Below are 41,062 nucleotides of genomic sequence, written 5' to 3' on the forward strand. Positions count from 1 at the left end.
GGCGGCTTGTTTGTGACCACTGGGGATAGCTTCGCCAAGGTGGCGTGCGCGGCGCCGTTCAGCGGGGTAGGGTCAGGGTGAAAACCACTCCGCTGTTATCGTCGCGATTGGCCGCCTGCAGCTCCCCGTGATGGAAGTCGGCAATCAATCGTGCGATATGCAGCCCCAGCCCCAGATGGCCGGCTTTGCCGCCGTCATCCCTCACCGATACCAGCGAGTCAAATAGCTTCTGTTCAAAGCCTTCCGGCAAGAGTGACCCCGTATTGCCGACGCTCACTCGGTAGGCTTCATCATCGGCCTCCAGTTTAAGCTGAATTGTGGTGCCCTCCGGGGCAAAGCTGGCGGCGTTATCCACAAGCTTGTCCAGTAGCTGGGCGAGTAACTCCGGCGCTCCGTAGTAATCCAGAGGCCCATCGGGGCTGGCCAAAGCAAGCTGGTGCTTGGGGTGGGCGTCGGCATAGCTTTGGGTGAGTAGCTGCAGCAGGTCGCACAGGTCGAATTCCTCGCGCTCCGCCTGACTGATACTGGCTTCCAGTTGGTTGGCGGCGGAAAGCGCGTTGAGAATGGACGACAGGCGCGCACCACCCTCGGCGGCGCGCTCAGCATAGCGTCGACTGTCCGTATCCAGCTCCCCCGCCGCCAGGTTGTCCAGCGATGAGCGAACCACAGCAAGGGGGGTACGCAGCTCGTGGGACAGTTTACTGGCGAGGCTGCGCAAATATTGGTGGTAGTGGTCCAGTTCCGCGAGCAGGCTGGCAAAGGCGCGGTTTAGTGCCCCCAGCTCATCGTTCAGATAAGCCTTGGGGAATTCGCCGCGCAGGCGGCCGCTGCTATCCACCGCGGTTTGCGCGGCCCGATGCAGCTTGCGAATGCGCCAGGACAGCCAGCTGGCGTAACCCAGCAGCAGTAGCAGCACCAGTCCCGCCGCGGCGGCGGAGGTCAGCCAGAGTCGTCGCGCGGCAGACTCGGTAAGCGACTGCAGCGCGTTAGAGGACTGGGTGGTAATGACCCGGCCGAGTAGCGGTCGCTCGACGATATTGTCGGCACGGGTTACCACTGGCACGCTCACCGCTGCGATCCGCTCTTCGGAAGCGCCGTTTGCGCGCGCCGCCGGTAAATTGAACCACTGGCTGGCGGTTTCACGGTTTAGTGTGAGGGTTTCAGGCAGTGCATCTTCCGGCAGTGGTGGTAGCTTGTCGGTGGCGAGAACCTGGCGGTTGATCCAGTCCTGTAGCCAGTTGTGTCTGGTAGCGTTGGTGTATTGCTTGCTTTCCTGATGCCAGTCGCGTCCGGTACGGGCCAGGACAAAGCCTTCCTGATCGACAACCGTGAGCTGCAGCTCTGGGCGGGCAAAGTGCTCCAGCTCTCTTTGCAGCGCGGGCAGCGGTTCTACCAGTATGCCGGGCCGGCCATCGGCGGGCAGGGTGCTGGCCTGGCGCGCGGGTGTGCCGCCGTCGCTGCGCTGGCGGTCGAGCACGCGCAGTGCAAGCTCGCCGCCGGTGAGCGCAAACGGCAGCGCCAGTTCAAGTTGGTAGCCTTGCGGAGAGGAGGTCCAGCGTCCGCGGATGCGTAGCTCACGCTCGTATTCGCCCCGCCGTGGGTTGTACCACATGGCTTGCACTGGCCCCTGGCTCGCCACGGGCAAGGTGTAGAGCTTGCGGGCGGTGTGAATTTCCACGGTGTCGCCGTTGGATATACCGGGAACGCGCGGATCCTTGTAGCTGGGGCTGGTGTCCCGGGCGGTCAGCATCAGGTAAACCTGACTGCCGCGTTTACCCAGTATGACTTGGGCGACGGGGTCGCCCTGGGAGTCGGTCAGTACTCTCGGTTGCAGGTCGCGCCCACGCCATTCCGCTCCGTAGCCATCCAGTTGTGGCGTCGTCTCCAGAGGGTGCAGGTATAGCTGGGCTCCCGGTGGGCGGCCGCTGCGTCTGGGATCTGGTGCCACCAGTTCCGGTGCGCTGGCAAGGCGCGCGGCGATGGCGTTACCTGTCGCCTCCAGCGTTTGCATTTGCCCCTGGCTCAGCGCCTGGTCGACCTGGCGTAAATACTGGCAGCCCGCCCAGGGAAGGGTGAGTGTGCAAAGGCTTAGCAGGACCAGTTGGCGGCGTAAATTCATTAAGGTGCTTTATCAGAAGTGTTTTTTTTAGATCTGCCAGCGATAGCCCATGCCGTAGGCGGTGCCTATGGCGTCGAACTGGGCGTCAATCGCCTGGAATTTACGCCGGATGCGCTTTACGTGGGAGGTGATGGTGTTGTCGTCGAGCACCACGCGCGCGGCCTCCATTAACTGGCTGCGGGATTTGACGTGGCCCGGGCGCTTGGCCAGCGCGTGCACAATCCAGAACTCGGTCACTGTAAGATCCACCGGTTCGCCTTGCCAGTGGCAGTGCAGGCGGGATACGTCCAGCTTCAGGTCGCCCTGGGTGATGGTATCGTCATCGCCGGCGTTCGATTGCATGACGCTGACCCGCCGCAGCAGGGCGCTGATCCGGGCCTGCATGTGAGGCAGTGAGATATCTTTGGTCAGGTAGTCGTCCGCGCCCAGCCGCAGGCCCGAGATGATATCCAGCTCGGAATCCCGCGCGGTGAGGAACAGGATGGGCAGTGTTGGCGCCATGGCGCGCAGCTCGCGACACAGTTCGAAGCCCCCCTCGATTTCAGCTCCCAGCCCCACATCGATCACCGCCAAATCAGGCAGTCTCTGCTGAAAAGCCGCCAGTGCGTCCGGTCGGGTGTGATAGAGGTTCACCTGGTAGCCGCTGCGGCGCAGGGCGTCGCGGTAGTTTTCGGCGATGGCGATTTCATCTTCGACGATGGCGATGGTGGGACTGGTCATAGGTTTCCGACGCTGTGACGAATTATTAGATTTGGTTCAGCGGAAAATCATGCCCGATTAGCGGTGCTCGAGGCAAAGGTATCTGGAGGATGAACCTGCTTGGGCGGCAATTTAGGCGGCAACTCAGGCGGCAACTCAGGCGGCAACTCAGGCGGCAAAAAGGCGCGCGGCTACAGGCGCGCCGCGCGCAAAATACCACTTACAGGGTTGAGCTTTGAGAGGCGTTGAGCGGCGGCCGTGGAGCAGGGCTCGAGGAGCCCGACCGCCGCTTTTGTGGGGCGGAGGCCGGTCTAGTTACAGTGTTGTGGCGTGCTGGCTCAGAAGGAGCCTGCGACCGCTTCCGGCATGCCGAAGTGAATATCGACGCGGCGCTCGAGTGCGTAGGCGTCGTGGTCGCCTTTACTGGCTTTGGATTGGCTGGCGCCGAGGGCGCGACGTTCAATGCGCTCCGGGGCAACGCCATAGGCTTCCAGGGCGCGCTGTACGCTCAGGGCGCGTTGGTCGGACAGCACGTTGTTGTAACCGTCGCTGCCGCGTGGGTCAGAGTGTCCTTCGAGGTATACCTGCAGTTGCGGGTGGCGGTTGAGGAAGTCGGCCATGGCGGCCGCCTGGCGCTCCTGGGCTTCCTGCAGTTCATCGTCACCGGTGGTGAACAGCATCTGGAATTCGAGGCTGTCCAGTGCCAGCTCGCGGGCGTCGTTGGCGGACAGTCGCGCCGCATCCAGTTGTTGTGCGAGGTTGCCCAGTTCGGTGCGGCTTTCGGTGAGTTGCGTTGCGAGCATGTCTGCCTCTTCTGCTTGCTTGATCTGTTCGCCCAGCCAGGCTCCGCCCAGTGCCCCAGCGATAAAGCCGATGGGGCCTCCTACGGCGGCTCCCGCAACTGCGGCGCCGGTGAATACGCTGGCCTGTGCGGCCGGGGTCAGGACAGAGCCCTGTGAATCAATTTCGGTGTCAGTAGCGGCCTCAGCGGAAGCAATGGTGTTCAGAGTCAGGGTGCTCAGGGTTACTGCCATCAACAACTTTTTCATGATCGTGTTCCTTGCGATTGGATTGAAATAACTGCTCTTGGTTCCGATCGGGTGTTTCCCGCTTCGGTTGAGAGTTATTTAAATCCCGCAAGGAGGCACTGGCGTGGCGCCCATCGGGCGAATTCCGCAACAATTATGGCGAAATATGGCGGCGGCCCTTGTGACTGAGTTCAGCCTCTTGGTATGAGGGGGGTCTCAGTCTTGAGGTCGCCTGTAACGCCGGTCTCTCGGTTGCTCGATGCGCACACGCACGCGCCGAGGGCGCGGGCCCATGGCGACGGCGATATACAGCAGAACCGCCAGTATCAGTGCAATAATCAATGCGTTGATGGTCATTCCGTTACTCCTCTGTTGCCACTACTCCCTGTAGCGCGCCAACTGCATAACCTGAGTATAGTTCCCTCTTGCGCCAAGCGTAGGGCGTGCGCGGATGAAATACGGGATAAGTTCCCAAGACCAGATGGCCGAGTAGGTAGATTGCGGTAGACTTGCCGGCCATTATGTTGTGATCGTGAATCAGGAATCAGGGAAGTGGCAGGATCTTCGCCAAAACAGACCTCCAATCCGAATCCAGACTCTCCCGAGCAGGCCCCGCAGGCTTCAAAAGATAGTCCGCAACGGGGGCTGTTGCGCGGAAGTTCGGTGGTGGGGAGCGCCACTTTATTGTCGCGGGTGCTGGGCCTGGCCCGGGATATCGTCTTTGCACGCTTGACTGGTGCGAGCGATGCCGCCGATGCTTTCTTTGTGGCGTTCAAAATTCCCAACTTCTTCCGCCGGCTGTTTTCCGAGGGGGCTTTCTCCCAGGCCTTTGTGCCGGTTTTGGCAGAGTACCGCCAGAACGGCGGTATCGCTGCGGTCAGGGAGCTGAACGATCGCGTTGCAGGCGCGCTGGGCGGCACCTTGTTGCTGGTGACCTTGTTCGGGGTTCTGTGTGCGCCGCTGGTAGCGGGTATCTTCGCGTTTGGCTGGTGGTGGGGCGGCAACGAGCCCGAGAAATTCGCCATGACCACGGAAATGCTGCGCATTACCTTTCCGTATCTGATGCTGATCTCGCTGACCGGTTTTGCCGGCGCCATGTTGAACAGCTTCGACCGCTTTGCCATCCCTGCGCTCACCCCCGTATTGCTGAACCTGGTGCTGATCGGCGCGGCCACGATTGCCGCCGGCTGGTTTGAACCGCCGGTAATGGCCCTAGCCTGGGGGGTGCTGGCGGCGGGTGTGGTGCAGTTGCTGTTCCAGATCCCTTTTCTGATGCAGCAGGGGCTGATGCCGCGACCAAAATGGGATTGGAAGTACCCCGGGGTGCGCAAGATTCTGCGTTTGATGGCGCCGGCGATCTTTGGTGTGTCGGTCACCCAGATCAGCCTAGTGCTGGACACGGTGCTGGCCTCTTTCCTGCCAACCGGCTCGGTGACCTGGCTGTACTTTTCCGATCGCCTGACGGAGCTGCCACTGGGCGTATTTGGTGTGGCTGTGGCGACGGTCATTTTGCCGAACCTTTCCCGCCAGCACGCCGGCGGCGACCCACGCAAGTTCCGCCACACCATCGACTGGGCGCTGCGCAGCGTCACCCTGATTGCGCTGCCGGCAGCGGTCGCCCTGTTTGTATTGGCCGAGCCCTTGCTCACCGTTTTGTTCCAGTACGGCAACATGACCGCGCGGGACATGGAGATGGCTGCGTGGTCACTGCGCGCCTATACCTTTGGTCTGCTGTCGTTCATGCTGATCAAGGTGCTGGCTCCGGGGTATTTTGCACGCCAGGACACGGCCACACCGGTGAAGTTTGGCCTGATTGCCATCGCCTCAAAGATGCTACTGAGCCTGTTGTTCGTCATCCCACTGCATATCTACTTTAAGCTTGGTCATATGGGGCTGGCGATGGCCACCGCCGGGCAGGCGGCGATCAACGCCTGGCTGCTTTACCGTGGCCTGCGTCAGGGCGGCGTCTATGCGCCGGAGGCCGGCTGGCGCAGCTATCTTGTGCGCCTGCTATTGGCCAACCTGGCCATGGCCGCAATACTGCTGACAATCCTGCATTTCTGGGGCGAGTGGAGCCAGTGGCTGTGGTGGGAACGGGCCTGGCGTATGGGGGTACTTGTTGCCGCCGGTGGCGCTACCTATGGCTTGGTCCTGCTGGCCAGTGGTCTGCGGCCGCGTCATTTCCGGGCGACTTCCTGAATTTTCGCGGGGTGTACCACGGTTGGCGGTGCCCAGAAGCGGGTTAAATCCGGTATACTGCGCCGCTTGATTTTGCCAGGGCGGAAAAGGGTGGTTGGAGCACTGTGACCGAGCAACGGGAGCTGATACGCGGGCTGCACAATTTGCGCCCGCACCACCGCGGATGCGTGGCCACCATCGGGTCGTTTGACGGCGTGCACTTGGGGCACCAGGCCATTATCACGCAGCTACGCGCGCGGGCCGCTGAGCACCAGCTGCCCTCGGTGGCAATTATTTTCGAACCCCAGCCCCACGAGTACTTCTCCGGCGAAAGAGCCCCGGCGCGCCTGATGCGCTTCAAGGAAAAGGTGCTGGCCCTGTTCGATGCGGGTGTGGACCGGGTGTTGTGCCTGCAGTTCAACGAGCGCCTGCGCAGCTTGAGCGCCGACGCCTTTATCCAGCAGGTGCTGGTAGATGGCCTGGGGGTGCGCCACCTTGTAGTGGGCGATGACTTCCGTTTTGGCTGCGATCGCAGTGGTGATTACGCCTTGCTACAGCAGGCTGGCGCCAAATCCGGCTTTAGCGTCGAGGATACGGCCACCTTGCAGATCGGTGGTGAGCGAGTGAGCAGTACGCGCATTCGCAAGGCCCTGCAGGATGCGGACTTTGCCCTGGCTGAACAGCTGCTGGGCAAGCCTTACCGGATCACCGGGCTTGTCGCTCGCGGTCGTGCGCTCGGCCGACAGCTCGGCGCGCCGACTGCCAATGTGCGGTTGCACCGCTACCGCTCGCCCTTAGTGGGCGTATACACGGTGACGGCAAAGCGGACTAGCGGCGCACCTATGGGTGGCAGCTGCATGGAAGTGGCTGGCGTTGCCAATGTGGGTTTCCGCCCCACGGTAGAAGGCGAGGGGGCCAAGCCGCTGCTGGAAGTGCATCTGTTCGATTTCAACGGCGACCTTTACGGCCGTGAAATCGCGGTGACCTTTTGCCACAAATTGCGCGATGAAGAAAAGTTTGAGTCGCTGGACATTCTCAAACAGAAAATCGCCAACGACATTGAAAATGCAAAAGCCTGGTTTACTAACCGCAAGCCAGCTTGAGCATCACGAATTACCCCGTCGCATCTAACGAAGTATTTTGTGAGATGCGAAGGTAGGGGGCTGGGGGCGAGTTTTCAGGAGCGTCGCAAACAGGAAGTTTGCGCCGCAGCGCCCAGGGATGGGTTTACAGCGGTCCTGAAAACTCGCCCCCAGTGCCCTGCCGCCACTGAACGAGATTAAAGAACCCCGAAGCTCTTTCTTTTCTCCGGTGGCGCGGAAGCAATGGGGATCAGGTTTCAAAATCGCTGCGAGTACATCCATGTACGCTCCGGCGGTGACGTCCCTGTCACCGACGGTTTTGAAACCTGATCCCCATTACTCCCGCTTCAATTTTTAGTTTCGTGCTTCGTAAGCCCGGGAGCTTCGAGAAAGCGCGAAACGCCGATCATTTTAGTGAAAATTTCTGAGCTACAACCGAAGTAGATAGCCAATGACCGACTACAAAGCGACCCTGAATCTTCCTCAAACCGATTTCCCGATGCGTGGCAACCTGCCTAACCGGGAGCCGGAGATTCTGAAAAAATGGCAAGAAGGCAAGCTTTACGAAAAGATTCGTGAAGCCCGTGCTGGTCGTGAGCAATTTATCCTGCACGATGGCCCCCCCTATGCCAACGGCGATATTCACATCGGTCACTCGGTTAACAAAATCCTCAAGGACATCATCGTCAAGTCGAAAACCCTCAGCGGCTTCGACGCCCCTTACGTGCCTGGTTGGGACTGCCACGGTCTGCCTATCGAACACAAAGTGGAGCAGAAAGTTGGCAAGGCTGGCGTCAAGGTGGATCACAAAACGTTCCGCCAAAAATGCCGCGAGTACGCAGCCAAGCAGGTAGAGGGTCAAAAGAAAGACTTTATTCGTCTCGGCGTGTTCGGTGAGTGGGACAACCCCTACCGCACCATGGACTTCCAGTTCGAAGCGGACATCATTCGCTCCCTGGCGGGCGTGGTAAAAAATGGCCACCTTTCCCGCGGCTTCAAGCCGGTCTACTGGAGTGTGGTGGGCGGATCCGCCCTGGCCGAAGCGGAAGTCGAGTACCAGGATAAAACCTCCTTCTCCATCGACGTTTGCTACCCGGTAACCGACGAGACCGCGTTGGCCATCGCCGATGCCGCCGGCGGCCACGCCGGTGATGGGCAGCTTTCCGTAGTGATCTGGACCACCACCCCCTGGACCCTGCCTTCTTCCCAGGCCGTATCCGTAAACGGCGACCTCGAGTATGTGGTTGTGCAGGTGGGTGGCAAGCGCTTGCTACTCGCCGAGGCACTCAAAGATGACGTCTTGGCACGTGCGGGCCTGGAAGGTGAAGTGGTTGGTCGTATCCGCGGCGCCGCGCTGGAACACCTCAAGATCAAGCACCCCTTCTACGATAAAGAGTTGCCGATCATCCTCGGTGATCACGTCACCACGGATGCCGGTACCGGCTGTGTGCACACAGCACCCGACCACGGCCCGGACGACTTCAATGTGGGCAAGCGTTACGGCATCGAGACTCTGAATTATGTTGACGACAACGGTGTATTCCGTGATGCGGTGCCCGTGTTCGCCGGTGAGCATGTGTACAAAGTTGACGGTAAAATTGTCGAACTACTGAAAGAAAAAGGTGTACTGCTGTTTGAGGACAAACTGCTGCACAGCTACCCGCATTGCTGGCGTACCAAAACGCCGCTGATTTATCGCGCGACCCCGCAGTGGTTTGTCAGCATGCAGCAGAACGATTTGCTGGAGCACGCGCAAAAAGCGGCGGATGAAGTACAGTGGATCCCGGGTTGGGGCAAGGCGCGTATCGACTCCATGCTGGATGCCAGCCCGGACTGGTGTATCTCCCGCCAGCGTACCTGGGGTGTACCTATCGCGCTGTTCGTGCACAAGGAAACCCAAGAGATCCATCCGGAGACCCCGGCGCTGATGGAAAAAGTGGCGCAGAAGGTCGAAGAAGGCGGTATGGACGTCTGGTTCGAACTGGATGCCGAAGAGCTGTTGGGTGATGAAGCGAATAATTACCAGAAGGTAACCGACACTCTGGACGTATGGTTCGATTCCGGCGTAACGCATCAGGCAGTACTCGAGCGCCGTGAAGGGCTGCGCTTCCCGGCGGATCTGTATCTGGAAGGTTCAGACCAGCACCGCGGTTGGTTCCAGTCTTCCCTGAAAACCTCGATTGCCATCAACGACTGCGCCCCCTACAAGCAAGTGCTGACCCATGGTTTCACCGTGGATGCGCAGGGCCGCAAGATGTCCAAGTCCGTTGGCAACGTGGTGGCTCCTCAGGATGTGATCAATAAACTGGGCGCGGATGTATTACGTCTGTGGGTTGCGGCGACCGACTTTAGTGGCGAGATGGGGGTTTCCGACGAAATCCTGAAGCGCACCGCGGATTCTTACCGCCGCCTGCGCAACACTGCGCGCTTCTTCCTATCTAACCTGGCGGGTTTTGACCCGGCGAAAGATCTGTTGCCGGTACAAGAACTGCTGGCGCTGGACCGCTGGGCGCTGGAGCAGGCCGCGAAGCTGCAGGAAGAAATCATCGCTTCCTACGACCGCTATCAGTTCCACCAGATCTATCAGAAGTTGCATAACTTCTGTGTGGTGGAAATGGGTGGCTTCTACCTGGATATCATCAAGGATCGCCAGTACACCACTCAGGCAGACAGCGTCGCGCGCCGCTCCGCGCAGACTGCGCTGTATCACATCATGCAGGCGTTTGTGCGCTGGGTAGCGCCGATCCTGAGCTTCACCGCGGAGGAGCTGTGGAAGTTTATTCCGGGCAATACCGAGGACAGCGTCATGCTGGCGGAGTGGCACGAATTCCCCGAGTTGCCACAAGGCGCCGAAATGGGAGATGACTTCTGGGCTGCCATTGCCGATGTGAAAACTGCGGTGAACAAGGTGCTCGAAGAGCAGCGTGCGGCGGGCAATATCGGTGGCTCCCTGCAGGCCGCGGTTACTTTGTTTGCCGACCCAGCATTGCAAGCCAAGCTGGATGCACTGAAAGATGAGCTGCGCTTTGTGCTGATTTGTTCCTCCACCTCCGTGCAGCCGATTGCCGATGCGGCGGGCGCTGAAGAGACCGAACTCGCCGGCTTGCGTGTGTCTGTGCATAAGGTCGATGCGCCGAAATGCGGCCGTTGCTGGCACTATCGTGAAGATGTGGGCAGCAACAGTGAACACCCGGAATTGTGTGGGCGCTGTGTAGAAAACGTAAGTGGCAATGGTGAAGAGCGCTACTTTGCATAATGAGCGCTACTTTGTATGAGGAATGCGACTTTGCATGAGGAACGCTATGCCTAACGCTCTCAAACCCAAGTCCTCGTTTGGGCTGTTCGCGACACCCTGGCGGTGGTACCTGCTGTCGCTGGTGGTGATTGTGATTGATATCGCCACCAAGGTCTGGGCGGTGGAACGCTTTATGTATGGCCCGCCACTGCAGATTATTCCTGGCTTTTTACAGTTCACCTATGCCGAAAACTACGGTGCTGCGTTCAGCTTTCTGGCGGATGCCGGGGGGTGGCAGCGGTGGTTTTTCGGTGCGGTGGCCGTGATCTTCAGTGCCGTGGTGATCGTCTGGATCAAAAAGCTGCCGGCGGATAAACGCTGGGAGCCCATGGCGCTGGCGCTTATTCTTGGCGGTGCACTGGGTAACCTGTGGGATCGTATGCTGCTCGGTTATGTGCGTGATTTTATCTCCGTCTACTACGGGGACTGGCATTTTCCGGTATTCAACGTCGCCGATATGGCAATTTCCGTGGGCGCCGCAATGCTGCTGATCGAGCTGCTGTTTTTTAAAGAGAAAGACGAAGAATCGAACAAGAGTGGCGCGGAAGCCTAGTCGCTTAACGGACGTACCTGTTAGAGAAGTAGTATGAGTAATAACGTAATTGGCGAACACAGCCGCGTCACCTTGCACTTCGCATTGAAGCTGGATGATGGGTCGGAAATTGACTCCAATTTTGAAGGTGAGCCGGCCACGTTTATCGTCGGCGACGGTAATCTGCTGCCTGGTTTTGAAAGCGCGTTGCTTGGCCTGAAAGCCGGTGACGAGGCAGAAATCGAAGTTCCGCCGGAAGCGGGCTTCGGTCAGCGTAACCCGTCCAATATCCAAAAGGTGAAAAAGGGCCATTTTTCACCAGATATGGAGCTGGAAGAGGGCTTGGTGGTTTCGTTTGATAACGGTGATGGTGAATTGCCGGGTGTGATTCGCGCCATTGGCGAGGATGATGTGGAGGTGGATTTCAATCACCCGCTTGCCGGTCAAACCGTATTCTTCCACGTGAAAATTCTCGAAGTGGCCTCGGTCAATTAATTAGACGGCTTAAATAGGTCAAGGACACAGTAAGATGCAAATTCGTCTCGCCAATCCGCGCGGCTTCTGCGCCGGTGTTGACCGCGCTATTGATATCGTGAACCGCGCGCTGGATGTGTTTGGAGCACCCATCTATGTGCGTCATGAAGTGGTACATAACAAATTTGTTGTAGATACCCTACGTGAGCGCGGTGCGGTGTTTGTGGACGAGCTGGATGAAGTGCCGGACGACGTGATTGTAATCTTCAGCGCGCACGGCGTATCCAAAGCCGTACAGCAGGAAGCGGCCGATCGCGGTTTGAAAGTGTTTGATGCAACCTGCCCGCTGGTCACCAAGGTGCATATCGAGGTGAGTAAATTCAGCAGCGATGGCAGTGAATGTATTCTGATCGGTCACGAAGGCCATCCCGAAGTGGAAGGCACTATGGGTCAGTACGACACCAGTAATGGCGGCGCCATCTATCTGGTGGAAGATGAACAGGACGTGGCAGCGCTAGAGGTAAAGGATCCGTCCAACCTGACCTTTGTTACCCAGACCACCCTGTCCGTCGACGATACCTCCCGGGTGATCGATGCCCTGCGGGCCAAGTTCCCCAGTATTCGCGGCCCGCGCAAGGATGATATCTGCTATGCCACCCAAAACCGGCAGGATGCGGTCAAGCAGCTGGCACTGGAGTGTGACCTGGTGCTGGTAGTGGGAAGCCCGAACAGTTCCAACTCCAACCGCCTGCGTGAGCTCGCCGAGCGCTGCGGTACCGAGGCCTACCTGATTGACGGCCCGGATTGCATCGATGCGTCCTGGCTGAAGAACAAACAACGCATTGGTATCACTGCTGGCGCATCGGCACCGGAAGTACTGGTGGAGCGAGTAATCAAGAAACTGCGAGATCTGGGCGCGGACGCCCCGGATGAAGTGGCCGGTATCCCGGAAAACATCAGCTTCAGCCTGCCCAAAGAGTTGCGGGCCTGACCCGCACAGTATTCTACTCGCACTCTGCAGCAGCGACCCTGTCCACCCGGACACGGCCGCTGCGCGCGAGAATTAGTTGGTAACCCTCTCCCGGGATTGTCGGACAAATAGTGAAGGTCCCAGCCTGAAAGCCGCCACCGCTGGCGGTACCCGCATAACGGCTTTCCCCCGAGCCAATAAACGAAACATAATTCGCCAGAGGCCCATTGGCGTTGACCGTCACTCCGGTCAGCGCCGTGCCTGTGGTGATTTGCCGCTCATTAGCATCACGCTCCCCATCGAAATCCCGGTCATAAAAGACTTCCCAGCCCGCATGCCAGGTGTCGAGCCTGCGTAGCGTGGCCCGGCGGTTTGTGCTGACGGCTTTGCTGCGCGTCAGGCGAATGGCTTGTAGAAGTGCGTCGGCGGCGGCCCTGGTACGGTTGGCTTCCAGTTGCTGCTGAAAGCTGGGTATGCCAATGGCGAGTAAAACGCCGAGAATGCTGCATGTGATCAACAGCTCGATCAGTGTGAGGCCGCGCTGGTTCACAGCTCCTCCTTGAGTTGTATATATTTTCAGCGGTTGCCGTCCTGGTCGCCGCTTGCTCCCTTCAACTCGCCGTTTGTCGGCCGCTAATGCCGTAGTCGGCGTGAGCGTGATAGGGTGCGCAAAAGCTAACATCGCGCAAATTAGGCATCCAGTGCGGGCACATTGGAAATGCCTCTTAAGATAGAATCGACGCCAGTATTAGCAGTTCAACCGTACCACCTGTGGCGAATCATCAATTTGCTTGTTGGTGGGTGAAAAATGAACAGTGTTCAGCAGTAATAAAAAGCAGAATATCCGAGGCTTACACACTATGGGATCCAGACAGCAGGGCCTGACCCTGATTGAGTTAATGATAACCCTCGCCGTTTTAGGGGTGATTACTGCCATCGCCGTGCCTGGCTTCAACTCCATGATTCAGAACACCCGCTCTGCCACCCTCGGTGAAGAAATGGTCGGCGCGCTTCAGTTTGCGCGCAGTGAAGCCATCAAGCGCGGTGCGCGTGTGAGCCTGTGTGGCAGCTCCGATGGCTCCAGTTGTGATGGCGGCTGGACCGATAACTGGATCGTAGTCGTGGACACTGCGGCAACCGACGACGCAGCCTCTCCCGTTGTGGCCAATGCCGCAGCGGTGCTGCGTTTTTGGGAGGCCCCGGCGAATGGTGCCGCGGTCACTGCGACCCAGGGGGGCGGTTCCCCCACGTTTGTGCGCTTTACCCGTCAGGGAACGCTTGGTCTGTCAGGCACCGGTGAAGTAACCCTGAATACCAGTTTTAGCGGCTGCAGTAGCAACCGTGCGCGAGAAATTACTGTGGGTGCGGCGGGTATGTTGAATACCAAACGCAGTACCTCTGGTTGCTCCTAACAACGGGCCGGACCTACAAGGGGAATCTCAATGAAGAAACAACAGGGCGCTGGCCTGATCGAAGTCATGGTAACCGTACTGATTCTCGGTACCTCCCTGCTCGCACTTGCCGCACTGCAGAGCAAATCCCTGCAATACAACCACAGTGCCTACCTGCGTTCCCAGGCCAATATTCTTGCTTACGATATCCTCGATCGTGCGCGTATTAACCGTGCCAATGCCGCGAATTATTCCCTCGGGGTCGATGATGCCAAGCCTACTGGAGGCACTCTGGCGCAACAGGATATGAATGAGTGGCTCACCAATGTGGAAACTATGCTGCCGGGTGCTGATGGTGGTATTGAATGCGTAGCCGCCACTAATTTCTGCACCGTTACCATCCAGTGGGGCGAGCAAAACAGTTCCGGCGACGCCAATGAAGACGAAAGTGAATTCGTCTACACCACGCGGCTGTGAGGAGAAGTAAGCAATGTTAAGAAAAATGCACACTCAAAGAACCTTGTACGGCCAGCAGGGTATCTCCCTGGTTGAATTGATGATCTCCATCACCATCGGCCTGATTTTAATGACCGGCGTGGTGCAGCTGTTCCTGTCGAGCCGCACTACGTTTTCCACCCAGCAGGCGCTGGCCCGGGTGCAGGAAAGTGGCCGCCTGGCGATGGAGTTTCTTGCCGAAGATATTCGTATGGCCGGCTATATGGGCTGCATGAGCCGCAATCTGAATTTTACCAACACCCTGAATAACTCTGGCGACCTCGAGTACAACTTCGAGATCGGTATCGAGGGGCTGGATAATGTCGGCGCCACGCCCCCCGCGGGCTACCCGATGGATATCGTTGCGGGTACCGATGTACTGGTAGTACGCGGGGCCAATGGCAATGGTGTGGATGTGACCCGCAATAACGACAGTGCCCAGTTGTTTGCTGAAGACACTGGGGTAACGGCCAGCTGTGGTGCGGGCCTGGACAGTTTTAGTGGGCTGTGTGAAAACGATATTCTAGTGGTATCCGATTGCTCCAAGGCGCGAGTATTCCAAGTGACGAACTTGCAGGCCTCAGGTGGTGGTGCTCTAGAGGTCAACGTTGTTCACTCCGGCGCAAATGCGACGCCCGGCAATGCTGTCTCTTCCTGGGGTGGAAACAGCAACCCCGAGGAAACCTTTGGTGATGATTCCGAAATCATCAAAATGAATACCTTCCTGTATTACATCGGCGACGGTAGCAATGGGCAGCCAAGTCTGTGGCAGACAACCAATGGTGGTACCGCGTTAGAGCTATTGGAAGGCGTCGAAGATATGCAGCTCACCTATGGCCGCGATACCTCCGGTGATGGCATCCCGGACACCTATGTTGATGCCTCTGTACTCACCTCGGCGGCCGCCTGGGAAGACATTTCCAGCGTTCGTGTGCAGTTGTTAATCCAGAGTACGGAAGACAATTTGTTGCAGGAAGAGCAGCCGTATACCTTCAATGGTGTCACCAACGCCGCGCCCGGTGACCGCCGTTTGCGCCAGGTGTTTATCAATACCGTCGGCATCCGCAGTCGCTTGCCCTGATCGAAGCGTCAATCACGAGAAGATTATGAAAAAAGTAACAAGCTTCAATGCAATGCATGGTCAGCGCGGTATGACGCTGATCGTAGGCCTGATTATGGTGCTACTGATGACCCTGGTGGGTATGGCGGCTATTCGGGGCAGCAGCATGCAGGAACTGATGGCCGGCAACATGCGCGACCGTAACCTCGCGTTTCAGTCCGCCGAGGCGGGCCTGCGTGCGGGCGAAGAGGTGCTCACCGGCGCGACCATCCCGGTGTTTGATGGCACCACTGCCGGATTGGTTCAGGCGATGGACGGCTCCAGCAGTACCGGCTACTGGGATAGCTACGGATGGGATGCAGGTTCGGTTCGCAGTTCTGCGGGCGTTCAGTTGGTCGCCAGCCAGCCCCAGTATGTGATCGAAGAAGTGACCTCAACCATCACTGCCACCGCAGCCGATGGCGGTGCGGTGGATTTCGCCAGTGCCCTGAAGACGGAAGACACGGTGTATTACCGGGTAACCAGTCGTGCCGAGGGTGGTACCGCAGATGCAGTAGTGATTCTCCAGTCCACCTACAAGCGCTAAGTCGGGAAAAGGGAAGAATTGATGAACGCAAAGATGAAAACAAAAAAATTCTCTGCCGGACTGGCTGCCGCGGCGCTGAGCCTGGGCGTGAGCCACAGTGCGATGTCGGTCGATATGGCACAAAGTCCGCTGTTTCTCAGCACCGGAGCACCGCCGAATGTCATGTTTGTTCTCGATGACTCGGGCTCCATGCATTTTGAAATCACACCGGAAGACTACCGTAGAGGTACCAGTTATATTTTTCCGCGTGCCGATGGCATTTACGGCTCGGATGACGGTGATAAAGATGTTCCTACCGTCGAAGACGACGACCCCTTCAATGCGCTGACCCGTTCGCCGCAGTTTAACAAGACCTATTACAATCCGGCGGTAACCTATAAGCCCTGGATCAAGCATGACGGTAGCTTATATCCAAATGCGACCCCGGCATGTGCCTGGCACAACCCGGAAAATACCGGTGATTGCCCTGGCGATGGCGAGTCGGTTACGGCAACGGCGCGAAACCTGACAGTTGATAACGCAAATTACAACGGTAACCGTTGGCGTAGCAGCCGGGTGGTGCAGGAGGATGGAACCGAAGACTGGGGCTGGCATCAAAATGCTTTGGTATTCTGGCCGGCTACCTATTTCTGGCACAACGGTGGGGACCAGTGGGCTTGGGGAAATTACACCAAGCAGGAGATTAAATCCGGCATTACGTACACCGGTCACGGTCGTGAAGAACGCACCGACTGTACTGCCGGTACCTGTACCTATGATCAGGAAATACAAAATTTCGCCAACTGGTATACCTATTATCGCTCGCGGATACTTGCTGCGCGCGCGGGGATCGGTCGTGCTTTCGCAGAGCAGGGTGAAGACTTGCGAGTAGGCTTTGGTGCGATTAACCAGAGTTCAACCACGGTGGATGGTGTCAATACCGATACTGTATTGAATGGTGTGCGCTCCTTCTCTGACACTAACCGCGAGATTTTTTTTAACGCGCTGTACAGCCGGGCGGTCCCATATTCCGGTACTCCTCTACGACGCGCCCTGGATAGCGCCGGGCAGTACTTTTCCCGTACCGATAATAAAGGGCCATGGGGTCAGGATCCGGGGGTGGAAGATGACACGGCGCATCTGGCTTGCCGTGCCAGCTATACCATTCTAATGACTGATGGCTACTGGAATGGAACCAGCGATTACACGGACGCTGCCGAAGCGAATGTGGATGGTACTTCGAGTTCAGAAATCACCGGTCCCGACGGGCAGTCCTATACCTACAATGCGGTATCGCCGTTTACCGACGGTCATGATAATACTCTTGCCGATGTGGCGATGTATTACTGGAAAAATGACTTGCGCACTGATCTTTCCAACCAAGTTCCGGTGAAAGATGATTCTATCGACCCCGCCTTCTGGCAGCATATGGTCACCTTTGGTGTGGCCTTTGGCGTGGAAGGCTCGGTTGATAAAACAGATGCATTTAATGCAATTACAACCGGAGCCACCATTACCTGGCCCGACCCCGCCGCCGATAATAGCGCTAACTCAACAAAGGTAGATGACCTGTTACACGCATCGGTCAACGGCCGCGGTGGCTTCTTTAGTGCTGCGGATCCGCAGGAATTTGCCGACGATCTTTCCAGCGTATTGGAAAATATTGTTGGCCGTACCGACGGCTCCGCTTCCTCGGTAGCCACTAACTCCACTCGTCTCGGTACTGACACTGTGATCTATCAGGCGCGCTTTAACAGCACCGACTGGAGCGGCGAAATTCGCGCCATGAGTCTGAACAGTGATGGCAGTATTGGTGCCATGAAATGGCAAACGGAAGAGGCTGATTTTGCGAGTCCAGCCTTGCGGGATATTGTCACCCATAACGGCACTACGGGTGTTGATTTCGCTTGGGCAAACCTGAGCACCGTGCAACAGGATGCGCTGAAAGACGGCGGTACCGATGCAGAAGGGCAGGCGCGCCTGAATTGGGTGCGCGGTATGGATGTTACCGGTTTGCGTGAACGCAGTTCGCTGTTGGGGGATATTGTTAATTCCAGCCCGGTGTTTGCCGGCGACAAGAAGTTCAACTTCAGTAATCTTCCCGAGGCGTTGGGTGGCCTGGTCTACGATACTTACCATGCCAGTCAGAAAGAAAACCGGCGTGAAGTGATTTATGTTGGCGCTAACGACGGCATGCTGCACGGGTTTGATGCTGCCACCGGCGAGGAGCTGTTTGCGTATATCCCGTCCGGTGTCTACGAACAGTTGGCCAAGATCGCTGAAACGGATTACGGCAGCACGACCAACCCGCATGCTTACAGCATGGACGGCAAGCTGTTTGTCGGTGATGCCTTTGTTAATGGTGCCTGGAAGAATATCTTGGTGGGCTCCCTGGGTGCCGGCGGCCGCGGTATCTTTGCCCTGGATGTTACCAATCCCGACGGTTTCGATGCGTCAGACGTATTGTTCGAGTTAACCGAGGCGGACTTCCCTGGTATCGGCAATATTACCGGCGAGCCTCTGATCGCACCGACCAACGACGGCTGGAAACTAATTTTCGGGAATGGCTACAACTCCGAAAATGACCGAGCGCGCCTGTTTGCGGTCGATCTGGAGAATCCGCTGACCGAAACTCAGGTCATCGAAGTGAATGAAACGGCCAATAATGGCCTCGCAGGCCCGGCGTTGATTGCCAATGCCGATGGTGAAGTGATCACCGCCTACGCGGGTGACCTGCTCGGCAATATGTGGAAATTCGATCTCAGTGCAAACAATGCGAGTAACTGGAGCGTGGCTTTGTCCCAGGGGCAAACCAATTTGCCGTTGTTTACCGCGGTAGATCCGAATGGCAATCCGCAGCCTATTACGTCCACCCCGACACTTGGCCTCAATGGCGAACTGGACAATGCAATCATGGTCTATTTCGGTACCGGCCAGTATATGGCGAGTACGGACAACGCCGTCGGAGACGTAATCAATAGCTTCTACGCGATTGCCGATCAGGATGCGCAGGTCACCGGGCGTGATCAACTGTTCCAGAAAACCATTTCCACAGAGGCCGATGGCGTACGCGAAGTGGCTGGTAATACTGATACCAGCTTTTGGGAAACCAAAAAAGGCTGGTACCTTGACCTGTCTTACTCTGGTGGCGTCACGGGCGAACGTGTGATCAGTAAGCCGCTGTTGGTTTACGATCGCTTGCTGTTCCCAACCACGATTACTTCAACCGACCCCTGTTCCTTCGGTGGTAGTGGCTGGCTAATGGAACTGGTGGCGGTAGGTGACCGTTACGAGGGGCACAGTATCTTCGGTGAGGACGGTGTCGAAGTGGATTATGCGGTTATTAGTTATTCGGAAATCATCCGCAGCGGTGAAAAGGCCTACCTGCCCACCAGTAATATCCGCGGTGATGTGGCGGTGCCGGAAGGTGGTTTCCCCACCGAGGCGGTTGGTCGTATGTCCTGGCGTCAGTTACGCTAAGTTATTCAAAGGTTGAGATTTAAAAAATGCAAAAACAAACGGGTTTTACCTTAATCGAGCTGATGATCGTTGTGGCCATTGTCGGCATTATTTCAGCCATTGCTTACCCTTCTTACATGGAGTCTGTACGCAAAAGTAATCGTGCGGATGCCAAGGCAACACTGAATGATGTGGCGCATCGCCTGCAGCGCTGCTTTACCACTTATAGTGCCTATGATAATGCTAATTGTTCTGTAGCAACGACGCTTTCGGGGGGAGGTACGATTACCTCGGCCGAGGGAATGTACAGCGTGACAGCGGCTGTCACGGCGACCACCTACACCCTGACTGCGGCCCCCGTAGCGGGCACCAGTCAGGCGGCAGATACCAAGTGCGGTAGCCTGACTTTGACCAACGCGGGTATACGCAATGCTTCCGGCCCTTACGGCGCCGAGTGCTGGTAGTCCCAGCTTAAGAGACTAAAAGCGATAAAAAATAACCCGGCTTTTGCCGGGTTATTCGTTTTCTAGACCTAACTTTTTCAGCCGGTATCGCAGTGAGCGAAAGCTGATTCCAAGTTTTGCGGCAGCAGCGGTTTTATTCCAGCGAGTCTGGCTGAGCGCCAACTCAATGGCATCGCGCTCAATGGTTCCCAGAAAATCGTCCAGTGTATCGTAGTCGGCTGCGCTAAATTGACCGGGGTGGGCGGCTTGCTCATTGATGGCGTGCGCGCTGCTTCCTCGCTTGTCGCGCTCTCTGTTCGATGAGTTCGCGGGGGAGGGCGTCGCGAGTACCTGGGTTCCTCCACCCAGATCCAGATCTTGTGGGCGAATGGTGCTGGACTCGCACAGGGTTAGCGCCCGCTCAAGAATATTTTCCAGTTCGCGCAAGTTGCCAGGGAAGGGGTAGGAAAGTAGGAAATGCAGTGCTTCCTGGCTGGCCCGCGGTGTGCCGCTAACTTGGTTTGCGTTTAGCCGGCGCAGCAGAAAGCGTGTCAATAGAGGAATGTCTTCGGCCCTGTCTCGCAGCGGTGGTACCACAAGCTCAATCACATTTAGTCGGAAGTACAGGTCACTGCGAAAGTCACCGCTGCGGGTGTGATTGGAAAGTAGTTTTCGGGTACTGCTGATGATGCGCACGTCGAGTGCCACTGGGCTTTCATGTGCGCACGCAGGCAGGCGCTTCTCCTCAATGACCTGGATCAGCTTACCCTGTATCTCTTTAGGGAGCTCAGCGATTTCGTCGAAGAATACAGTGCCGCCATTGGCTGCAGCCAAAAGCCCTTCACTGTCATCGTTACCATCCTTACTGCCAAACAATACGCGCTCAAACTGTTCTGCCGGAATACTTGAGCAGTGGACCGTTATAAAGGCTTTATTGGCTCTGGGGCCAAGCTGGTGAATACAGCGCGCCGTAAGCTCCTTACCGGCGCCGGCTTCTCCGAAAAGGTGGACGGGTGCATTGCTTCGCGCAACTTTTTCGATCCTATTGCGCAGCGCCTGTATGGCCTGTGATTGCCCTTGCAGGAGCGCTGGAAATTCCTGCTTTTGCAGGAATCGATCCTCACCCAGGCGTAGGGCCATTTGTACCAGTGTGCGCAAACGCGCAAGGTTAACGGGCTTGCTGACAAAATCGAAGGCGCCAAGCTTGAGTGCGGCAATAGCGGTATCCATATTGCCGTGGGCGGTGATCACCGCAACGGGGAGGGTGCGATCTGCGGGAAGGTTTTGGATTGCCTCTACCAGCTCCAGCCCGTCACCATCGGGCAGGCGCATATCTGTCAGGCAGAAATCGTACTGTTTTTCCTGCAGTCGTCGACGCGCCTCTGCAACTGACATTGCAATATCTGCACGCACATGCATACGCTGCAGCGTCATGGAGATCAGGTCACAAATATCTGGTTCGTCATCGACAACCAGGGCAATGGGTTGACGGTCGGTCATCTTGTTCAGCGTTATTATTGATCGACAATCAGAAACGTCGTTAGAAAATCTGCTCGGTGCTGGCGAAATCTATTCGGAAGCAGCTGCGATTTTTGTGGTCTCTGCAGTAGTACAGGTTTGCCCGATTAGATTCGCATAATTCCCGCGCAATATACAGTCCCAGGCCGGCACCGGTTGCTGCAGTTGTGAAAAAAGGCTCAAAAATTTTGTCTTTGTGCTCTTCTGTTACGCCGTCCCCCAAGTCGATAAAATCCAGTTGCGCGCACTCACGGCTCGGGTTAAACCGGATAACGATTTCTGCAACGGAGCGTCCAAGCGCTTGGTGGGAGTGTCGCACAGCGTTGTTACATAAATTGGTCGCAACCTGCGCCATTTGATTGGGGTCAAACCGTGCGTTTACCAGTGTGTCAGGGCTAGTGAGCGTTACTTGGTGCTGGTGATTGGTTTCTCGCTGGTACTCTTCCAAAAATGTGTTGGCCCATTGGCGAAGGTCGTGCATGGCTGTTTGTGGCGCCTGGCGGCGCGACAGCTGCATAACATTTTCGATGATCTGATTCACCCGTTGGCTGTGACGTCCGATAATCTCCGTCAGTTGGCGATCTTCACCGCTGATAGACTCGGACTCCGAGAGTAGCTCGGCAGCGTGATTGATAGCGCTGAGGGGATTGCGTACTTCGTGGGCAATTGAGCCAGTGAGCCGGCCGAGGGAAGCCAGTTTGAGTTGTTGCGCCTGCTGGGTCAGTTTGCGGTTGTCCTCCAGAAACACCAGTGAGCTGTCGGAAGTGTCGCCACTTAACGCGGTGACACTGGCCCGGATTTCGCTGCCAGGGTCTCCCTGAACGATACCACTGGTTATACCGGGTTGATGACGCAGTTCGGCCAAATGCATAAGTAGGTCGCCCTCGAGGCCGTTGTCCTGCAATTGTTTCGGGCCCAGTAGCTGGCGCGCGGCACGGTTGATCAGCTCGGGTTCTCCCGACGCATTCAGCACCATCACACCGGTGCGCATTTGCGCCACAATTTGCTGGGTCAGGCGCTGCAGCCGTGCGGCCTGCCTACGCTGTTGCTCCGCTTTTTCGTTAGCGAGCTGAATATGGGTGGAAAGGTATTGCAGTGCGGTCACACAGGTAAACAGCAGAATACCCAGACTGCCTGCCGACACGATATCCTGAGTATCGGCTCGCTCATTAACGGCGTTTAGTACCTGCTGGCCAATGATCGCCATACTGGCGATTGCCGCCAGGAAGGCGCTCATGCGCCGGTCTAGTAGCAATGAGCCTACCGCACAGGTTGTCAACAGCAGGTAGCCAATGCCGGAATCGAGTCCACCGCTTGCCTGGATCAATAATAAAAAGGTGAGGATATCGCAGCCGAGAATACTGCCGATACGCCGGGGCGATGTGCGGAATCGACTGGGGTAGAGGAAGATAAGCCAGGCGATATTCAGGATCGAATAGCTGATGGCGGTGTTCAGATAGAGTGCCGGGAACAGGGTGCCGACGGAACCGCGGCTAATGCCGGAGATGAAAAGCCCGAGCAGGACGAGGCTCATGGCTACCCGGTACCAGGCGTAGATCTTCAGCAGGTCCCGCTGGCGCAGGCGTAATTGCCTGGGGGTTGGGCTCCCATTGCTCTTATTGTCTGCGGTGGTTTCTGTAGCCGTAGCGGATGGCATGGAAAAACCCGAAGCACTCGCGAGCTGGATGGCCGCTGGGGATTGGTCGCTCACTTTTTATTCTCTTGGTGTGAGTAGGTTCTTGCCCCAGCAGATATTGTGCGCTTTCGCTGCGTGGCTACAATAGCGGCCTCAACGCAATGGGGTTACAAGATGTCTACTTTGCAGCTAGTGCTGGCGCAAATCAATCTAATGGTGGGGGATATCCCGGGCAATACCGACCAAGTGGTCGAGATCGCCCGCCGGGCGCGCCGCGAACACGGTGCCGATCTGGTTCTGTTTCCGGAGCTAACCCTGTGTGGTTACCCGCCCGAAGACCTGCTGCTGCGCCCCAGTATGCAAAAACGTATCGACGATGCCCTGAACCAATTGCAGGAAGCGGCGCTTCCCTGCGCGGTACTGGTGGGGTACCCCCGTGTGGTGGGCGGCACCGTGCTCAACATGGCGGGGCTGATTCAGGATGGCAAGTTGGTTGCGGAGTACGCTAAGCAGAAGCTCCCCAATTACCAGGTCTTTGACGAGCTGCGCTACTTTGCCCACGGCGATCAGCCTTGCGTGGTGGACATCAACGGCATTCCCACCGCCATTACCATCTGTGAAGACATCTGGCACCCGGAGCCCGTGGCTCAGGCCAAGCACGCCGGAGCCAAGCTGATGCTGAACATCAATGCCTCCCCCTTCCACCGCGGCAAGGCCGCTGAGCGCCTGGCACTGCTGGCGCGACAGGCGCAGGCCGGCGACATGCCAATCGTCTACGTCAATTCCGTCGGCGGCCAGGACGAACTGGTATTTGATGGTGGCTCTTTCGCCGTGGATAAAGACGGCAGCCTGCGGGGGCGGGCTCCCGAGTTTATCGAGAGCCTGCTGCCGGTCACGATAGAGGCTGACGGCGACGAAGTGCGCATCGTCCAGGGCAATGACACGGAGCCAATGGAGGATCTCGCCTCGGTGTACCAGGCGCTGGTATTGGGGGTGCGTGATTACGTGAACAAAAATGGCTTCAGGGGCGTGGTCCTGGGGCTGTCTGGCGGTATCGATTCGGCGTTGACCCTGGCGATCGCGGTGGACGCCCTCGGCCCGGATCGCGTGGAAGCGGTGATGATGCCGTTCCGCTACACCTCCGACCTGTCGAAAAATGACGCGGCGGACCAGGCGCAGCGCCTGGGTATTCACTATCGAGTGATTGGCATTGAGGGGATCTTCGATGCGGCCATGGCGGCGTTGGCCAAAGAGTTTGAGGGCAGCGAGCGGGATACCACCGAGGAAAACCTGCAGGCTCGCGCCCGCGGTATGCTGTTGATGGCCATCTCCAACAAAAAGGGTTACATGGTGCTGACCACCGGCAACAAGAGCGAGATGGCTGTGGGCTATGCCACGCTCTATGGGGACATGGTGGGCGGCTACAACGCCTTGAAGGACGTGCCAAAAATCCTGGTATATGCCCTGTCCCGCTACCGCAATTCGGTGTCCGAGGTAATCCCGGAAACCGTGATCACCCGCGAGCCGAGTGCAGAACTGGCGCCAGATCAGGTGGATTCCGATAGCCTGCCGCCCTACGAAATTCTGGATGAAATTTTGCGCCTGTATGTGGATCACGACTACAGCGCAGAGACGATTATCGGCAAGGGGTTTGATCGGGACGTCGTTATGCGCGTGGTGCGTCTGGTGGACCGCAACGAATACAAACGCCGCCAGGCGGCGGTAGGGGTGCGTATCTCCGAGCGTGGCTTCGGCCGCGACCGGCGCTACCCGATCACCAATGGCTGGCAGGCCGGCGAGTAACCAGCACGCCGCTGGCAGTTGCCCAATAGAAAGCCCCCGGTACTTGCGTAGCGGGGGCTTTTTTGTATTTGCGGATTACTGGAGTTCCGGGGGCAGGGGCGCCTGCTCGCGCTGGAACTCGGCATTGTAGAGTTCGCGGCTATCGAACCCTCTGGGGTCGGACTTCTCGAACAGCCCCAGAGTGATGCGGTGCAGGAAGCTGCGCCCGCTGGCGCCGGCGTAGTATTTGTAGTTAAAGCTGCCATCACTGCGGAATGCCGGGTGATCCGGGTAGTTATCCCGCAGTACCGCCAGAGAGGTGGACTCCAGCTGGGGCATCTCCAACAGGTGGTAGGCCTGAACCATCACCGCCAGCGCATCGGGTACCGACGGCGTCTGCTGGAAGTTCTCCACCACAAAGCGGCCACGATTTGCCGAAGCCAGATAGGCGCCGCGTTTGAAGTAGTAGTTGGCCACGTGGATCTCGTAGCGGGCCAGCAGGTTACGCAGGTGGATCATGCGTTTCTGGGCATCCGGGGCATAGCGGCTTTCCGGGTAGCGCGCCATCAGCTGCGCGAAATACGCGAAAGATTCCCGTGCCGAGCCCGGGTCGCGGCGGGTCATATCCGTCGGCAGGAAACGCTCGAATAGGCCACTGCCTTCGGTAAACGAGGCCAGACCTTTCATGTAGTAGGCGTAATCCACATTGCGATGCTGGGGGTGCAGGCGGATAAAGCGGTCCGCCGCAGAAATAGCTGCATCGTTCTGGTAGTCGCGGTAGTAGGCGTAGATCAGCTCCAGCTGGGCCTGCTCAGCGTAGTTACCGAACGGGAAGTTATCTTCCAGCGCCCGCAGATTCTTGATGGCCATTTCCCACTGGCTGGAGCGGAGCTGCCGCTGGGCCGCTTCATAGAAAGCCTGCTCGGTACGGTTTCCGCTGGGCAGGCCTTCTTCTTCTTCGTCCGTACTGGCGCACGAAGCCACCAATACGGCAAGAATAGCCATAAATAGGGTTTTCCAGGCCTGATTATTCCAAGACCACATGGCCCCTCGCTCTATCATTATTCGTCTCAACCTTATTAAACTAGCCGCCCAAAAATTCACTGGGGGCCGAAGGGCAGCTATTTAACCACAGCGCCTCGCCAGCCCAAAGTATTAGACCCTCTCGGATGAGCAATCAAATACATCTTGAAATTGAAGTGCCCGCAGAATGTGCCGGGCAGAGGTTTGACCAGGCTGCGGCGGATTTGATCCCTGATTATTCCCGCGCACGCCTGCAAACCTGGATAAAAGGCGGCCAACTCACTATTGACGGGCGCTCCGGCAAGCCGAAGGACAAGCTTTTCGGTGGCGAACGGCTGGTACTGCACGCGGAATTGGAGCCACAAGGGGAGTGGCTACCGCAAGAAATGGACCTGGACATCGTTTACGAGGATGACGCCATCCTGGTAATCAACAAACCTGCGGGCCTGGTCGTCCACCCGGCAGCCGGCAATCCGGACAATACCTTGCTGAATGGCCTGCTGGCGCATAATGCGGGGCAGCAGAACATTCCTCGCGCCGGTATTGTGCACCGCCTGGATAAGGACACCAGCGGCCTGATGGTGGTGGCCAAGACCCTGCAGGCGCAGGCGGATCTGGTGGACCAGCTCAAGGAGCGCAGCGTCAGCCGCTTGTACGACGCCATCGTGCAGGGGTCCTTAAGTGGCGGTGGCACCGTGGATGCGCCGATGGGCCGCCATCGCACGCACCGGCTGAAAATGGCCGTATTGCCCAACGCAGGAATGGGCGGCGCCAAGGAGGCGATTACTCACTATCGCCTGCAGGAGCGCTTCCGCAGCCATATGCTGGTGCGCTGCCAGCTGGAAACCGGCCGCACCCACCAGATCCGGGTGCACATGGCGCATATCCGCCACCCGCTGGTGGGCGATCCACTGTATGGCGGGCGCGGGAAGTTACCACAGGGCGCAAGTAGAGAACTGGTGGAAGCTTTGCAGCAGTTCCCCCGCCAGGCACTGCATGCCGCGGAGTTGGCACTGATTCACCCGGAATCCGGTGAGCCGATGCTCTGGCAGGCGCCCATGCCGGAGGATATGCTGCAGCTGCTCGCGCTGTTGCGTGCCGATCGCGCGGATTCTGGCCACGACTCCGTTTGATTGTTCGGCGCTTTGAACTCGGCTCGTTAAGCGGCTTTACGAAAAACGACTTATTGCTACACAGGATCACCCATGTCTGCGGATCACTACCTCAAACCCGACTGGCCGGCGCCGGCAAATGTGCGTGCTTTCGTTACCTTGCGCGAGGGCGGTCACAGTGAGGGATGTTATGCCGCATTCAATCAAGCTGATCACGTAGGTGATTTGGCGGACGCGGTAGCCTCGAATCGGCTGCAGCTGCAGCAGGAGCTGAACCTGCCCAATGCACCCCAGTGGCTGGAACAGATTCACAGCGATAAGGTGGTGGTCGCGGGCACAGATGGCAAGGTACTTACTGCCGACGCCAGTGTTACCGGTGAGGCCGGCACCGTATGTGCGGTACTTACCGCGGATTGCCTGCCGCTGCTGGTGACGAACCGCGATGGTACCGAGGTTGCCGCCATTCACGCGGGGTGGCGAGGACTCACCGGCGGTGTGATTCGAGAAACCCTGTCCGCGATGCAAAGCGGTCCGCAGGATTTGCTGGTGTGGCTGGGTCCCGCTATTGGCCCGCAGGCCTTCGAGTGTGGTGTGGATGTGCTGGAAGCGGCGTTCGAGTCGTCCATGAGTGAAGCCCATGCGGAAGCGATTGCCCAATGCTTTGTCCCGCACGTACAAAAACCGTTGCATTTCCTCGCTGATATTTACGCGCTCGGCCGCGCGGAGTTGGCCGAGCTTGGTGTTACTCAAATTTTTGGTGGAGATCGCTGCACTGTCACCGAGGAGGCGGCCTTCTTTTCCTACCGCAGGGACGGTGATACCGGCCGAATGGCATCTCTTATCTGGTTTGAATAACGCGAGTCTTCGACTCCGTCAACTTGAAAATCCGCAGTAAGCCCGCAAATTACTGATCAGCACTAGACTGTATTCGTCATTGTGTTTCCGTGCGTCGCACTTTTCTTTTTCGGCGCGCCAATGATCAGGAGAGGGGAGTACGCATGCGTATCGACCGGATGACCAACCCGCTACAGGCGGCGATTGCCGACGCTCAATCGATTGCCGTCGGCCGTGACCACAATCAAATTTATCCCGAACACCTTTTACAGGCGCTGCTGGATCAGTCCAGTGGCAGTGTCTCCGCTTTTTTGAATCAGGCCGGATTTAATATCAACGGCCTGCGCAACGACCTCGCCAAGCGGCTAGATAGCTTGCCTACAGTCGGTACCCCGACCGGCGATGTGGGAATGTCGCAAGAGTTAATGCGCCTGTTTAATCTGGCTGATAAACAAGCCCAGAAAAATGGCGACAGTTTTATTGCCAGTGAAACGGTATTACTGGCGGCGTTCGATCCCGCCGCCGGTGAAGTTTCCAAGATTCTTAACGCCAATGGTGACCTGAAACACCTGCAAGACGCGATTCGCAAAGTGCGCGGCGATGAAAAGGTGGACGACCCGCAGGCAGAAGAGGCCCGCCAGGCACTGGACAAGTACACCCTAGACATGACCGCGCGCGCCGAGGCCGGCAAGCTCGACCCGGTAATCGGTCGCGATGATGAAATTCGCCGCACCATTCAGGTATTGCAGCGCCGCACCAAAAACAATCCGGTTCTGATCGGCGAGCCGGGCGTGGGCAAGACCGCCATTGTTGAAGGGCTCGCCCAGCGCATCGTCAATGGTGAGGTGCCCGAGGGACTGAAAGACAAGCGCCTGCTGTCACTGGATTTGGGTGCCTTGCTCGCCGGGGCGAAGTTCCGCGGCGAATTTGAGGAGCGCTTAAAAGCCGTACTCAACGAACTGTCTAAGCAGGAAGGACGCATCATCCTGTTTATCGATGAACTGCACACCATGGTGGGCGCGGGTAAGGCGGAAGGTGCCATGGACGCGGGCAATATGCTCAAACCCGCCCTCGCCCGCGGTGAGTTGCATTGTGTTGGCGCCACGACACTGGACGAATATCGCCAGTACATCGAAAAGGATGCAGCGCTGGAGCGGCGCTTCCAGAAAGTCCTCGTGGATGAGCCCTCGGAAGAGGACACCATTGCCATTTTGCGCGGCCTGAAAGAGCGCTACGAAGTGCACCACGGTGTGGATATTACCGACTCCGCAATTATCGCCGCCACCAAGCTGTCTCAGCGCTACATTACCGATCGCCAACTGCCGGACAAGGCCATCGACCTGATCGACGAAGCCGCCAGCCGCATCCGTATGGAAATCGATTCCAAGCCGGAAGAGATGGACAAGCTGGAGCGCCGTTTGATTCAGCTGAAGATCGAACGCGAAGCGGTGAAGAAAGACAAGGACGACGAGGCCGCCAAGAAACGCCTGGAGAAACTCGAAGAAGATATCGACCAGATCGAAAAAGAATACGCCGACCTGGAAGAAATCTGGAAAGCGGAGAAGGCCAAACTCGCCGGCAGCGCCGACGTTAAAAACAAGCTGGAACAGGCCAAGCTGGATATGGATGCCGCGCGCCGCGCCGGCGATCTGACCCGCATGTCCGAAATCCAGTACGGGGTGATCCCGCAGCTGGAAGAGCAGTTGAAGCACGCGTCGGATAGCAGCGATACCAGTGAAAACCAGTTGCTGCGCAATCGTGTAACCGACGAGGAAGTCGCCGAGGTGGTATCCCGCTGGACGGGCATTCCAGTGTCAAAAATGCTCGAGGGCGAGCGTGAAAAGCTTCTCCGGATGGAGGACGTATTGCACGACCGGGTGATCGGTCAGGACGAAGCCGTCGAAGCGGTATCCAATGCCGTGCGCCGCTCCCGCGCAGGCCTGGCCGATCCCAATCGGCCGAATGGCTCCTTCCTGTTCCTCGGCCCGACCGGCGTGGGTAAAACCGAGCTGTGTAAGGCGCTGGCGCAATTCCTGTTCGATACCGAAGACGCCATGGTGCGGGTGGATATGTCGGAGTTTATGGAGAAGCACTCCGTTGCCCGCCTGATCGGTGCGCCTCCCGGCTATGTCGGATACGAAGAAGGTGGCTATCTCACCGAAGCGGTACGTCGTAAACCCTACTCGGTGCTACTGCTGGATGAAGTGGAGAAGGCACATCCGGATGTGTTTAACATCCTGCTGCAGGTTCTTGAAGACGGCCGCCTGACCGATGGCCAGGGTCGCACCGTGGACTTCCGCAACACCGTTGTGGTGATGACCTCCAACCTTGGCTCGGACCTGATTCAGAAATACGCCAGCGGCCGCGACGACGATGAAGTCGATTCGGAAATCCAGTATCGGCAGATGAAGGCTGCGGTGATGGCCGTAGTGGGTGAACATTTCCGGCCGGAATTTATTAACCGCATCGATGAGGTCGTGGTATTCCACCCACTGGGGCGCGAAGAGGTGCGCGCGATCGCCGAAATTCAGCTGCAAAATCTGCGCAAGCGCCTGCTGGATCGGGACCTGAATCTGGAAATCTCCGACGAGCTCTTGGCTAAGCTGGCCGATGTGGGTTTCGACCCTGTATATGGCGCGCGTCCGCTCAAGCGCGCGATTCAGATGTGGATCGAAAACCCGCTGGCCCAGGACGTGCTATCCGGCAAGTTTGCACCGGGTGACACCATTCACGCGACCCTCGAAGGAGACAAGGCAGTTTTCAACAAGTGATATTCAGGTGACTATTAATCGGTGCCGGAGTGGGCCCGGGGAAGGGGCCCAAGTAATAGACCGCTGGTATTAGACCGCTGGTAAGAACTCGGTGGTAATGGAATGGATGTATGACACTGGCAAGGCAGCTATTTAACTGGCGCATGTTTTGGATGCTGCTGGCCTGCCTTGTGGTGTTCGGCGGTATCTTCGGTTTCAAGTTTTTTGGCCTGTATATGATGAACCAGGCCATGGACAACATGTCGCTGCCTCCCGCCACCGTGACCACCACCCGTGTACAGCAGCAGCGCTGGCAGGCTAAGTTGAATGCAGTGGGCAGCCTGCGCGCGGTCAATGGTGTCGACGTTACCACTCAGGCGCAGGGCAAGGTAAAGGCAATCTATTTTGAATCCGGCCAGCCCGTCGATGAGGGAGCTGTGCTGGTTGAATTGATTGCGGAGCCGGAAACCGCACAGATCGAAGTGTTGGAAGCGGAGCGCCGCCTGGCAGAGCGGGAATTCAAGCGGATATCCGAGCTGTATAAAAAAGGTGTCGCTACCCTGCGCGAACTGGATGAGGCCCAGTCCAATATCGACCAGGTTCTTGCAAGCTTACTGGTGCAACGGGCCACCATCGAAGAGCGCACGATTACCGCCCCATTTTCTGGGCGCCTGGGTATTCGCCGGGTTGATCTGGGGCAAAACGTGGCACCCGGTGATGCCGTCGTATCCCTGCAGCAGCTGCATCCCATCTTTGTGGATTTCTCCCTCGCGGAGCAGGATTTTTCCCGCGTAAAGGAAGGGCAGGGTATTGAGCTCAATGCCCCGGCGGTACCCACACAGACTTTTCAGGGGCGTATTACTGCCATCGACCCGGCCATCGACCCGCGCAATCGCACTTTTTTGCTTCAGGCCACCCTGGAAAATCCCGAGGGGCGTTTGCGCCCCGGCATGTTTGCCGACGTGGCGGTGAAGGTGGAAAAGTTTCGCACTGTGCTCGTAGTGCCGCGTACCGCAATCAGCTATGCACCCTACGGGAATTCGGTATTTATCATTCGCAAGCAGCAGGGCAAGCCCGAGCCAAAAGCGCCACAAAAGCCAATACTCGGAAGGGCCCCGCCACCACAAACGGACCTAGTGGCAATAAAGCGGTTTGTTAAAACCGGTGAGGTGCGCGGCGACATGATCGAAATCACCGAGGGCATCCAGGCCGGAGAGCAAGTGGCTACCAGTGGTCTGTTGAAATTGCGCAACGAGGGTGGGGTGATCATCAATAACGACAACCCGCCGCCGGAGCAACTGGCTCCTAAGCCGGGTAATAGTTAGCCCGCAAACGCCGCTGGCAGGGACGCCGAGTGCAGTTTACCGACATCTTTATTCGTAAACCGGTTCTGGCCTGTGTGGTCAGCCTGTTTATTTTTCTACTCGGCCTGCGCTCCACTGCCGAACTCAATGTGCGTCAGTACCCCGAGTTGGAAAATGCGGTCATCACCATCAGCACCGTGTATGTCGGCGCGGATGCAGATCTGGTGCAGGGGTTTATCACTACTCCACTGGAGCAGGAGATTGCCACCGCTGATGGACTCGATTACATCGTTTCTACCAGTATTCAGGGTATCTCGGTAATCCAGGCTTACGTGCGGTTGGATTACGACCCCAATCAGGTCCTCACCCAGGTGGTCGCCAAGGTCAACAAGCTGCGCAATGAATTGCCGCTGGAGTCGGAAGACCCCACGGTAGATCTGGCGGTGGGTGAGACCATTGCCGCCATGTATCTCTCCTTCTCCTCTGAAATCCTCGATAACAACCAGATCACCGACTACATCACGCGCGCGGTGCAACCCAAACTTTCTACCATTGCCGGCGTGCAGCGGGCGCAGCTGCTGGGCAATCGCACTTTTGCCATGCGGGTCTGGCTGCGGCCGGCGGAAATGGCGGCGCAGGGGGTTACTCCTGGAGACGTCAGCAGTGCCTTGCGCCAGAACAACATCCTGGCCTCCATTGGCAGCACCAAGGGCACCCGCGTGGCAATGGATATCCGCGCGGATACGGATATTGCGACGGAACAGGCGTTTCGCCAGCTGGTGGTGCGCGCCGATGGCGATCAGCTGGTCCGCCTTGAAGATGTTGCCGATGTTGAGCTTGGGTCGGAATCCTATGAAACCTCGGTGACCTTCAACGGGCGTTCCGCCACCTTTGTCGCGGTTGAAGTGGCGCCGGATGCAAATGCATTGGATGTGATTGCCGATGTGCGCGACGAACTGTACAACGAAGTTTTCCCGCAGCTGCCCGAAGGCATGCTGGGGGAGATTCCCTACGACAGCACCGAGTACATCCAGGATTCGATCAACGAAGTGGTGAAAACCATTGCCGAGGCGGTGCTGATTGTGATCGTGGTGATCTACCTGTTTCTGGGGTCGATTCGCAGTGTGATCATTCCGGCAATCGCGGTGCCGCTGTCCATGGTCGGCGCGTTGTTCCTGATGCTACTGATGGGGTTTACCATCAATCTATTGACACTCCTCGCCATGGTGCTCGCCATCGGTATTGTGGTGGACGATGCAATCATCGTGCTGGAAAACGTGCATCGGCATATCGAAGAGGGTATGACGCCGATGGATGCGGCTTTAAAGGGCGCGCGTGAACTGGCCTGGCCTATTGTGGCCATGACCACGACGCTAATCGCGGTATATTTACCCATCGGCTTTCTCGGCGGCCTTACCGGGACCCTGTTTGTGGAGTTCGCGTTTACCCTTGCCGCCGCGGTATTGCTGTCGGGCGTGGTGGCCCTGACGTTGTCACCGATGATGGCGGCGAAGGTATTGCGCGCGGAAGATGGTAAGCGTGGTAATCGCTTTGAAGCCTGGATTGAACGACGCCTCGGTGCGCTGGAGTCTGGATACCGCCGCCGCTTGCACAGCGCACTGGACGCGCGGCTGGTCATTCTGGTGTTTGGTGGTGTGGTTCTGTGCAGCTGCTACTTCCTGTTTATCACTTCCCCCAGCGAACTTGAACCGAAAGAAGATCGTGGCTTTATCCTCGGTATTGCCAGCGGTGACTCCTTCGCCACCCTGGACTATATGGAGCAATTCACCGAGGAAATTAATGGCGTGCGCGACCGGCATCCGGAAGTGGAGAACTTGTTTCTGCTAAATGGTGTGGGCGGCGCGGGAAATAGCCCCAATAGTGCGATTGCCGGTTTCGTGCTGTCTTCGTGGAACAAGCGTGACAAGGATACTCAGGAAATGCGTGAGGTTATCCGCGGTGAGGTTTCACAGATTGCCGGCTTGAAGATCGCCACCTTTGTACCGCCGAGCCTGCCGACGGCCGGTGGGCGCTTGCCGGTGGAGTTTGTGGTGGGTACCACCGAGCCGATATCGACGCTGGCCGGTTTTGCCGATGACATTATGCAGCGCGCGCGCGCCAGCCGCCGCTTCATCTTCCTCGATGCGGATTTGAAGATCGACAAGCCGCGCATCGAAGTGGTCATCGATCGCGACAAGGCGGCCTCCATCGGCGTAACCATGGCGGATATTGCACGGGAACTTGGCTCCATGATGTCCGGCGCCTACACCAACCGCTTTGCTCTGGAAAACCGCAGTTACAAAGTGATTCCGCAGGTGGTGCGTGTCGAGCGCCTCTCCGCCGATCAGCTCAAGCAGTATTACATTCGCGCCGGTGACGGCACTCTGGTTCCCTTGTCGACGCTGGTGCGGCTGGAAGAAACCGTCGAGCCGCAACAGCTGAAACGTTTCCAGCAGTTAAATGCCGTGACCATATCCGGCGTGCCCCGGCCCGGGGTGCCGCTGGGGGAGGCGTTGGGGGTGCTTGAGAGTGCCGCGCAGGAGGTGTTGCCGCGGGAGTATTCCGTGGACTATTCCGGACAGTCGCGCCAGTACAAGAAAGAGGGCTCCGATCTGGTAGTGACATTCTTCTTTGCCATGATCGTGATTTATTTGGTACTGGCCGCACAGTTTGAATCCTGGCGCGATCCATTAATCATGCTGGTGACGGTGCCCATGAGTGTGTGCGGGGCGATGATTTTCGTGAGCCTCGGGCTGACCACCCTGAATATCTATACCCAGGTGGGGCTGGTTACCCTGATCGGGGTAATTTCCAAGCACGGTATCTTGATCGTGGAGTTTGCCAATCAGCTGCAGCTGCAGGGAAAAAGTAAGCGGCAGGCCATTGAGGAAGCGTCGAGTATCCGGCTGCGCCCGATCCTGATGACCACCGCCTCTCTGGTGCTGGCGATGGTGCCGCTGTTACTCGCCGCGGGTCCCGGTGGTGGGGCGCGTTTTGCCATGGGGCTGGTGGTCGCATCCGGCATGACCATCGGCACTCTGTTTACCTTGTTTGTGGTGCCGGCAATGTATTTATTGCTGGGGACGGATTTTGCGCGCGAGCGCCAGAGTGACGATTCGGGGAGTGATGGTGAGCTGGCGGAGAGCGAGGGCCCCGCGCATTGAGTGAGTAGGGCCGGGGGATGGAGGTGCTGGTGTTTCGGGTTAGCAGTTGTTGAGCAGAATTTCCCGGGTCTGCTGGATGCGCTGCTGGCGCTCCTCTTCCCCAAGTACGCGGTAATTGCCACTGGCATCCACTTCGCGCACACGCGAGCGGGCCTCGAGCTCTTGCAGGCGTCGCTGTGCGCTCTGGCAGCGCTGGGTGCGAGCGGCCATTTCGGCCTGGTCGAGCTGTATCTGCTGGTCCTGATCCGCTTGGGCGGTTTCTGCTGGGGTGGTTGCCGGGGTTTCTTCGGGCTTTGCCTCGGTTGCCAGTTGACTGTTGGCCTGCAGAGTCTGCTGTTCATTTTGCCACTGGCGGTAGCGCTCGGATTTGGGCGCTTTAACGACTTCGACCTGCTCCTTCTGCGGGGGCTGCGAGCCAAAGTGCACCACCCCATTTTCGTCTACCCATTTATAGATGCCATCGGCATGGGCGGCCGCCATTAGGCCCAGAGACAGAAAAAAGGATACAAGCAGAGTGCGCATGAGAAGCCGCCTTGTCGAGTGTTGCCGTGGTTGCAAATCGGTATTGTTATCTCGCCATTGTACCGGGCGAGGGCGGGTATCTCGCAACCCAGTTAACACTTTATGGGTGGCAGGCCGCCTGCAGCGGCCCAATCAGGGGCAAATTGGCCGGCGATTGCCCCCTATTTGCCGCAATTTGTCCCACGAGGCCCCGGGCTGGTTGACACTGGCGGTTCAAACTGGACAATTTGCGCCTCGCTCGGCGAAGTAGATGTCCCCGCAACACCCCGCGGTCCGCACTCTCCCCCAGTGGGTTAAGCACCCACTACCTCCTGCCGAGGAGGTCCTCCCCATCTGGAGGCCTTGGAACACGCACTCCGGTTCGATGACCGGTCGGGTTCCGCGCAAAAATAGCGCTGCCGTGAAGCTATCCTAAAAAACGGGCTATTTCTGCGTTTAAGGCTGATATTTATCACGCTTTTCCTTTAGAATCGCCGTCTGGCTTTCGCACGCCTGGCATTTCTTTCGCTCGTGGATGATGCGGATCCTAAAATTTAGCTTTTTTTGAGGTGGCTCACGTGGAATTACTCTCCGGCGGCGATATGTTGGTTCGCGCGCTGCAGGATGAAGGGGTAGACCTGATTTTCGGTTACCCCGGCGGTTCAGCGCTGCATATATACGATGCAATCTTCCGGCAGAAGAGCATCAAGCATGTGCTAGTGCGTCATGAGCAGGGTGCCACGCACGCTGCAGACGGCTACGCCCGTGCTACCGGTAACACCGGTGTGGTGCTGGTGACGTCTGGTCCCGGTGCTACCAATGCCATTACCGGCATTGCCACCGCCTATATGGATTCCATTCCTATGGTGGTAATTTCTGGTCAGGTGCCTTCCGAAAAGATCGGTGAGGATGCTTTCCAGGAAACCGATATGGTGGGCTGCTCCCGCCCGATCGTGAAGCACAGCTTCCTGGTGAAAAAAGCCGAAGATATTCCCGAAGTGGTCAAGAAGGCGTTTTATATCGCTGCGACCGGCCGTCCTGGTCCCGTGGTCATCGATATTCCAAAGGATGTCACCAACCCGGTAGACCGCTATCCGTACCAGTATCCGGAAAAGCTGCGTATGCGCTCCTATACCCCGGCGGGTAAAGGTCACGCCGGCCAGATTCGCAAGGCCGTAGCGCTGTTGCTGTCTGCCAAGCGTCCGGTAATTTACGCCGGTGGCGGCGTGATTCAGGGCGATGGCTCTGAGCTGTTGACCGAATTGGCGCAGCGCCTGAATTTTCCGGTAACTAATACCCTGATGGGCCTTGGTGCATACCCCGGTACCGATAAACGTTTCCTGGGCATGCTGGGTATGCACGGTACCTTTGAGGCGAATACCGCCATGCACCATGCAGATGTGATTTTGGCAGTGGGTGCACGCTTTGATGACCGGGTGACCAACACCCCGAACAAGTTCTGTCCCGGAGCGAAGGTAATCCACATCGATGTGGACCCCGCGTCTATTTCCAAAACCATTACCGCAGATGTGCCGATCGTTGGCACAGTGCAGTCGGTGCTGGGTGAAATGCTGGAAATGCTGAAGTCCTCGAAAGAGATGCCCGATCAGTCTGCAATTGTTGACTGGTGGCGTCAGATCGATGACTGGCGCGAGCGTCACGGCCTGTACACGGCGCCGCGCTACCGCACCGATGGCGACATGATCATGCCGCAAGAGGTAATCAGTGCGGTGCATAAGATTACCGGTGGTGATGCATTCGTGACATCTGATGTAGGTCAACACCAGATGTTCGCCGCGCAGTACTATTTGTTTGATAAGCCGCGCCGCTGGATCAACTCGGGTGGCCTCGGCACCATGGGCTTTGGCCTGCCGGCGGCACTGGGGGTGAAAATGGCTCACCCGGATTCAGAAGTTGTCTGCGTGACCGGTGAAGGCAGTATCCAGATGTGCATTCAGGAACTGTCCACGGCCACCCAGTACAACTTGCCGGTAAAAATTCTTTGTCTGAATAACCAGGCCCTGGGCATGGTGAAGCAGTGGCAGGAAATGCAGTACGAGGGGCGCCTTTCCAACAGTGTGTATGAAGAGTCCCTGCCGGACTTTATCGCACTGGCGGAAGCCTACGGGCACCTTGGAATGAAGATCGAGCATCGCGACGAGCTGCACGGCAAGCTGGCCGAAGCCTTCGCGATCAAAGATCGCACCGTGTTTATCGATGTTTATGTCGATCCGACGGAACACGTATACCCCATGCAGGTGATGCCGAGTGGCTCCATGCGGGATATGTGGCTGAGTAAGACGGAACGGACGTAAAGGGAGATAAACAGGATGCGCAGAATCATTTCAGTTCTGATGGAGAACGAGCCCGGGGCATTGTCGCGGGTAGTTGGCCTGTTTTCTCAACGTGGCTACAACATTGAAAGTCTTACGGTAGCGCCAACCGAAGATGCGACGCTGTCGCGTCTGACGCTGACGACGATCGGGGACGATCATAAGATCGAACAGATCACCAAGAATCTGAACAAGCTGATCGATGTCGTGAAGCTGGTGGACCTTACCGAGGGTTCGCACATTGAGCGCGAACTACTGCTGGTGAAGGTGCGCGCGACCGGTGCACAGCGTGATGAAGTTAAGCGCAGTGTGGATATTTTCCGCGGTCAGATTGTCGACGTCACCAGCAACATGTACACGGTGCAGGTGTCAGGCACCAGTGAAAAGCTCGACGCTTTCTTACAGGCCCTGGGCGAGCACACCATTATGGAAACGGTACGTTCCGGGGTGAGCGGTATTGCCCGCGGTGAGAAAATTCTCAGTATTTAAGTGTCAAACAACCAAACAGGAATTTCTGGGCTTTGAGTCCAGAGTGAACTTCAAAGCACATTAAGCAGGAAGTAAGTTATGCACGTTTATTACGATAAAGATTGTGACCTCTCTTTGATCAAGTCCAAGACTGTAGCCATCATCGGCTACGGCTCCCAGGGTCACGCCCATGCCAACAACCTGAAAGACTCCGGTGTTAGCAATGTTGTTGTTGGTCTGCGCAAAGGCTCCGCTTCCTGGGCCAAAGCAGAAAAAGCCGGCCTGCGTGTAGCGGAAGTCGCTGACGCAGTGAAAGATGCCGACGTGGTAATGATTCTGACTCCGGACGAGTACCAGGCTGCGGTATACCGCGAGCAGGTAGCGCCGAACCTGAAGGCTGGTGCTGCACTGGCTTTTGCACACGGCTTCAACGTGCACTTCGAGCTGATCGAGCCGCCGAAGGATGTTGACGTAATCATGATCGCACCGAAAGGCCCGGGCCACACCGTGCGTTCTACTTACCTGGAAGGTGGCGGTGTGCCGACGCTGATCGCGGTTTACCAGAACGCTTCCGGTGGCGCGAAAGAGCTGGCGCTGTCTTACGCGTCTGCAAACGGCGGCGGTCGTTCTGGCATCATCGAGACTAACTTCCGCGAAGAAACCGAAACCGACCTGTTCGGCGAGCAGGCGGTACTGTGTGGTGGTGTTTCCGCGCTGGTACAGGCCGGTTTCGAAACCCTGACCGAAGCGGGTTACGCGCCAGAAATGGCGTACTTCGAGTGTCTGCACGAACTGAAGCTGATTGTTGACCTGATGTATCAGGGCGGAATCGCGGATATGCGCTACTCTATCTCCAACACCGCAGAGTACGGCGACTACGTAACCGGTCCGCGCATCGTAACCGAAGAGACCAAGGCTGAGATGAAACGTGTACTGAGCGACATCCAGACGGGTAAATTCGCCAAAGACTTCATGCTGGAATCTCTCGCTGGCCAGCCCCGCCTGAAAGCGGAGCGTCGTATCGGTGGCGAGCACCAGATCGAAGAGGTTGGTGCCAAGCTGCGTGCGATGATGCCTTGGATCAAGGCAAACAAGATCATCGACAAGACCGAAGGCAACAGCTAATTCTGTTGAATTAGCAGCGTTCGATCACAAAGCGGTGGGGCTTGATGGCCTCACCGCTTTTTTTTTGCCGCTGCGCCACTGTACACTGCGAGGGTAATTAGTCAGTCGTGCTTTTAAGGAAGCCTGTATGAGCGATAACAAGGACGCCCGGCCGCAGGGCCCGGGATCCGATGAAGAAATCCGCTTGCCTGTGGATGAGCATGTGGAAGAAGAGGTTGGGGAGAATGGCAAAAAGGTCCGCGCGAAAGGCGTGTACCTGCTGCCGAACCTGATCACCACCGGTGCACTGTTTAGTGGCTTCTATGCCATCGTTGCCGGTATGGGCGGCAAGTTCGAGGCGGCCGCGATCGCCATTTTTGCGGCGATGATCCTCGACGGTCTCGATGGGCGGGTTGCACGTCTCACCGACACTCAGAGTGCGTTTGGAGTGCAGTACGACTCCCTGTCGGACATGGTTTCCTTCGGCCTTGCACCGGCGCTGGTAGTCTTCAGCTGGGGGCTTGCACCACTGGGTAAGCTCGGGTGGGCTGCTGCATTTCTGTATGCGGCTTGTGCTGCGTTGCGGCTTGCCCGCTTCAATACCCAGGTCGATACCGTTGATAAAGGTGTGTTTATTGGCCTCGCCAGTCCTACGGCGGCCGCCATCGTTGCCAGTATGGTGTGGGCGGGGCACGAGACGGATGTGGGCACCGGCTTGGCCATTGTCGCTGCGCTGGTCACTGCGGCCGCTGGCTTGTTGATGGTTTCGAACTTTCACTATACCAGCTTTAAAAAGCTCGATTTCAAGGGGCGTGTACCCTTTGTGATGATGCTGGCAATCATTCTGGTCTTCAGCCTGGTCACCATTGATCCACCGCGTGTGCTGTTGGTGATCGCGATTATCTATACCTTCTCTGGTCCCGCTATGTGGGGTTGGAAATTTGTTGCCGAGCGTCGCAGCGCGCATGCCGCGGCCACGCAAATGCTGGATGATGAAGGTGATGCGGCTGAGGGGGATAGCAAGCCCAAGGCTGACGGAGAACATGACCCAGAGTCCAAGCCTTAGTCGGTTTTCTCGCAAATGAGGCGCGACCAACCTGTGGTCGCCGCCTCTTTCGCGCCGCTCTGGCCGCTGTCTGGCCACCGCGGAATGGCCGCAAAATCCCCCTTCGCCATTTGGCATTACCCCCACCTCACACTAAGCTCAAAAGATACCTTGCACGAAAGTGCACAACAGTGGCGGGCTACGCTGGTAGGTCGCGCTTTCTGTCAGCTCTAATTCCTGAGATTTTGTGACTGACCTATGGGTTTTGGTGCGTGAAAACTTTTTTCACAAAAGTGCTTGCGTGCCAATGTGTGCAGCCGTATAGTTCGCGCCCTCGCTGCCAAGGCGGTAACGCAAACGGCGGTGAGAAGGTAAGTTAACCTTTTGATTTTCAACGAGTTTTTCTCGCAAAATGAATTTCAAAAAGCGCTTGCCAAGGTCGAAAGGGTCGCTATAATGCGCGCCACTTCAATGGGGTCGCCACGGTTTAACCGGTGTTTTTGTTGAGGCTTCGACGGGGCTTCAGGCAGCCCCCCAGCACTGAAAATCAGGTCATTTATTTGCCGGATTTCAGCGCTGAAAAAGCTCTAAAAAAGAGCTTGCCAAACGAGATTGGCGCCATATAATGCGCGTCCTTCTCGGGGTCACCGAGAGGTTGATCGAAGCACCGGAAAGCGTTGATTTATAACGGTTTCGGG

Annotated in this window: 31 protein-coding genes; 22 read left to right on the forward strand and 9 right to left on the reverse strand. The window is 57.4% G+C overall.

Annotated elements, in window-relative coordinates:
* Window positions 1-58: 58 nt before the first annotated feature.
* The 4 genes from LCM31_RS15960 to LCM31_RS15975 all read right to left on the reverse strand — a co-directional run bounded on the left by LCM31_RS15960 (window position 59) and on the right by LCM31_RS15975 (window position 4,203).
* Complete coding sequence (locus LCM31_RS15960) at window positions 59-2,119, reverse strand: ATP-binding protein (protein WP_224871706.1); 2,061 nt, start codon at window positions 2,117-2,119, stop codon at window positions 59-61.
* 27 nt (window positions 2,120-2,146) lie between these two features.
* Window positions 2,147-2,839, reverse strand: coding sequence for a proteobacterial dedicated sortase system response regulator (pdsR, locus tag LCM31_RS15965; protein ID WP_224871708.1), 693 nt, complete (start codon window positions 2,837-2,839; stop codon window positions 2,147-2,149).
* A gap of 317 nt (window positions 2,840-3,156) precedes the next feature.
* The gene (locus LCM31_RS15970) at window positions 3,157-3,867 is read right to left on the reverse strand and encodes an OmpA family protein (protein WP_224871710.1); all 711 of its coding nucleotides are present in this window, start codon (window positions 3,865-3,867) and stop codon (window positions 3,157-3,159) included.
* A gap of 195 nt (window positions 3,868-4,062) precedes the next feature.
* A complete protein-coding gene (locus LCM31_RS15975; RefSeq protein ID WP_157520416.1) occupies window positions 4,063-4,203 on the reverse strand; it encodes a hypothetical protein in 141 nt (46 codons plus the stop codon).
* A 195-nt stretch (window positions 4,204-4,398) separates the two neighbouring features.
* On the opposite strand from LCM31_RS15975, the gene murJ reads away from it, so the two are divergent.
* The 6 genes from murJ (at window position 4,399) to ispH (ending at window position 12,398) form a co-directional block, all read left to right on the forward strand.
* Entirely contained in the window at window positions 4,399-6,045 is a 1,647-nt protein-coding gene (gene murJ / locus LCM31_RS15980) for a murein biosynthesis integral membrane protein MurJ (RefSeq protein WP_404804599.1), read from the forward strand.
* A gap of 104 nt (window positions 6,046-6,149) precedes the next feature.
* The gene (ribF, locus tag LCM31_RS15985; protein WP_224871712.1) at window positions 6,150-7,127 is read left to right on the forward strand and encodes a bifunctional riboflavin kinase/FAD synthetase; all 978 of its coding nucleotides are present in this window, start codon (window positions 6,150-6,152) and stop codon (window positions 7,125-7,127) included.
* 430 nt (window positions 7,128-7,557) lie between these two features.
* A complete protein-coding gene (gene ileS, locus LCM31_RS15990) occupies window positions 7,558-10,362 on the forward strand; it encodes an isoleucine--tRNA ligase (protein ID WP_224871714.1) in 2,805 nt (934 codons plus the stop codon).
* 46 nt (window positions 10,363-10,408) lie between these two features.
* Entirely contained in the window at window positions 10,409-10,954 is a 546-nt protein-coding gene (gene lspA / locus LCM31_RS15995) for a signal peptidase II (RefSeq protein ID WP_224871716.1), read from the forward strand.
* Between the two features lie 33 nt (window positions 10,955-10,987).
* The gene (locus tag LCM31_RS16000) at window positions 10,988-11,428 is read left to right on the forward strand and encodes an FKBP-type peptidyl-prolyl cis-trans isomerase (RefSeq protein ID WP_010132142.1); all 441 of its coding nucleotides are present in this window, start codon (window positions 10,988-10,990) and stop codon (window positions 11,426-11,428) included.
* 34 nt (window positions 11,429-11,462) lie between these two features.
* Window positions 11,463-12,398, forward strand: a complete 936-nt coding sequence (ispH, locus tag LCM31_RS16005) for a 4-hydroxy-3-methylbut-2-enyl diphosphate reductase (RefSeq protein WP_224871718.1) — start codon at window positions 11,463-11,465, stop codon at window positions 12,396-12,398.
* Between the two features lie 13 nt (window positions 12,399-12,411).
* Here ispH and LCM31_RS16010 read toward each other — a convergent pair whose 3' ends face one another.
* Window positions 12,412-12,927 carry a GspH/FimT family pseudopilin gene (locus LCM31_RS16010; protein ID WP_224871720.1) on the reverse strand — a complete coding sequence of 172 codons (516 nt, stop codon included), beginning with the start codon at window positions 12,925-12,927 and terminating at the stop codon, window positions 12,412-12,414.
* Window positions 12,928-13,237: 310 nt separating this feature from the next.
* On the opposite strand from LCM31_RS16010, the gene LCM31_RS16015 reads away from it, so the two are divergent.
* From LCM31_RS16015 to LCM31_RS16045, 6 genes are read left to right on the forward strand one after another with little or no spacing between them, the layout of a single operon-like run.
* Complete coding sequence (locus tag LCM31_RS16015; protein ID WP_224871722.1) at window positions 13,238-13,789, forward strand: GspH/FimT family pseudopilin; 552 nt, start codon at window positions 13,238-13,240, stop codon at window positions 13,787-13,789.
* A gap of 30 nt (window positions 13,790-13,819) precedes the next feature.
* On the forward strand, window positions 13,820-14,245 hold the full coding sequence (pilV, locus tag LCM31_RS16020; RefSeq protein WP_224871724.1) for a type IV pilus modification protein PilV: 426 nt from the start codon (window positions 13,820-13,822) through the stop codon (window positions 14,243-14,245).
* Window positions 14,246-14,270: 25 nt separating this feature from the next.
* The gene (locus LCM31_RS16025; protein ID WP_224871726.1) at window positions 14,271-15,344 is read left to right on the forward strand and encodes a PilW family protein; all 1,074 of its coding nucleotides are present in this window, start codon (window positions 14,271-14,273) and stop codon (window positions 15,342-15,344) included.
* 25 nt (window positions 15,345-15,369) lie between these two features.
* The gene (locus tag LCM31_RS16030; RefSeq protein WP_224871728.1) at window positions 15,370-15,909 is read left to right on the forward strand and encodes a pilus assembly PilX family protein; all 540 of its coding nucleotides are present in this window, start codon (window positions 15,370-15,372) and stop codon (window positions 15,907-15,909) included.
* A gap of 33 nt (window positions 15,910-15,942) precedes the next feature.
* A complete protein-coding gene (locus tag LCM31_RS16035) occupies window positions 15,943-19,368 on the forward strand; it encodes a pilus assembly protein (protein WP_224871730.1) in 3,426 nt (1,141 codons plus the stop codon).
* A 26-nt stretch (window positions 19,369-19,394) separates the two neighbouring features.
* Window positions 19,395-19,811 (forward strand): type IV pilin protein, encoded by a 417-nt coding sequence (locus LCM31_RS16045; protein ID WP_318247454.1) that lies wholly within the window; start codon window positions 19,395-19,397, stop codon window positions 19,809-19,811.
* 51 nt (window positions 19,812-19,862) lie between these two features.
* Here the strand turns inward: LCM31_RS16045 and LCM31_RS16050 are convergent, their stop codons facing one another.
* Together LCM31_RS16050 and LCM31_RS16055 are read right to left on the reverse strand one after the other, a co-directional pair.
* Window positions 19,863-21,290 (reverse strand): sigma-54-dependent transcriptional regulator, encoded by a 1,428-nt coding sequence (locus tag LCM31_RS16050; RefSeq protein ID WP_224871732.1) that lies wholly within the window; start codon window positions 21,288-21,290, stop codon window positions 19,863-19,865.
* Window positions 21,291-21,330: 40 nt separating this feature from the next.
* Window positions 21,331-23,019: a sensor histidine kinase gene (locus LCM31_RS16055; RefSeq protein ID WP_224871734.1), complete on the reverse strand. Its 1,689-nt coding sequence runs from the start codon at window positions 23,017-23,019 to the stop codon at window positions 21,331-21,333.
* Between the two features lie 99 nt (window positions 23,020-23,118).
* Here LCM31_RS16055 and LCM31_RS16060 point away from each other — a divergent pair, with 99 nt between their 5' ends.
* Complete coding sequence (locus tag LCM31_RS16060; RefSeq protein ID WP_224871736.1) at window positions 23,119-24,747, forward strand: NAD+ synthase; 1,629 nt, start codon at window positions 23,119-23,121, stop codon at window positions 24,745-24,747.
* A gap of 75 nt (window positions 24,748-24,822) precedes the next feature.
* On the opposite strand, the gene LCM31_RS16065 is transcribed toward LCM31_RS16060, so the two are convergent.
* Window positions 24,823-25,731: an outer membrane protein assembly factor BamD gene (locus LCM31_RS16065; RefSeq protein ID WP_263601151.1), complete on the reverse strand. Its 909-nt coding sequence runs from the start codon at window positions 25,729-25,731 to the stop codon at window positions 24,823-24,825.
* Between the two features lie 164 nt (window positions 25,732-25,895).
* On the opposite strand from LCM31_RS16065, the gene rluD reads away from it, so the two are divergent.
* From rluD to LCM31_RS16090, 5 genes are all read left to right on the forward strand, one after another.
* Window positions 25,896-26,882 (forward strand): 23S rRNA pseudouridine(1911/1915/1917) synthase RluD, encoded by a 987-nt coding sequence (gene rluD / locus LCM31_RS16070; protein ID WP_224871740.1) that lies wholly within the window; start codon window positions 25,896-25,898, stop codon window positions 26,880-26,882.
* A 72-nt stretch (window positions 26,883-26,954) separates the two neighbouring features.
* Window positions 26,955-27,716, forward strand: coding sequence for a peptidoglycan editing factor PgeF (gene pgeF, locus LCM31_RS16075; RefSeq protein ID WP_224871742.1), 762 nt, complete (start codon window positions 26,955-26,957; stop codon window positions 27,714-27,716).
* A gap of 143 nt (window positions 27,717-27,859) precedes the next feature.
* Complete coding sequence (gene clpB / locus LCM31_RS16080) at window positions 27,860-30,466, forward strand: ATP-dependent chaperone ClpB (protein ID WP_224871744.1); 2,607 nt, start codon at window positions 27,860-27,862, stop codon at window positions 30,464-30,466.
* 110 nt (window positions 30,467-30,576) lie between these two features.
* Window positions 30,577-31,770 (forward strand): efflux RND transporter periplasmic adaptor subunit, encoded by a 1,194-nt coding sequence (locus LCM31_RS16085; protein ID WP_224871746.1) that lies wholly within the window; start codon window positions 30,577-30,579, stop codon window positions 31,768-31,770.
* 29 nt (window positions 31,771-31,799) lie between these two features.
* Window positions 31,800-34,913, forward strand: a complete 3,114-nt coding sequence (locus LCM31_RS16090) for an efflux RND transporter permease subunit (protein ID WP_224871748.1) — start codon at window positions 31,800-31,802, stop codon at window positions 34,911-34,913.
* Window positions 34,914-34,952: 39 nt separating this feature from the next.
* On the opposite strand, the gene LCM31_RS16095 is transcribed toward LCM31_RS16090, so the two are convergent.
* Window positions 34,953-35,435 (reverse strand): DUF4124 domain-containing protein, encoded by a 483-nt coding sequence (locus LCM31_RS16095; RefSeq protein ID WP_224871750.1) that lies wholly within the window; start codon window positions 35,433-35,435, stop codon window positions 34,953-34,955.
* 557 nt (window positions 35,436-35,992) lie between these two features.
* On the opposite strand from LCM31_RS16095, the gene LCM31_RS16100 reads away from it, so the two are divergent.
* The 4 genes from LCM31_RS16100 to pssA all read left to right on the forward strand — a co-directional run bounded on the left by LCM31_RS16100 (window position 35,993) and on the right by pssA (window position 40,385).
* Entirely contained in the window at window positions 35,993-37,729 is a 1,737-nt protein-coding gene (locus tag LCM31_RS16100; protein ID WP_222232637.1) for an acetolactate synthase 3 large subunit, read from the forward strand.
* Between the two features lie 15 nt (window positions 37,730-37,744).
* A complete protein-coding gene (gene ilvN, locus LCM31_RS16105; RefSeq protein ID WP_222232639.1) occupies window positions 37,745-38,236 on the forward strand; it encodes an acetolactate synthase small subunit in 492 nt (163 codons plus the stop codon).
* A 78-nt stretch (window positions 38,237-38,314) separates the two neighbouring features.
* Complete coding sequence (gene ilvC, locus LCM31_RS16110; RefSeq protein ID WP_077406444.1) at window positions 38,315-39,340, forward strand: ketol-acid reductoisomerase; 1,026 nt, start codon at window positions 38,315-38,317, stop codon at window positions 39,338-39,340.
* A 127-nt stretch (window positions 39,341-39,467) separates the two neighbouring features.
* Window positions 39,468-40,385: a CDP-diacylglycerol--serine O-phosphatidyltransferase gene (gene pssA, locus LCM31_RS16115; RefSeq protein ID WP_224871752.1), complete on the forward strand. Its 918-nt coding sequence runs from the start codon at window positions 39,468-39,470 to the stop codon at window positions 40,383-40,385.
* Window positions 40,386-41,062 lie beyond the last annotated feature (677 nt).

It is taken from the genome of Microbulbifer agarilyticus (assembly GCF_020171345.1).
Lineage (GTDB): Bacteria > Pseudomonadota > Gammaproteobacteria > Pseudomonadales > Cellvibrionaceae > Microbulbifer > Microbulbifer agarilyticus_D.

Bases quoted from the DNA above. Each gene is read 5' to 3' on its own strand.
- ilvC (WP_077406444.1), top strand. From the start codon at position 38,315: ATGCACGTTTATTACGATAAAGATTGTGACCTCTCTTTGATCAAGTCC.
- lspA (WP_224871716.1), top strand. From the start codon at position 10,409: ATGCCTAACGCTCTCAAACCCAAGTCCTCGTTTGGGCTGTTCGCGACA.
- ispH (WP_224871718.1), top strand. From the start codon at position 11,463: ATGCAAATTCGTCTCGCCAATCCGCGCGGCTTCTGCGCCGGTGTTGAC.
- LCM31_RS16015 (WP_224871722.1), top strand. From the start codon at position 13,238: ATGGGATCCAGACAGCAGGGCCTGACCCTGATTGAGTTAATGATAACC.
- LCM31_RS16025 (WP_224871726.1), top strand. From the start codon at position 14,271: ATGCACACTCAAAGAACCTTGTACGGCCAGCAGGGTATCTCCCTGGTT.
- LCM31_RS16050 (WP_224871732.1), bottom strand. From the start codon at position 21,290: ATGACCGACCGTCAACCCATTGCCCTGGTTGTCGATGACGAACCAGAT.
- pdsR (WP_224871708.1), bottom strand. From the start codon at position 2,839: ATGACCAGTCCCACCATCGCCATCGTCGAAGATGAAATCGCCATCGCC.
- LCM31_RS16000 (WP_010132142.1), top strand. From the start codon at position 10,988: ATGAGTAATAACGTAATTGGCGAACACAGCCGCGTCACCTTGCACTTC.
- LCM31_RS16045 (WP_318247454.1), top strand. From the start codon at position 19,395: ATGCAAAAACAAACGGGTTTTACCTTAATCGAGCTGATGATCGTTGTG.
- pilV (WP_224871724.1), top strand. From the start codon at position 13,820: ATGAAGAAACAACAGGGCGCTGGCCTGATCGAAGTCATGGTAACCGTA.
- ilvN (WP_222232639.1), top strand. From the start codon at position 37,745: ATGCGCAGAATCATTTCAGTTCTGATGGAGAACGAGCCCGGGGCATTG.
- LCM31_RS16035 (WP_224871730.1), top strand. From the start codon at position 15,943: ATGAAAACAAAAAAATTCTCTGCCGGACTGGCTGCCGCGGCGCTGAGC.
- clpB (WP_224871744.1), top strand. From the start codon at position 27,860: ATGCGTATCGACCGGATGACCAACCCGCTACAGGCGGCGATTGCCGAC.
- LCM31_RS15970 (WP_224871710.1), bottom strand. From the start codon at position 3,867: ATGAAAAAGTTGTTGATGGCAGTAACCCTGAGCACCCTGACTCTGAAC.
- LCM31_RS15975 (WP_157520416.1), bottom strand. From the start codon at position 4,203: ATGACCATCAACGCATTGATTATTGCACTGATACTGGCGGTTCTGCTG.
- LCM31_RS16095 (WP_224871750.1), bottom strand. From the start codon at position 35,435: ATGCGCACTCTGCTTGTATCCTTTTTTCTGTCTCTGGGCCTAATGGCG.
- LCM31_RS16085 (WP_224871746.1), top strand. From the start codon at position 30,577: ATGACACTGGCAAGGCAGCTATTTAACTGGCGCATGTTTTGGATGCTG.
- pgeF (WP_224871742.1), top strand. From the start codon at position 26,955: ATGTCTGCGGATCACTACCTCAAACCCGACTGGCCGGCGCCGGCAAAT.
- pssA (WP_224871752.1), top strand. From the start codon at position 39,468: ATGAGCGATAACAAGGACGCCCGGCCGCAGGGCCCGGGATCCGATGAA.
- LCM31_RS16060 (WP_224871736.1), top strand. From the start codon at position 23,119: ATGTCTACTTTGCAGCTAGTGCTGGCGCAAATCAATCTAATGGTGGGG.
- LCM31_RS16065 (WP_263601151.1), bottom strand. From the start codon at position 25,731: ATGGCTATTCTTGCCGTATTGGTGGCTTCGTGCGCCAGTACGGACGAA.
- ileS (WP_224871714.1), top strand. From the start codon at position 7,558: ATGACCGACTACAAAGCGACCCTGAATCTTCCTCAAACCGATTTCCCG.
- rluD (WP_224871740.1), top strand. From the start codon at position 25,896: ATGAGCAATCAAATACATCTTGAAATTGAAGTGCCCGCAGAATGTGCC.
- LCM31_RS15960 (WP_224871706.1), bottom strand. From the start codon at position 2,119: ATGAATTTACGCCGCCAACTGGTCCTGCTAAGCCTTTGCACACTCACC.
- LCM31_RS16030 (WP_224871728.1), top strand. From the start codon at position 15,370: ATGAAAAAAGTAACAAGCTTCAATGCAATGCATGGTCAGCGCGGTATG.